52 protein-coding genes, 2 tRNA genes and 1 rRNA gene are annotated in these 56,383 nt (G+C 32.7%); 25 read left to right on the forward strand and 30 right to left on the reverse strand.

Translation table 11 applies throughout. The features are described from left to right. Positions 1–30 precede the first annotated feature (30 nt). The 3 genes from B8T70_RS16550 (at position 31) to B8T70_RS16560 (ending at position 2,401) form a co-directional block, all read left to right on the forward strand. Complete coding sequence (locus tag B8T70_RS16550; RefSeq protein WP_086895567.1) at positions 31–924, forward strand: alpha/beta fold hydrolase; 894 nt, start codon at positions 31–33, stop codon at positions 922–924. A 125-nt stretch (positions 925–1,049) separates the two neighbouring features. Next, positions 1,050–1,604, forward strand: a complete 555-nt coding sequence (locus B8T70_RS16555) for a thioredoxin family protein (protein WP_086895542.1) — start codon at positions 1,050–1,052, stop codon at positions 1,602–1,604. 401 nt (positions 1,605–2,005) lie between these two features. Further along, positions 2,006–2,401 (forward strand): GreA/GreB family elongation factor, encoded by a 396-nt coding sequence (locus B8T70_RS16560; protein ID WP_086895543.1) that lies wholly within the window; start codon positions 2,006–2,008, stop codon positions 2,399–2,401. 114 nt (positions 2,402–2,515) lie between these two features. On the opposite strand, the gene B8T70_RS16565 is transcribed toward B8T70_RS16560, so the two are convergent. The 12 genes from B8T70_RS16565 to B8T70_RS16620 all read right to left on the reverse strand — a co-directional run bounded on the left by B8T70_RS16565 (position 2,516) and on the right by B8T70_RS16620 (position 11,663). Beyond that, a complete protein-coding gene (locus tag B8T70_RS16565) occupies positions 2,516–2,818 on the reverse strand; it encodes a cytochrome c (RefSeq protein WP_039115495.1) in 303 nt (100 codons plus the stop codon). Positions 2,819–2,911: 93 nt separating this feature from the next. Then, entirely contained in the window at positions 2,912–3,844 is a 933-nt protein-coding gene (locus B8T70_RS16570; protein WP_039115497.1) for a peptidylprolyl isomerase, read from the reverse strand. Between the two features lie 60 nt (positions 3,845–3,904). Further along, positions 3,905–5,035, reverse strand: a complete 1,131-nt coding sequence (locus tag B8T70_RS16575) for an MFS transporter (protein WP_240474767.1) — start codon at positions 5,033–5,035, stop codon at positions 3,905–3,907. 131 nt (positions 5,036–5,166) lie between these two features. After that, positions 5,167–6,039, reverse strand: coding sequence for a sugar phosphate isomerase/epimerase (locus B8T70_RS16580; protein WP_086895544.1), 873 nt, complete (start codon positions 6,037–6,039; stop codon positions 5,167–5,169). Between the two features lie 31 nt (positions 6,040–6,070). Next, entirely contained in the window at positions 6,071–6,421 is a 351-nt protein-coding gene (locus B8T70_RS16585) for a cupin domain-containing protein (protein ID WP_039115500.1), read from the reverse strand. A gap of 19 nt (positions 6,422–6,440) precedes the next feature. Next, positions 6,441–6,983, reverse strand: a complete 543-nt coding sequence (locus tag B8T70_RS16590; RefSeq protein WP_369827406.1) for an NADPH-dependent FMN reductase — start codon at positions 6,981–6,983, stop codon at positions 6,441–6,443. Positions 6,984–6,990: 7 nt separating this feature from the next. Beyond that, on the reverse strand, positions 6,991–7,689 hold the full coding sequence (locus tag B8T70_RS16595) for an aspartate/glutamate racemase family protein (RefSeq protein ID WP_039115501.1): 699 nt from the start codon (positions 7,687–7,689) through the stop codon (positions 6,991–6,993). Positions 7,690–7,806: 117 nt separating this feature from the next. Beyond that, positions 7,807–8,199, reverse strand: a complete 393-nt coding sequence (gene yiaA, locus B8T70_RS16600; RefSeq protein WP_035622373.1) for an inner membrane protein YiaA — start codon at positions 8,197–8,199, stop codon at positions 7,807–7,809. Positions 8,200–8,229: 30 nt separating this feature from the next. Continuing rightward, the gene (locus tag B8T70_RS16605) at positions 8,230–8,910 is read right to left on the reverse strand and encodes a TIGR02117 family protein (RefSeq protein WP_039117593.1); all 681 of its coding nucleotides are present in this window, start codon (positions 8,908–8,910) and stop codon (positions 8,230–8,232) included. A gap of 133 nt (positions 8,911–9,043) precedes the next feature. After that, the gene (blaOXA, locus tag B8T70_RS16610) at positions 9,044–9,898 is read right to left on the reverse strand and encodes a class D beta-lactamase (RefSeq protein ID WP_039117594.1); all 855 of its coding nucleotides are present in this window, start codon (positions 9,896–9,898) and stop codon (positions 9,044–9,046) included. Between the two features lie 108 nt (positions 9,899–10,006). Further along, a complete protein-coding gene (locus B8T70_RS24265) occupies positions 10,007–10,426 on the reverse strand; it encodes an archaemetzincin (protein WP_242667503.1) in 420 nt (139 codons plus the stop codon). A gap of 502 nt (positions 10,427–10,928) precedes the next feature. Continuing rightward, entirely contained in the window at positions 10,929–11,663 is a 735-nt protein-coding gene (locus B8T70_RS16620) for a hypothetical protein (protein ID WP_086895546.1), read from the reverse strand. Positions 11,664–12,072: 409 nt separating this feature from the next. On the opposite strand from B8T70_RS16620, the gene trmD reads away from it, so the two are divergent. The 11 genes from trmD to uvrB all read left to right on the forward strand — a co-directional run bounded on the left by trmD (position 12,073) and on the right by uvrB (position 25,783). Beyond that, a complete protein-coding gene (trmD, locus tag B8T70_RS16625) occupies positions 12,073–12,747 on the forward strand; it encodes a tRNA (guanosine(37)-N1)-methyltransferase TrmD (RefSeq protein ID WP_039115508.1) in 675 nt (224 codons plus the stop codon). 175 nt (positions 12,748–12,922) lie between these two features. Beyond that, positions 12,923–13,273: a 50S ribosomal protein L19 gene (rplS, locus tag B8T70_RS16630; RefSeq protein ID WP_039115571.1), complete on the forward strand. Its 351-nt coding sequence runs from the start codon at positions 12,923–12,925 to the stop codon at positions 13,271–13,273. A 278-nt stretch (positions 13,274–13,551) separates the two neighbouring features. Beyond that, positions 13,552–15,780, forward strand: a complete 2,229-nt coding sequence (locus B8T70_RS16635; RefSeq protein WP_086895547.1) for an NADP-dependent isocitrate dehydrogenase — start codon at positions 13,552–13,554, stop codon at positions 15,778–15,780. 128 nt (positions 15,781–15,908) lie between these two features. Beyond that, on the forward strand, positions 15,909–18,290 hold the full coding sequence (locus tag B8T70_RS16640; RefSeq protein ID WP_086895548.1) for a TonB-dependent receptor: 2,382 nt from the start codon (positions 15,909–15,911) through the stop codon (positions 18,288–18,290). Positions 18,291–18,326: 36 nt separating this feature from the next. Then, entirely contained in the window at positions 18,327–19,148 is an 822-nt protein-coding gene (locus B8T70_RS16645; protein ID WP_039117598.1) for a DUF4249 domain-containing protein, read from the forward strand. A gap of 8 nt (positions 19,149–19,156) precedes the next feature. Beyond that, the gene (locus B8T70_RS16650) at positions 19,157–19,639 is read left to right on the forward strand and encodes a GyrI-like domain-containing protein (RefSeq protein ID WP_086895549.1); all 483 of its coding nucleotides are present in this window, start codon (positions 19,157–19,159) and stop codon (positions 19,637–19,639) included. A gap of 140 nt (positions 19,640–19,779) precedes the next feature. Then, a complete protein-coding gene (locus B8T70_RS16655; protein WP_086895550.1) occupies positions 19,780–20,238 on the forward strand; it encodes a RidA family protein in 459 nt (152 codons plus the stop codon). Between the two features lie 434 nt (positions 20,239–20,672). Next, positions 20,673–21,335 (forward strand): thiamine diphosphokinase, encoded by a 663-nt coding sequence (locus tag B8T70_RS16660; protein WP_086895551.1) that lies wholly within the window; start codon positions 20,673–20,675, stop codon positions 21,333–21,335. A 189-nt stretch (positions 21,336–21,524) separates the two neighbouring features. Further along, positions 21,525–22,487 carry a 23S rRNA (adenine(1618)-N(6))-methyltransferase RlmF gene (gene rlmF, locus B8T70_RS16665; RefSeq protein ID WP_039115516.1) on the forward strand — a complete coding sequence of 321 codons (963 nt, stop codon included), beginning with the start codon at positions 21,525–21,527 and terminating at the stop codon, positions 22,485–22,487. A gap of 129 nt (positions 22,488–22,616) precedes the next feature. After that, positions 22,617–23,555, forward strand: a complete 939-nt coding sequence (locus B8T70_RS16670) for an alpha/beta fold hydrolase (RefSeq protein ID WP_086895552.1) — start codon at positions 22,617–22,619, stop codon at positions 23,553–23,555. Between the two features lie 236 nt (positions 23,556–23,791). Beyond that, complete coding sequence (gene uvrB / locus B8T70_RS16675; protein ID WP_086895553.1) at positions 23,792–25,783, forward strand: excinuclease ABC subunit UvrB; 1,992 nt, start codon at positions 23,792–23,794, stop codon at positions 25,781–25,783. Here uvrB and B8T70_RS16680 read toward each other — a convergent pair. After that, on the reverse strand, positions 25,780–26,190 hold the full coding sequence (locus B8T70_RS16680; protein WP_346425754.1) for an excinuclease ABC subunit B: 411 nt from the start codon (positions 26,188–26,190) through the stop codon (positions 25,780–25,782). The genes uvrB and B8T70_RS16680 overlap by 4 nt on opposite strands. A 50-nt stretch (positions 26,191–26,240) precedes the next feature. Here B8T70_RS16680 and B8T70_RS16685 point away from each other — a divergent pair, with 50 nt between their 5' ends. From B8T70_RS16685 to B8T70_RS16715, 7 genes are all read left to right on the forward strand, one after another. Continuing rightward, on the forward strand, positions 26,241–27,251 hold the full coding sequence (locus B8T70_RS16685) for a dipeptide epimerase (RefSeq protein ID WP_086895554.1): 1,011 nt from the start codon (positions 26,241–26,243) through the stop codon (positions 27,249–27,251). Between the two features lie 70 nt (positions 27,252–27,321). Then, positions 27,322–27,789 carry a DUF1456 family protein gene (locus B8T70_RS16690; RefSeq protein WP_039115525.1) on the forward strand — a complete coding sequence of 156 codons (468 nt, stop codon included), beginning with the start codon at positions 27,322–27,324 and terminating at the stop codon, positions 27,787–27,789. A 125-nt stretch (positions 27,790–27,914) separates the two neighbouring features. Next, the gene (gene pafA, locus B8T70_RS16695; RefSeq protein ID WP_039115526.1) at positions 27,915–29,537 is read left to right on the forward strand and encodes an alkaline phosphatase PafA; all 1,623 of its coding nucleotides are present in this window, start codon (positions 27,915–27,917) and stop codon (positions 29,535–29,537) included. A gap of 364 nt (positions 29,538–29,901) precedes the next feature. Beyond that, positions 29,902–30,522, forward strand: a complete 621-nt coding sequence (gene nrfH / locus B8T70_RS16700; protein ID WP_086895555.1) for a cytochrome c nitrite reductase small subunit — start codon at positions 29,902–29,904, stop codon at positions 30,520–30,522. A gap of 60 nt (positions 30,523–30,582) precedes the next feature. Then, on the forward strand, positions 30,583–32,076 hold the full coding sequence (gene nrfA, locus B8T70_RS16705) for an ammonia-forming cytochrome c nitrite reductase (RefSeq protein WP_207621543.1): 1,494 nt from the start codon (positions 30,583–30,585) through the stop codon (positions 32,074–32,076). An 85-nt stretch (positions 32,077–32,161) separates the two neighbouring features. Next, complete coding sequence (locus B8T70_RS16710) at positions 32,162–33,409, forward strand: cytochrome c biogenesis protein ResB (RefSeq protein ID WP_086895557.1); 1,248 nt, start codon at positions 32,162–32,164, stop codon at positions 33,407–33,409. Between the two features lie 55 nt (positions 33,410–33,464). Continuing rightward, positions 33,465–34,268 (forward strand): cytochrome c biogenesis protein, encoded by an 804-nt coding sequence (locus B8T70_RS16715; RefSeq protein ID WP_086895558.1) that lies wholly within the window; start codon positions 33,465–33,467, stop codon positions 34,266–34,268. 60 nt (positions 34,269–34,328) lie between these two features. On the opposite strand, the gene B8T70_RS16720 is transcribed toward B8T70_RS16715, so the two are convergent. The 13 genes from B8T70_RS16720 to gltB form a co-directional block, all read right to left on the reverse strand. Beyond that, a complete protein-coding gene (locus tag B8T70_RS16720; RefSeq protein WP_039115535.1) occupies positions 34,329–35,510 on the reverse strand; it encodes a hypothetical protein in 1,182 nt (393 codons plus the stop codon). Between the two features lie 265 nt (positions 35,511–35,775). After that, the gene (locus B8T70_RS16725) at positions 35,776–36,171 is read right to left on the reverse strand and encodes a VOC family protein (protein ID WP_086895559.1); all 396 of its coding nucleotides are present in this window, start codon (positions 36,169–36,171) and stop codon (positions 35,776–35,778) included. A 197-nt stretch (positions 36,172–36,368) separates the two neighbouring features. Next, a complete protein-coding gene (locus B8T70_RS16730) occupies positions 36,369–36,737 on the reverse strand; it encodes a hypothetical protein (RefSeq protein ID WP_039115537.1) in 369 nt (122 codons plus the stop codon). A 207-nt stretch (positions 36,738–36,944) separates the two neighbouring features. After that, positions 36,945–37,571, reverse strand: coding sequence for a DUF2947 family protein (locus B8T70_RS16735; RefSeq protein WP_086895560.1), 627 nt, complete (start codon positions 37,569–37,571; stop codon positions 36,945–36,947). A 173-nt stretch (positions 37,572–37,744) separates the two neighbouring features. Beyond that, on the reverse strand, positions 37,745–38,257 hold the full coding sequence (locus B8T70_RS16740; protein ID WP_039117612.1) for an alpha-ketoglutarate-dependent dioxygenase AlkB: 513 nt from the start codon (positions 38,255–38,257) through the stop codon (positions 37,745–37,747). A gap of 337 nt (positions 38,258–38,594) precedes the next feature. Next, a complete protein-coding gene (locus tag B8T70_RS16745) occupies positions 38,595–39,119 on the reverse strand; it encodes a GNAT family N-acetyltransferase (RefSeq protein ID WP_039117613.1) in 525 nt (174 codons plus the stop codon). 57 nt (positions 39,120–39,176) lie between these two features. After that, on the reverse strand, positions 39,177–39,728 hold the full coding sequence (locus B8T70_RS16750) for a hypothetical protein (protein ID WP_039117614.1): 552 nt from the start codon (positions 39,726–39,728) through the stop codon (positions 39,177–39,179). An 83-nt stretch (positions 39,729–39,811) separates the two neighbouring features. Next, on the reverse strand, positions 39,812–40,474 hold the full coding sequence (locus B8T70_RS16755; protein WP_086895561.1) for a hypothetical protein: 663 nt from the start codon (positions 40,472–40,474) through the stop codon (positions 39,812–39,814). A 54-nt stretch (positions 40,475–40,528) separates the two neighbouring features. After that, positions 40,529–41,704: a hypothetical protein gene (locus B8T70_RS16760; protein ID WP_123912123.1), complete on the reverse strand. Its 1,176-nt coding sequence runs from the start codon at positions 41,702–41,704 to the stop codon at positions 40,529–40,531. Between the two features lie 126 nt (positions 41,705–41,830). After that, positions 41,831–42,538, reverse strand: a complete 708-nt coding sequence (locus tag B8T70_RS16765; protein ID WP_207621542.1) for a hypothetical protein — start codon at positions 42,536–42,538, stop codon at positions 41,831–41,833. Between the two features lie 388 nt (positions 42,539–42,926). Beyond that, a complete protein-coding gene (lysA, locus tag B8T70_RS16770; RefSeq protein ID WP_039117618.1) occupies positions 42,927–44,150 on the reverse strand; it encodes a diaminopimelate decarboxylase in 1,224 nt (407 codons plus the stop codon). A 467-nt stretch (positions 44,151–44,617) separates the two neighbouring features. Next, on the reverse strand, positions 44,618–46,072 hold the full coding sequence (locus B8T70_RS16775) for a glutamate synthase subunit beta (RefSeq protein WP_086895563.1): 1,455 nt from the start codon (positions 46,070–46,072) through the stop codon (positions 44,618–44,620). A gap of 109 nt (positions 46,073–46,181) precedes the next feature. Next, the gene (gene gltB, locus B8T70_RS16780) at positions 46,182–50,696 is read right to left on the reverse strand and encodes a glutamate synthase large subunit (protein ID WP_086895569.1); all 4,515 of its coding nucleotides are present in this window, start codon (positions 50,694–50,696) and stop codon (positions 46,182–46,184) included. Positions 50,697–51,111: 415 nt separating this feature from the next. Here gltB and sucC point away from each other — a divergent pair, with 415 nt between their 5' ends. Next, complete coding sequence (gene sucC, locus B8T70_RS16785; protein ID WP_035622256.1) at positions 51,112–52,305, forward strand: ADP-forming succinate--CoA ligase subunit beta; 1,194 nt, start codon at positions 51,112–51,114, stop codon at positions 52,303–52,305. Between the two features lie 282 nt (positions 52,306–52,587). Here sucC and B8T70_RS16790 read toward each other — a convergent pair whose 3' ends face one another. Further along, positions 52,588–53,385 carry a DUF5694 domain-containing protein gene (locus B8T70_RS16790; RefSeq protein WP_086895564.1) on the reverse strand — a complete coding sequence of 266 codons (798 nt, stop codon included), beginning with the start codon at positions 53,383–53,385 and terminating at the stop codon, positions 52,588–52,590. 221 nt (positions 53,386–53,606) lie between these two features. Between B8T70_RS16790 and B8T70_RS16795 the strand changes: the two genes are divergently transcribed. The 3 genes from B8T70_RS16795 to B8T70_RS16805 all read left to right on the forward strand — a co-directional run bounded on the left by B8T70_RS16795 (position 53,607) and on the right by B8T70_RS16805 (position 55,748). Next, positions 53,607–54,647, forward strand: a complete 1,041-nt coding sequence (locus B8T70_RS16795) for a sensor histidine kinase (protein ID WP_086895565.1) — start codon at positions 53,607–53,609, stop codon at positions 54,645–54,647. Between the two features lie 3 nt (positions 54,648–54,650). Beyond that, positions 54,651–55,358 carry a LytTR family DNA-binding domain-containing protein gene (locus tag B8T70_RS16800; protein WP_086895566.1) on the forward strand — a complete coding sequence of 236 codons (708 nt, stop codon included), beginning with the start codon at positions 54,651–54,653 and terminating at the stop codon, positions 55,356–55,358. Positions 55,359–55,667: 309 nt separating this feature from the next. Continuing rightward, positions 55,668–55,748, forward strand: a complete 81-nt coding sequence (locus tag B8T70_RS16805; protein WP_242667504.1) for a hypothetical protein — start codon at positions 55,668–55,670, stop codon at positions 55,746–55,748. 264 nt (positions 55,749–56,012) lie between these two features. On the opposite strand, the gene B8T70_RS16815 is transcribed toward B8T70_RS16805, so the two are convergent. The 3 genes from B8T70_RS16815 to rrf all read right to left on the reverse strand — a co-directional run bounded on the left by B8T70_RS16815 (position 56,013) and on the right by rrf (position 56,356). Then, positions 56,013–56,098: transfer RNA gene (locus tag B8T70_RS16815), tRNA-Leu, on the reverse strand. A 7-nt stretch (positions 56,099–56,105) separates the two neighbouring features. Beyond that, positions 56,106–56,178 (reverse strand) — tRNA-Phe (locus B8T70_RS16820). A 68-nt stretch (positions 56,179–56,246) separates the two neighbouring features. Then, positions 56,247–56,356: ribosomal RNA gene (gene rrf, locus B8T70_RS16825) — 5S ribosomal RNA — on the reverse strand. Positions 56,357–56,383: the final 27 nt, after the last annotated feature.

A 56,383-nucleotide genomic window follows, 5' to 3' on the forward strand; every position in this document is an offset into this window, starting at 1 on the left:
ATAACAAGCTCTAATTTAAAAAATATAAAAATGGAAAATATTCAAATTAGCCCTAACCAATCTCTTAGAGATTCTCAGTTTAACTTAACTCAACCATCTACAGACAAATATATAGAAACCGCATCAAATGTAAAACTATATGTAAAAGATTATGGGCAAGGAAAACCCGTTATTCTTATTCATGGTTGGCCCCTTTCTAATGAAATGTGGGAATACCAAATAGACTTTTTAGTTCAAAACAATTGTCGGGTAATTGCCTATGATCGTAGAGGATTTGGTAAATCTTCGCAGCCTTGGGACGGATATGATTATGATACTCTGACTGATGATTTAAAAGAAATTATCGAACAACTGGAATTGGAAGACGCAACTCTTGTCGGTTTTTCTATGGGTGGTGGCGAAGTAGTACGTTATTTTAGTCGTCACGGCGGAAAAGGAGTAACTAAAGCTGCTTTAATTTCTTCGGTTATACCTTATCTGCCAAAAACCGATGATAATCCTGAAGGTCGTCCGAAAGAAAAAAGTGAAGCAACGGCAAGCGCAATCAAAGAGGACAGAATAGAATTTCTAGATAATTTTGGAAAAACTTTTTTTGGAATAACAATTATCAACCGTCCATTAAGTAATTCCTTATTAGATTATTACAAGATGTTATGTTCCTTTGCTTCTCCGAGAGCCACCTTAAAATGTGCTGAATCGTTTTCTACAACTGATTTTAGAGATGAACTTGACGCTATAAATGTACCTACTTTAATTATTCATGGTGATGCCGACAAAATAGTTCCTATTGAACTTACGTCAAAAAAAGCAGCCGAATCAATTAATGATACTACTTATATTATTTATGAAGGCGCACCTCACGGATTATTTTATACGGAAAAAGATAAACTAAATGCCGATTTATTAAGTTTTTTAAATTCATAAATTACACATAAATATCCAAAGAGCTAAATACTAACAAATAAAAGCTTCTTTGGATATTTTTTTGATAGTTATGCCCTCTTATGCAGAATTTTAAAGTTAAATTTGAATACTAAATTTTCTACAAAATGGCACGAACTCTTTCAAATATGTTACCATTGGGCACTTTGGCACCTCAATTTAAATTAAAGGACACTAATTCTAATTTTGAATACTCTTATAATGATTTAAAAGGCACAAAGGGAACTCTTGTTATGTTTATATGTAATCATTGCCCATTTGTGCTTCATGTAATCGAGGAGGTTGTTATGATTGCCAATGACTATCGTGTGCAAGGAATAGGCGTTATAGCTATTTCTAGCAATGATGCCAATGCATATCCTCAAGATGGTCCTGAGTTTATGACTGAGTTTGCTTTTACTCATAAAATAGATTTCCCATATCTATATGATGAAACCCAAGAAGTTGCCAAAGCTTTTGACGCTGCTTGTACTCCAGATTTTTTCTTATTTGATAATCAGGATAAATTGTTCTATCGCGGACAACTAGACGATTCAAGACCTGGTAACGGAATTACTCTTAGCGGAAGCGATTTAAGAAACGCCATAGACTCCCTAATTTATAACCGAAATATCAAAAATCCGCAGAAGCCAAGCATCGGTTGCAATATTAAATGGAAATAAAAAGCAATCATTAAAAAAGATTGATTAACTTTGCAAATCACAATAATTCATCTCATGTTGAGCATTATACAATTGACAATCATTTCGTTGTTGTTTTCTTCTACAAGAAAACCACGTGTCGTTGTATTAAATTCGCACACCAAGGCCTTCGTAAATTAGGCCTCCGTCTATTTCAATTTCTTCTTTCAGGCGGAGGATTACATTTTAAAATTTAATTATTTATTTTATTTACAATAGGATTTTCCTTTGTATTAAAATTTACTTTTTCCACGCCTTTTACATTTTTACATTTTTCAGATTTACAATAAACATTAATCCTGTATTTTAAATTAAAACAAATACAAGGCTTTTGAGATTGCCTAAAACAAAAATCTCATTCTAATAAAAATAATATAATAGATATGAAACCAACACCCACTTTCTGTTCAACAGATTATCAACTCTTAAGGGAATTGATACTAAAGAGTAAAAACTCTACAAATTCTAAAGAAGCTGGACAACTTGCTCAAGAATTAGACCGAGCTGTTATTAGCAAAGGCGATACTCTAGACGAATCGATTATAAGAATTAATTCGCATGTTACGATTGAAGATGTTAAGGCAAAAAAACAAATGAAAATTCAGATTGTTCTACCTTCACACGCTGACGTAAAAGAAGGAAAAATTTCTATCCTGGCACCTTTAAGTGTAGCTATAATTGGCTTTAAAGAAAATGACGAAGTTGATTGGGAACTACCTGCTGGAATAAAGACTTTAAAAATAATTGCTGTATCTAACGTACTACCTGTAAGCAATTAATATTTTTTAAACACCTCACTCGTGAAGGTGTTTTTTTATGCCTGATTTAAAACAAAAAAACTATCCAGATATCTCACCGAATAGTTTTACAATATTGATTATATATAAATACTTTTACAACTGAGAAGTGATATAATCTGAAACCGATGCCATTTGTGCATCATCAAGATGTGCTTTCTTTTGCATACGAACTAAAATAGGTTTCCAATCTTCTTTTGTAAAATCTGTTGCCTTGAATAATTTATGGCATTTACCACAATTGTTATCATATAAATTTTGTCCTGTAGCTACTGCCGGAGTTAATTCTATCATTTTTACAGGTTCGGCTGTCTCCACAACTTTAGGAGCATCCTTTTTGGCAGCACACGAAAATACTATTACAGCTAGAGCCGCTACGGTTAAAATTCTTGATTTCATTTTTAGTTTTTTTTTGTAGTAAATATAAAAAAAATCCCAAAACTCTCGCTTTGGGATTCTGATATTACAAAATATAATTTTGAATATTTTTTATTACTTAACGTCCATTAATTCAACGTCGAAAATTAAGTTTGCGTTTGGTGGAATAACTCCTCCTGCTCCTGCTGGACCGTATCCTAAATGAGATGGAATTACAAAACGTGCTTTGTCTCCAACTTTCAATAAAGCAATACCTTCATCCCAACCTTCGATAACCTGACCTTGACCTAATCTAAATTCGATTGGTTTTTTTCTTGGGTAAGAAGAATCAAATACTTTACCGTTATCTAATGAACCTTCGTAGTGAACTGCAACAGTTTTTCCGCTCTCAGCTTGTTTACCATCACCTCTTTGGATAAATTGGTAACGTAATCCACTTTCAGTTTTTTCGAAACCTGCAGCAAGTTTTTCTATAGCAGCTTCTGCTTCAGCTTTCATAGCAGCATCACGTTTGTTACGTTCTCCTTTAAAAGCAATAAAAGCTTCGATAGCATTCCATTTTTCAGCTTCTTCACCTACTCTTACGATTTCTATATTAGTCAAATCATCTCCTTGTGCAATTGCATCAACGATATCCTGACCTTCTACAACATGACCAAAAACAGTATGTTTTCCGTCTAACCAGCTTGTAGGAACGTGAGTAATGTAAAATTGAGAACCATTTGTTCCAGGTCCAGAATTTGCCATTGCCAAAACTCCTGGACGATCATGTTTTAAACTTGGATGAAATTCATCATCAAATTTATAACCAGGACCACCTGTTCCAGTTCCTTGTGGGCAACCACCTTGAATCATGAAATCAGGAATTACTCTATGAAATTTTAATCCATCATAAAATTTATTTCCTTGTGGTTTAATTTTATTCTCTAAATTTCCTTCAGCTAATCCTACGAAGTTACCAACTGTTCCAGGTGTTAAATCGTGAGCTAATTTTACTAAAATCGAACCTTTACTAGTGTTGAATTTAGCGTATATTCCGTTTTCCATTGTATATTTTTTTTATTGATGAGCAAATTTACGAATTAATTTGATATTCGTTTATCCTTTCTATTTTTTAGATTTATATGTAAGTCCGTAAACTGTTAATGATAATAGTGACAAAACTGCACATCCTATAGTTACTGCGTGCCAACCTCCTAGTTTCCATAAAAACAATCCGTAAGCTGAACCTGCCGCTGTTCCTAAAAAGCTAAATGACATAAATACTGTATTTAATCTATTTCTTGCTTCTGGTAATAACGAATATACTCTTGTTTGGTTTGAAATGTGTACTCCTTGAATTCCTATATCTATGCAAACAATTCCTATAATAATTCCAACAATGCTACTTCCTGAAAAATAGAAAATAATAAAGCTTATTAACATTAATAAACAACCATAACCTACTGCAATTCTTGAGCTTCCTTTATCTCCTAACTTCCCTACCAATGGAGCTGCCAAAGCTCCTGTAGCTCCTACAATACCAAAAAGCCCGATTGTAGAACTACTAAAATTAAAAGGAGAATCTGATAGCAATAATACCATTGTTGTCCAGAAAGCACCAAATTGTGCAAAACAAAATGCATTGATTAATGTTGCTTCTCTTAATAATGGTTGTGTTTTTATAAGTGTAAAAAGTGACTGTAATAATTGCCCGTATGAACCATGAAATACTGGTTTATTGTATGGGAATTGTTTTTGCATAACAAAAAACATAAGCAAACATATTCCGGCAGCAATCCAAAACATGGATCTCCAACCCCAAATATCACCTATAATTCCGCTTAAAGTTCTTGATAATAAAATCCCGACAAGCAAACCACTCATGATTGTTCCCACCACTTTACCACGCTGGCTAGGTTCACTTAACGAAGCTGCCAAGGGCAAAATTAACTGAGGAACTATAGAGGTGATTCCGATAAGAAGTGAGGCAATTTCTAATACAAAAAAACTTTGGGCAGTGGCCGCAATTACTAAGGCTATTACAGTTGCAAGAGTGGTAATCAAAATCTGTTTTTTACGTTCGATTTTGTCGCCAAGTGGCACCATAAAGAAAAGTCCGATAGCGTAACCTGCTTGAGTAAGGTAGGTTATTGTTCCTGCATCGGCTTCGGGAATCTTAAATTCGTTGGCAATTAAAACAATTAAAGGCTGACAATAATAAAGGTTTGCAACTATAAGTCCAGTGCAAACTGCCATAAACATGACACTAGTTTTGGATAAATTCATTTTGCAAAAATACCATTCTCCTTTTTATCAAAACTTAAAAAAAAGTATAATTTTTTCCTAACAAACCTCAACAGCATTGTAATCTTTTGTAAACTACTAGTCTAAACTAGCTTTTTTGCTATAAACTCACAGCTGGTTTTTATAGACTCAATAGCATTCGGTTTATAGTTTGTTTCTTGTTCTACAAAAAAATATTTCATACCCGAAAGTTTCGCTTCTGCAAAAATAGATTTGAAATCAATAACACCAGAACCTATCTCTGTATTTAAAGTCTTAGTGTTTTTATCCATGTCTTTTACATGCCACATCGTAAAACGTCCCGGATTTTGTTTAAACAATTCTACGGGATTAATTTTTGAATATGCAATCCAATATAAATCCATTTCAAAAAAGACTAAATTTTTATCTGTCTCTTTTAGCAGAATTTCATAACCTGTTATATCTCCTAGTTTTTTAAACTCAAAATCATGATTATGATAGGCTAATTTTAAACCTGCCGCTTTACACATTTCACCTGCTTTATTTAATAATGAAGCAATTTTTCTGTAATCGTCAGCATTCTTCCGCAAACTTTCATCGAGCCAAGGAATGGTAATATATTCACTCTTCAAAACTTTGGCAGCTTTTATCACAGCTTCGAGTTCGGTTGTATTTCCGTCAGACAAATACGTTCCTAATCCGTAATGTCCACTTACTGCTTTTAATTTATTTTCGTCTAATATTTTCTTTAATTCCTGAGGTTCTAATCCCCAAAATTTATCTTTAATAGAAAATCCATATAATTCAACTTCGGTATATCCTGCTAGTGCTACTTTCTCTAGAATTCCTTTTACATCTTTTGGCAATTCATCCCTTAAAGTATACAACTGCAATCCAATTGTTTTTTTATTGGAAGCAAATGCCAATGACGGAACTAAACAAACCGTAGCCGCTGCCATACTCGTATTGATTATAAAACTTCTTCTTGAAACCATATTTAGATAAATACTTTGAATTAAAACTATCTTATTTTTTCAAAAAATCTTCACGAATCGGACTAAAAACATCTGTTAAAAGACCACTTTCCAAACAAACAACTCCATGTATTGCATGCGGCGGAATATAAAAACTATCTCCTCCTTTTAATGTTTTTGTTTCGTTATCAATGGTTACTTCAAATTTCCCACTTGCGACATAGGTTACCTGCGAATGATAATGTTCGTGTAAAACTCCAATGCCTCCTTTTTCAAACTGAACATTAACTAACATTATTTTGTCGTCGTATGCCATTATCTTACGTTTAATTCCTTCCCCGACAATTTCCCACTCAATTTCATCATTAAAGAGAAATTTTTCACTTGCTCCAAAACTTTGCATAATCTCTATATTTTTAGTTCTACTCTTCTACTTGTTTTTCAAAACTTCTGATGAATGCCAAAAGACTAACTAACGTCTTTTCATCAATAATATTTCCATCTGAATCTAATTTCCCTCGAATTCCCTGTATCAAAAGTTGTGTATCATTATCAAATTTAGCTTCGATAGTTTTCATGATTAAGCTTAATTGTTCTTGTCCCTTTTCTCCAGACGCAGAAGCTGTTATTAAACCCACTTTTTTATTCGAGAAAACCGTTGTCGAGACACACCATTCTAATACATTCTTTAAACTCCCTGGCAAACTAAAAACATATTCTGGCGTACAAATTACTACTCCAGCTGCTGCTGTAATTTTATTTCTAAAAACGGTTATAATCTCTGGAACATTCTCATTATCTAAATCCGGATTAAAATGAGGAATACTCTCTAAGTCTTCGAATATCTCAATTTCAAATTGATCATTAATATGTTCCGAAATAAATTTCAAAATTTTAAAATTGCTTGAATTCTTTCTCGTACTTCCAGATACAGCAAAAATCTTTTTCTTTTTATCCATCATCATTTAATATTTAATCCAATGATAAAGCAAATTTCACTGCTGCAGCCGAATGAATTTTTGTTGTATCAAAAACTGGAACGGAGATATCATCCTGACTTATAATCATTGGAATTTCGGTACAACCAAGAATAATTCCTTCGGCACCATTTTCTATTAATTTATTGATGACCATAATATAAGCTCTTTTGGTTTGCTCATTGATTATTCCTCTTCCCAATTCTTCTTTTAATGTGTGCTGAATATAATCTCGCTCATCCTGAAGAAAAGGAACGATTGTCTCGATGTTATGTTCGGCAAGTTTGTCTTTGTAAAAATCCATTTCCATAGTAAATTTTGTCCCCAACAAACCTACTTTTTTTAATCCTTTCTTATTTATTTCGTTTGCTGTAGCTGTTGCAACATGAATAATAGGTAAAGAAATTTCTTTTTCGACTCTTTCTACAACGGCATGTGCTGTATTGGCGCACAAAACAATTGCTTCTGCTCCACTTTTCTCTAAGCTTTTGCAAGCATTAGTAATCAGTTCGAATGTTAAGTCCCAATTATTGGCTGTATTGTTTCTTTGAAAATCATCAAAGTTCAAGGAATAAATTATGCACTCTGCAAAATTAAGTCCACCAAGTTTTTCATTTATTCCTTCGTTTATAAAACGATAATAATCTATTGTCGAAACCCAACTAATACCACCAACAAGCCCAATTTTTTTCATGACTACATATTTATTTATCTAATTATAGCTTATCGCCAAAGCAAAACGGTTTCAAACGATTATAAAATAAGTCTAAGACTCAAATCGTTTGAAACCGCTATTGTAAAAGTATTTTTTTTATTCCTTAATTGCTAAATTATCTCTGGTGTTTTTTTGAACTGCAATTGCACCAAAAATCCCTAATAAAAATGCAAAAGCATAAAATCCTTTTTCGCTAGGTAAAATAGTAGCATTCCAAAGTCCAATCGTTAATAATGCAATTGACAAAATTGTTCCAAACCAACAAATTCCGTAGTAAATATCGGTCACTGGAAATCCTTCTAATCTATCTCGCACACTTTTTTGTAATGAGATTACTGCAAACAATCCGAACATTAAAACTGTAAAGTAATATCCTTTTTCATTTAATAACATTTCGGCTCTGGCAAGTCCTACTAAATAACCAATAATTCCTGCTCCCATAGCAATCCATGAAGCTGCGACAAACGCATTCGACGTTTTTTGTACCATTTTTTGATTTTAATTTATAGTTGAGTTAATTTATTTATTACTGTATTTCGCAAAAATAGCTGAGTCTATTGGTGTCCAAAAGCAGCATTTTTGCCCGCTTACTTTTAATGCATTGTTTGCCCAAGTATTGCACGTATGAAGCAAACTATAACTTCCGGTTGCTTCATAAAAAGCATCTCTTTTTCCGTAGTTCTGGTCAGTTTTTATATGTATAAATTGCCCTTTTTCATCTTTCTTGAAACTGTTTTTTATATAATCTGCCAAGCGAACGTATTGCTCCTTACTGATTATGATTTTTTTGCAGCTTTCGTTTTCTTTTATATTCGAAAAATAGGTTGCATGTATTGCAGTATTACTCAATCCAGATGCGGCTTTAAGAGCTGTAGATGCTCTAAGGTCTGACCAGTTTGGAGTTTCCAGATAAAACCCTTTGTCTCCCCAACCCATTGCCAGATATTGATAGGTTGTATCTTTAGAAATCGTGTTCTCATACTTTACCTCTTTGCTCCAGTCCATAAATTCATTACGGGTTGGAACTACAATGTCTGTATGAACACCATTTGTCATGATATAAATAGTAACTTCTTCTTTGGTGTTTGGTTCTCTTTCAACTGTAATTTTCGAAATAGAATAAGCAAGGACGATATACAGTAAAATAAATGCTACGAATGCAAGTAGTATTTTACCAATAATTTTAAGGACTTTTTTCAATGTGGTTTATGCGGTTAGTTAATTTTCTAATTTTTTGCTAAAATAGTAGTATTATATTTAATAAAACAAAAATATTTTTAAATAATAATTCACTCGTTAATCCTGAATATTTAGCAAAAAGAAGACCAAAAACTTATCTCTTTTGAAGATTTTTTAATGCCGCTTTTGTTGCATTAAGTCGGATTGCTATAAAATCATCCTGATTAGTCTCTTTACTTGGTTCTATATTTGTTGCAAAAAAGTAAACTCTATTCTTGTTTTCAAGATAACCTACAAACCAACCATTTTTGATTTCGTTAGTATTAGACAAACCTGTTTTTCCTCTTAAAACAAAATCATTAGTTTTTTCAACTTCCATGATGTCTTTCATTATCGATTCGGTTCTTTTAGAAATAGGCAATTCAGATAAATACAATCTTTTTAAGAAATCAATTTGTTGGAATTGAGATATTCTAGATTTTCCTTCTAACCAAAAATTATCAATCGTCAAGGTGTCAAAAACCATTATATTGTAATCTAGCTTTTTTAGATAGGCTTTCATTCTTTTCACACCCACTTTTCTTGCGATTTCCTGATAACAAGGAACACACGAAACTCGAAACGCTTGCTTGAGTGTTAAATCCTGTTCCCAAGCTTTCATCCATCGTTTTTCTCCATTCCATTTAAAAACTGTCGAATCACTTTTTACTACACCAGTCTCTAGCGCAATAATCGAATTAGGAATTTTGAATGTCGATGCCGGAATATGCCCTTCTTTACCCCAAGCAAAATCATTGGAATAATAGGTCTTTTTATTAAGATCATAAATTAATATTGAACCTTTTACTTTTAAGCTATCTAAGATTTTACCAAATTCAGCCACAATGACTTCTTTGTCTTTTCCTGTTTCTTTGTTAGTTTCGGTCTTAGTTTCTTTGTTTTTAGATTGACAACTTACGGTTAGGTTTATCAATAAAAAAAGAGATAGGATTAGTGCGGGAGTTTTCATTTTGGGCAGTTTTTGTGATTTTTTAATTGTTAACTTATTATTATTTTTACGATGCTGGAATAGACACGAGCGGGACGCTCGCGCTAGCAAAGGGGATTTGATTTATTTTTATAGAATCTTTTCAAGATCTTTCTTCATTAATTGAGTAGCATCGTTGAGTTTAACATGCTCAAAATATTTTTCTAATTCGATTAATCTTTTCTTATTATCATACTTTATACTCGAATTTAATTTTCTTTGACAAGATGAACATAGTCTAATTGTGCTGTTGTCTGTTTCTGGCAAACTAATCGTTCCATTCATTACACAATCCGCTTCAATACAATGATACAATCCGAACATATGCCCTATTTCATGGGAACAGGTTTTAAGTAATCGAGATAAACATAAATCAAAATTAGTTGGCGTTAATACCTCATCTTGTAATCTATAAATCGAACTCACTCCTATTTTATCTCTGTAGGACGCTAATCCAAAAACATAATTCCACTCGGGTTTAGGATATAAATCTACTTCTGTTAATGCCATTAAAGCAATTCTATTTAATGGCTTTTCTTTTTTAAGTACGCTGTCTAAAATATAACCTGCTAAGAACTGTTCATTATCTTCATGTCCAATTCGTCTAGCTGAACTAGGAATTATATCATTAGAAAGTTTCTCTAAAGTTTTAGTTTTTAATTGAAAGAAAATCTCAAGATATTCTCTAACTAATTCAATTTGTTTCTTTTGTAAGGCATTAAAATCTCCAATAGGTCTTATATAAATAATATTAGAATTATTTGTTGGAACTACGTGCCTGGAATTTATAAATTGCTCGAAGCTCTGTCCTTTTTCTTTATGCGTAAAGAGCCATTCCCCTTCAACAGGTCTTGATAATTTTACATCATTATCTGCTATATCATCAAAGTATTGATCTTCCTTATTTACATTACAAGAATAGAAAAATAAAAGTATTAAAAGTGATAGGTATTTTATAAGAGTTCTAACTTAATTTTTTAACTAGTGTAAACTTGTTTTTGAATATTTTTCTTTACCCATTATAATTCATCGATGTTATTACATCGTTCGTTATTTCTATATCCAACAAATGATCTTGATAGAAATCATCTCCTCCCGAAATGGAACAAAAAATGATTCCTGATTCTTCTATTATTATTCTTGTGCTATAAATTACTAACGTATCGTACCAATCTTCATTTGCTTTGTCTTCATTGTATTCGCTATTATAAAAATCAATTAAATCTGTCTTACAATCATTTAACCAATTAATATAATGGATGATTTTACCTGAGTAATCTTCAATATGTTCGCTAGGGATCTGAATTGAAATTGTATCTTCTTTAATTATTTTATTAAATATGATAATTCCTTTATTAACGATTCCAAATTGGTTTTTATGATTCTTTGACGCTACAAAATCGCTCAGCTCTAGTTTGGGCTGTATTTTCTTTTCCCGATATTTTCTAATATCTTTTATGATGAAATTATCCTTATGTGATTTGGCCTTTTGTTCCATCACATACATTTTGGTTGCATCTTTTCTATTGGTTAAATCGGCAACTGTCTTAAAAACTTCATAAGCTGACTTATGAAACCCTAACAAACTATAAATATTAGAGAGAACTATATCATTCTGTTTTGTTCTATTTGTATTTTCTAATTCGTAAAGTAAATCATAAAGCTTCTCGACACTTTCTGTTGAGGCATTAGATTTTCTGAATTCATTAGATAACGCTATATAATCTTTTGTGTAATCGCTATTCATTTTTATTTTTAATATAAGTCGCTTCTCTTTTCTTCAATCGAAAATACAATTAAAAACAATATATCCGTTCAAAAATCATGATTCCTGATAGGTCTAGCCCTGATGGAAGCGGCATCCTTTTTCTTGTCATCCTGACGGAGGAAGGATCTCAAGAAAAAGATATAGCGGACAGCAGGAAATAGCTCCTTATTTTAATTGTGAATTATTAATTGTGAATTGTTGATTTAAAAAAATTTAATTGTTGATTTGGTTAATCGTTTAATTGGGAAATGCTGATTAGGTAATTTGTTTAATTCTTTTAAATCTCTTCTCTTGTTTCTCTAAATCTTGATTCTATATTCTTTAATCTTTAAATTTCTCAAATATTTACTTTGTATCTTTGCAGCCTTAAACCTTTTGAAGAGAAAAAATGCGCATAGATATTATTACTGTTTTACCTGAGTTATTGCGAAGCCCGTTTGAAGCTTCGATTATGAAACGTGCTATTGACAAGGGAATTGTTGAGGTTCATTTTCATAATTTACGCGATTATACAACCAATAAACAGAAGAGTGTTGATGATTACCCTTTTGGTGGTGGTGCCGGAATGGTTATGACGGTTCAGCCAATTGATGCTTGCATCACGCATTTAAAAAGCGAGAGAGAGTACGATGAAATTATATATATGTCTCCGGATGGTGAAACACTAAACCAGAAAATGGCAAACACGATGTCGATGCTAAAAAATATTATCATTTTGTGTGGTCATTATAAAGGTGTGGATCAGCGTGTGCGTGATCATTTTATTACTAAAGAAATTTCGATTGGCGATTATGTTTTATCTGGTGGCGAATTGGGTGCTTTGGTTTTATCTGATGCTTTGATTCGTTTGATTCCTGGTGTTTTAAGCGACGAAACTTCGGCTCTAACGGATAGTTTTCAGGATAATTTATTGTCGGGACCTATTTATACACGTCCTGCCGATTATAAAGGCTGGAAAGTTCCTGAGGTTTTAACCAGCGGTCATTTTGCCAAAATTGATAAATGGAGGGAAGATATGGCGTATGAACATACTAAAAATAGAAGACCGGATTTATTAGAATAAATTTCAAATTTATAAAACTCCAAATTCCAATTAATCAAGTAGTTAATAAATTGGAATTTGGAATTCAATTTTATTGGAATTCAATTTTTTTTATCTACATTTGCAGCCAAATTAGACCAACCTCTGGCGAAGTCCGTGTATGTTGCTCTATCACAAAACCATAATTAAAGATATCATGGCAGATTTAATGAAATTCGTTAAAGACGAATTTGTTGCAAAAAAAGATTTCCCAGTTTTCGCAGCTGGAGATACTATCACTGTTTTCTACGAAATTAGAGAGGGTGAAAAAACAAGAACTCAGTTTTTTAAAGGAGTTGTTATTCAAAGAAGAGGTTCTGGTAACACAGAAACTTTTACTATTCGTAAAATGTCTGGTGCTATTGGTGTTGAGCGTATCTTCCCAGTTAACTTACCTGCTTTACAAAAAGTTGAAATCAACAAAAAAGGTGCTGTACGTAGAGCTAGAATTTTCTACTTCAGAGAACTTACTGGTAAAAAAGCTAAGATTAGAGACAAAAGAAGATAATTATTTATCTCTTTACCATAAAGATCCCGATTCATTATTTGTGAATCGGGATTTTTTTTGTTCTAAACAAAATAACAAAACAATAATTCTTTGGCTTGAAAACCACCGATTTGTTAATTATAACTCCTTTAAATAGCAATCTGTTAATTTAAGGAATTCTAAGAAAAACGCAACCGTTTTCGGACTGTTTTTCTTATATTTGCTCCGCTCGTTTTGAGCCAACCATACCTTTTACATCGCCGTTCCTAGCGATACGATTATATTAAAAAAGAAAAAAAATGACACAGAATTCAAAGATTGTTTACACCTTAACTGATGAGGCGCCGTTATTAGCGACTTATTCTTTCTTGCCTATTGTACAAGAATTTACTGCTACAGCGGGTATTGCTATTGAAACTAGAGACATTTCGTTGGTGTCTCGAATTTTATCTAATTTTCCGGAGTACTTGACCGATTCTCAAAAAACAGGGGACGCCTTGGCTGAGTTAGGACAACTTGCTACTAAACCGGAGGCAAACATTATTAAGTTGCCAAATATCTCGGCTTCGGTTCCGCAATTAAAAGCGGCTATTGCTGAGTTACAATCTCATGGGTATAAAATTCCAAATTTTCCTGAGGATCCTCAAAACGATACTGAAAAAGAAATTAAAGCTAAATACGCTAAAGTATTAGGTTCTGCAGTAAACCCAGTTTTGCGTGAAGGTAACTCTGATCGTAGAGCTCCAAGAGCAGTGAAGAATTTTGCAAAAGCAAATCCTCACTCTATGGGTGCTTGGTCTGCTGACTCTAAAACTCATGTAGCATCTATGCCAAATGGTGATTTTTACGGAAGTGAAAAATCGCTTACTGTTCCTAATGCTACTGATGTAAAAATTGAATTTGTTGCTAAAGACGGAACATCTACTATTTTAAAAGAAAGTACTCCTCTTAAAGCTGGAGAAATTATTGATAGTGCTGTATTAAACGTAAATGCTTTAAAAAGCTTTGTTGCTACAACTATCGAAGAAGCAAGAAAAGAAAACTTATTACTTTCGGTTCACCTGAAAGCTACAATGATGAAAGTTTCTGATCCAATTATTTTTGGTGCTATTGTAGAAGTTTACTTTAAAGATGTATTCGAAAAATACGCTACTTTATTTAGCGAATTAAATATTGATACAAGAAACGGATTGGGTGATGTTTATGCAAAAATTGCAGGAACTCCTCAACAAGCAGAAGTTGAAGCAGCTCTGGACGCAGCTATTGCTAACGGTCCTGCATTGGCAATGGTAAACTCTGATAAAGGGATTACTAACTTACACGTTCCATCGGATGTAATTGTAGATGCTTCTATGCCTGCTATGATTCGTACTTCTGGACAGATGTATAACAAAGAAGGAAAACAACAAGATACTGTTGCTCTTATTCCAGACCGCTCTTATGCTGGTGTTTATACTGCAACAATCGATTTTTGTAAAAAACATGGTGCTTTTGACCCAACTACAATGGGAAGTGTACCAAACGTAGGTTTGATGGCTCAAAAAGCTGAAGAGTACGGATCTCATGACAAAACTTTCCAAATGAAAGCTGATGGTGTTGTACGTGTTGTTGATGCTAACGGAACTGTCTTAATGGAACAAGCTGTTGAAGATAAAGATATCTTCAGAATGTGTCAGGCAAAAGATGCTCCTATTCAGGACTGGGTAAAACTAGCTGTAAACAGAGCTCGTTTATCTAATACTCCTGCTGTTTTCTGGTTAGACGAAAACAGAGCACACGATAGAGAATTAATTCAAAAAGTAAAAAGATACCTTACAGATTACGATACTACTGGTTTAGATATCCGTATCATGAACCCTATCGAAGCTACAAACTTTACTCTTGACAGAATTATTAAAGGATTAGATACTATCTCTGTAACTGGAAACGTATTACGTGACTACCTTACAGATTTGTTCCCAATTCTTGAAGTTGGTACTTCTGCCAAAATGTTATCTATAGTTCCTTTAATGAATGGTGGTGGTTTGTTTGAAACTGGTGCTGGAGGTTCTGCTCCTAAACACGTTGAGCAATTTACTCAAGAAGGTTACTTACGTTGGGATTCATTAGGAGAATTTTTGGCTCTTGGTGCTTCATTAGAGCATTTAGGTCAAACACTAAACAACTCTAAAGCTATGGTTCTTGCTGAAACTCTTGATGAGGCAAATGACAAGTTCCTTGCAAACGATAAATCTCCAGCTCGTAAGATTGGACAAATCGATAACCGTGGTTCTCATTTTTACTTAGCTTTTTATTGGGCTCAAGCTTTGGCTGCTCAAAATAAAGATGCTGAGTTAAAAGCTATCTTCACTCCTATTGCAGCAGAATTTGCTGAGAATGAAGATAAAATAAACGCTGAATTAATTGCTGCTCAAGGAAAACCTCAAGACATTGGTGGATATTACCAACCAAATCCTGAATTAACTAGTAAAGCAATGCGTCCTAGTCCAACATTTAATGCAATCTTGGCTAAAATAGCTAAAATATAAGTTCTTATTATATTTCTCACATTAAAGACAGCCCGAAACGGCTGTCTTTTTTTTAACGCACATTTAACATTAGTTTTGTAATATTTCCCACCTTCTACCGTCATACTAGGGAATTCAAAATTTAAACAATGATCACAAAAAAAGTTAGCTCGTTTCTTATTGTATTTCTCATTGCTTTTTCTTCATTCGCGCAAGAAAAATTCACCTTAAGCGGTACCATTTCTGACTCTAAAAATAACGAAACCCTAATCGGAGTCAACATTTACATCCCTTCATTAAAAATTGGCACTACAACAAACGAATATGGCTTTTACTCTATTACTGCTCCAAAGGGAGAGTATCAGGTAGAAATAAGTTACGTTGGTTACCAGTCTTTTGAAAATACAATTTCTTTAACGAAAAATGTTAAAAACAATTTCTCATTAAAAGAAGGTGGTGAAGAACTCCAAGAGGTAGTTATTACCGATAATAGAGGAAGAGCAAATACACGTACTCCCGAGATGAGTGTAAATAAACTTTCTATTTCGGCAATAAAGAAAATGCCTGTTGTTATGGGTGAAGTCGATGTATTAAAATCTATTTTATTACTTCCTGGTGTTACCAATGCCGGCGAAGGTGCATCTGGTTTTAACGTGCGTGGTGGTGGTGCCGATCAGAATTTAATTCTTCTTGATGAAGCTACTATTTTTAACTCTTCTCACGTATTTGGTTTCTTCTCTGTATTTAATCCTGATGCTATTAAAGATTTAAAATTATACAAAGGTGGTATTCCTGCTCGTTACGGTGGTAGAGCATCTTCTGTTTTGGATATTTATCAAAAAGATGGAAATAGTAAAGATTTCCATATGAATGGTGGAATCGGATTAATTTCGAGCCGTCTTCTTGCCGAAGGTCCATTAGTAAAAGATAAAGGATCATTCTTAATTGGTGGTAGAGCTTCTTATGCACATCTATTCTTAAAACTAACGGATGATATGAAAGACAACTCAGCTTATTTTTATGATTTGAATGCTAAATTCAGTTATAAATTAAACGACAATAACAGTTTGTATTTATCAGGTTATTTTGGACGTGACGTTTTTAAAATAAGTAAAATATTTTCTAATACTTACGGTAACACTACTTTCAACCTGCGTTGGAATCATTTATACTCTGATAAATTGTTTTCTAATCTATCTTTAATTTATAGTGATTATTATTACGGGCTTGATCTGGATACTGCAGGATTTAAATGGGATTCTGGTATCAAGAATTACAATATTAAATATGACTTCAAAAATTATATTTCAGATAAATTCAAATTGAATTATGGTTTAAATGGTATTTACTATGAATTTAACCCTGGAACTATTAAACCAACAGATGAAACCTCTGGAGTTAATCCTGATCAATTAGATAAAAAATATGCTTTTGAACCAGCTATTTATATTGAAGCTGAAAATCAAATTGCAAAAAAACTAACGCTTTCATACGGACTCCGTTTTAGTTTATTTTATCGTTTAGGAGCTTCGACTCTTAATCTTTACGAAAACAATAATCCTGTTCTTTTTAACCCTGCTCAACAAATTTATGAGAAAGCAACTCCTATAGGAACGGAGTATTATGGTAAAAACAAATCAATGTTTAGCTATAACAATTTAGAACCTCGTTTCTCTATTGGATATCAAATTGACGAAAATCAAGCTGTAAAAGCTAGTTATAACAGAATGGCTCAGTATTTACAATTAATATCGAATACCTCATCTCCTACTCCTCTTGATGTATGGATGCCAAGTGACGAGTATATTAAACCTCAACTTGCTGATCAGGTTGCCTTGGGTTATTTTAGAAACTTTAGAGATGGAGACTATTCTCTTGAAGTAGAAACCTACTATAAGAAAATTAAAAACAGACTGGACTATATTGATGGTGCCGATTTAATAGCAAATGATGCCATCGAGCAAGTTATCCTAAACGGAAGAATGCGTTCTTATGGTGTAGAGTTAATGCTTAAAAAGAATGCCGGAAAACTTACTGGATGGGTTTCTTATACTTTATCAAAATCAGAACAACAAACCCCTGGAAGAACTCCGGAAGAAACTGGTATCAATAACGGACAATGGTATAATTCAGCTTATGACAAACTACATAATCTAGCTGTTACAGCTGCTTATTCGCTAAACGAAAAATGGTCATTTGGTGCTAATTTCGCATTACAATCAGGACAACCTGTAACGTATCCAACTGGATATTATGAATATCGTGGTGTAAAAGTTCCTAGTTATGGTTTACGAAATGAAAACAGATTACCTGCTTACCATCACTTAGACATTTCGGCAACATTAACCCCGAGATCTAACAAAGATAGAAATTGGAAAGGCGAATGGGTATTTAGTATCTATAACCTATATAATAGACAAAATGCAGCTTCTATTAATTTTAGACAGAACAGCGATACAGGATACAATGAAGCTGTTAAGACTTCAATTTTCGGAATGGTTCCTGCTGTTAGTTATAATTTCAAATTTTAATTCACTTCTCTCAAAGAGAAATAAAAATATACTGATATGAAAAAAATAAGCTTATTAATTGTGTTTTTCTCCGCATTATTTTTTACAAGTTGCGAAGAAGTTGTTGAAGTTGACTTAAAAACACAACCTCCAAAATTAGTCGTTGAAGCTGATATTAGTTGGCTAAAAGGAACTACAGGAAACCAACAAATGATAAAATTAACCACTACAACTGATTATTACAACCCTGTAATTCCTGTTGTTTCCGGAGCTACCATTACTATAAGAAACAGTGCCAATAAAGTATTCACTTTTATAGAAGTTCCTCAAACAGGAAAATACGTTTGTACTAATTTTGAACCTGTTATTAACGAAACCTATGTCTTAACCGTTATTAGTGGTGGTAATACATATGTTGCAACTGAAACTTTAAAATCGGTAGCACCAATCACTCGAATTGTGCAAACTAATGATGGTGGTATTTCAAAAGATGAAATCGAAGTAAAAGCATATTATAATGACCCTGCTGATGAAACAAATTATTATTTATACCATTATACTTACTCCAATCAAGTCTTGTCAAGCTATTCTTCTGTCGATGATAGGTTCTTTAACGGAAATGAATTTTTTAGTACTTCACACAATGAAGATTTAAAACCTGGAGATCAAGTAGAAATAAGTCATATCGGAACATCTAAAAGCTATTATAATTACATGAATATATTAACTAGTATTTCTGGTGATAATAGTGGTGGCCCTTTTCAATCTCCACCAGCAACTTTAAGAGGAAATGTTATAAACACAACCAATGCAAATGACTATCCTTTAGGTTATTTTTCTATTGGAGAAGTTGATACTAAAAAATATACGATTGAGTAATATTTAATATGAAAGCAAGAATAGAAAATTTAACAGAAAAGAAAATCGTTGGAAAACGAATAACAACATCTTTCACAGCCAATAGAACAAAAGAGCTATGGCAAGGATTTATGCCAAACCGAAAAGAGATAAAAAACAATATCGGTTCAGAATTATATTCTATTGAGGTGTATCCAGAAACACATTTTCTTAATTTCAATCCGAGTAATGAATTCGAAAAATGGGCAGGTATCGAAGTAACAGATTTTCTTTCCGTTCCACAAAATATGGAAACTCTCATAATACCAAACGGACTTTATGCAGTTTTCATACATATGGGACCTGCGAGTAATGGCAACGAAACCTATCAATACATTTTTACCGATTGGTTACCTAAGTCCGAATATGTATTAGAGAGCAGACCGCACTTTGCCGTAATGGGCGAAAAATACAAACACGAAGACCCAACATCCGAAGAGGAAATTTGGATTCCGATTAAACATAAAAACTAAAAACAATAAAAATTGCTCTCCATTACGAGAGCATTTTTTTATACATTACTCTGAAAAAAATATCACCTCTCAACATATGTAAATGTTTAGGAATTAGAATTGAGCAACCTTTGCCAATAATTAATTCAAATTTCAAAAACATGAAACAAATACTTCTTACCTTATTTTCACTTTGTGCTTTTAATGCAAAAGCACAAACTTTTAAAAATCCTGAATCATTATTCAATCCCGCACCATATGGGTTTAGTCATGCATCATCAGTTTCTACCCCAGATGAACTCGTTTTTATATCAGGACAAAGCGGCGGATTAGGCAAAGAACATCTTCTGAGTAACAGTTTTAGAGAACAAACTCAAGTAGCATTAAAGAATATTATAACAGTTCTGGATAGTTACAATCTAAAACCAGAGAATATCATGAAGATTACCATTCTGATTGTAGACCATTCAGAAGAAAAACTAAAAATCTGGAATGAAGAAATCAGTAAAGTATGGAAAAACAAACCATTTCCAGCAAGCACATTAATTCCAGTTCCCAAATTAGCCCTCGACGGAATGCAAATAGAAGTCGATGCTGTAGCTTTCAAAGCAAAAAAATAAAACTTTTTTCACCATTAAGAGATTAAGGAAAATTAAGAATACTTTCAAGATTGAATGACTTGCACGCAGATCAAACAGATTTAAGCAGATTTTAAACCCTTTTTATAATCCTTTATAATCTATGGCGTAAAACAAAATCTTAATTTCACTTAATCTCTTAATGGTAAAAAACAAAATCGCTGCAACTTTTAAATAACACAAATAATCCTTTTAATCTTTATATCTGTGGCTAAAGAAACTTAATCTCTTAATGGTAAAAAACAAAATCGCTACAACTTTTAGACAACATAAATAATCCTTTTAATCTTTATAATCTGTGGCTGAAAAAAACTTAATCCCTTAATGGTAAAAAACTCCCTTAATCTCTTAATTGTAGAAAAACATTTACTTTTTACTTTCGTACATTTGCAGCACATTATAAATCCATACTATAAATGTCCTCACACCATATCGTACGCGACGACCAAGAACCTGCATTAATCATTGCCAACGGAGCTGCCTGTAATCCCGAGTTATTAGGACAATTATTAGAATGGTCACCTTTGGTAATCGTATTAGATTCGGCTATAGAGCGCGTAGTTAAGTTAGGAATAAAAGTCGATGTTCTTCTGGGTGATTTCGATCGCGGATTCGACCCCGAAAAATACAAAACAACTCAATATCCTATAGAGATTGTACATACACCGGATCAGGACAAAACCGACTTAGAAAAAGCATTTGATTACTTAATCGAACGCAAAATTCCTGCCGCAAATGTAGTTTGGGCAACAGGAAAAAGAGCTGATCATACCATTACAAATCTTACCAATATAGTTCGTTACCGAAACTTACTCAAGATTGTAATTCTCGACGACCATTCCAAAATATTTTTATTGCCTAATAAATTCGAAAAATGGTATACCGCCAACACACCTATTTCGCTCATCCCGATTGGAGTCGTAAACGGAATCTTTTCAGATAATTTGGTATATCCGTTACAAAACGACACCTTAACAATAGGTTATAGAACTGGCAGCAGTAATTCCGTTGCCAAAGACGGAATTGTTACAATTACCCATACCGACGGCGATTTATTGCTAATGGAATGCATGGATTAATTTCCTTACTCTACTGAATTAAGCAAAAGCATAAGGAGCAATTTCCTGCTGTACACTATATCTTTTTCTGTCTAAAGGAGCCAGAAAAAGGATGCCGTTTCCATCAGGGCTAGGCCAAATCATTTCATAAGAAATACTTCCCTTATTTACAAATTAGGATTACGTACCTTTGCACCGAAATTAAGAATGATGAAAACTACAAATAGCCCCGAGAAAACAAGTCTGCATCCTAGAAACCCGCATCGTTTGCGCTATGATTTTGAACAACTAATCACAGATTGTCCCGAATTAAAGAAGCACGTCGTTATAAACGAGCATGATATCGAAACAATTGATTTTAGTAATCCCGAAGCTGTAAAATCGCTTAACAAAGCATTATTAATTCATTATTACGACATACAAAACTGGGATATTCCTAAAAATTATCTTTGCCCACCCATTCCAGGAAGAGTCGATTATATTCATTACCTGGCCGATTTATTAGCTACCACAAATAATGGAGTTATTCCAGAAGGAGAAGCCATTTTAGGTTTAGATATAGGTGTTGGTGCCAATTGTATCTATCCAATATTAGGAAATGCTGCTTACGGATGGAGTTTTGTCGGAACCGATATTGATGAAAAAGCAATCGAGAATTGCAGCAAAATAATCGAAGCCAATCCTAGGCTAATTGATGTTATCAGTTTACAACAACAAACAGAATCACGTTTTATATTCAAAAATATAATTACACCCGAAGATAAATTTACATTCACGATTTGCAATCCACCATTTCATTCTTCGTCAGAAGAAGCTAATAAAAGTGCTGTTCGAAAAGTAACAAATCTAAATCCAAAAGCGAATAGAAAAGCTGCTCCCGTTTTAAACTTCGGAGGTCATAATGCCGAACTATGGTGCGATGGAGGAGAAATTGGATTTATAACGCAAATGATTTACGAAAGTGCCAAATATCCAATGCAATGTTTATGGTTTACTACATTAGTATCTAAAAGAGAAAACCTGTCGAGTATCTATAAAACATTAAATAAAGTAAATGCTTCAATTGTAAAAACAATCGATATGGCACAAGGTCAGAAAACAAGTCGTATTGTAGCATGGTCTTTCCTTACCGAAGCACAACAAGGTAAATGGAGTTTTAAAAGCGAACTTTAAATAAACCAATCAAAGTCATAATTCCAAAATATTTCGCAAAACATTGTAATTATGATAGATATAACTAAAAAGCTGATACTATAATCATCAGCTTTTTAGTACTTTTAATCTTAATTGAACGTAACTCCTATGCCGAAATTATTTTTAAAAGTTATTGCAATTCTTTTATTCGCAAGTTGTAGCGCAACAAAAGAAAAAAAGATTGATAATTATGTTTTCAAAACAAAAAGCGAAAGAAAAGATTACATCAATTCTTATAATGCTGCATTAAAACTTTGGGATGTTCGTTATCAGGAAGAAAATATCGAAACCAGTTATGGTACAGCTCATATAATTGTGACAGGTCCAAAAGACGGCAAAAATTTAGTATTACTTCACGGAATGGACGCCAGCTCAACAATGTGGTTTCCTAATATTAAAGCATTATCAAAAAATCATCGGGTTTACGCAATAGACTTTTTAATAGAAGCAGGAAAATCTCAAGCACCCAAAAAATCCCTTACAAGTGAAGAAATTGTTATTTGGTACAATGAGATTTTTACTCATTACAAACTAAAAAACTTTGATGTAATTGGTGCATCCCGTGGTGGTTGGATTGCTACATTATTAGCAACTCAAAAAGAAAGTAAAATCAACAAACTGGTTTTAATAAGTCCGGCACAAACATTTAAGAACATCGATAAAATGAGAAAAGCATCATCGGCATTCTTTCTGAAAATTTTTCCAAATGAGAAAAAATTAAAAAAGACGCTAGAAACCTTTTCTTATTATCCCGAAAAAATAGACCCTATTTATAAAAAGCAATTTTATCTAGCTAATAAATATGCAAAATCAAACACTAGTTTTTTGCAAATGCAACCATTCTCTGATGAAGATTTAAAAAAAATAACCATTCCCGTTTTGGTGCTTATAGGAGATCATGATGTAATTAACTCAGATGAAAGTATAATTCGAGCCAAAGAGTTATTGAGTAATAGTAAAACCGAAACTATCGAAAATGCAGGACATTTTTTAAGTATTGATCAAGCCGAAAAAGTAAATAAACTAATGATTGACTTTTTAAAGTAATTCTTTAACGCATAAAACTTTGCGAACCTTGCGTAAACCTTTGCTAACTTTGCGGTTAATTCCTCCACCACAGATAATAAAGATTAAAAGGGTTCTATCCCTAACCGTCAGAACAGAATTTCGACATTTGTAAAAACCTTTGGACCTTTGCAACTCAGAACCTTTTTTAATCCACAAATTTCAATTTAAGATTTTACTTTGTAACTTTACAATCCCAACAATTCTAAATTAAATAAATGAATTTTCAAGTAGTCTCAGATTATAGCCCAAAAGGAGATCAACCGCAAGCAATCGAAAAATTGACCCAAGGTATAATTGATGGCGAAAAATACCAGACTCTCCTTGGAGTAACTGGTTCAGGAAAAACATTTACAGTTGCCAATGTTATTCAGGAAGTACAAAAGCCAACTTTGGTTTTGGCACACAATAAAACATTAGCAGCACAATTATATTCAGAATTCAAACAATTCTTTCCAAACAACGCCGTAGAATATTTCGTTTCTTACTATGATTATTACCAGCCAGAAGCATTTATGCCAGTAACTGGAGTATTTATCGAGAAAGATTTATCTATAAACGAAGAGTTGGAAAAAATGCGTTTAAGCACAACATCTTCCCTACTCTCAGGGCGACGCGACATATTAGTTGTAGCTTCCGTTTCTTGTTTATACGGTATCGGAAACCCTGTAGAATTCCAAAAGAATGTTATTGCGATAGAAAAAGATCAGGTTATTTCGAGAACCAAATTATTACATAGTCTGGTACAAAGTTTATATTCCAGAACCGAAGCCGATTTTAATCCTGGAAGCTTTAGGATAAAAGGAGATACTGTTGAGGTATATCCTAGTTATGCCGATGATGGATTCAGAATTCATTTTTTTGGAGATGAAATCGAAGAAATAGAATCATTTGATATAAAAACTTCTCAAGTAATCGAGAAATACAATAAACTAACTATTTATCCAGCCAATATGTTTGTAACATCTCCAGATGTATTACAAGGAGCGATTTGGCAAATACAGCAAGACTTGGTAAAACAAGTTGATTATTTTAAAGAAATAGGAAAACATCTTGAAGCCAAACGTCTTGAAGAACGTACCAATTTTGATTTAGAAATGATTCGCGAGTTAGGTTATTGTTCAGGTATCGAAAATTATTCTCGTTATCTGGACGGAAGAGAAGCAGGAACAAGACCATTCTGTTTATTAGATTATTTTCCCGATGATTACTTGATGGTAGTCGATGAAAGTCACGTAACCATATCTCAGGTTCATGCCATGTATGGAGGAGATAGAAGCCGTAAAGAAAACCTTGTAGAATATGGTTTCCGTTTACCTGCGGCAATGGACAATCGTCCTTTAAAATTCGAAGAATTTGAAGCCATGCAAAATCAGGTAATTTATGTTTCGGCTACTCCGGCAGATTATGAATTACAAAAAACAGATGGTGTAGTTGTAGAACAAGTCATTCGACCAACAGGATTATTAGATCCAATCATCGAAATTCGTCCTAGTTTAAATCAAATTGATGATTTAATCGAAGAAATTCAAATTCGTTGCGAGTTAGACGAACGTGTTTTAGTTACAACATTAACCAAAAGAATGGCCGAAGAATTAACCAAATACTTGACCAAAGTAAGTATTCGTTGTCGTTACATTCACTCCGATGTAGATACCCTGGAACGTATCGAGATCATGCAAGATTTACGAAAAGGAATTTTTGATGTTTTAATTGGAGTAAACTTACTACGTGAAGGTTTGGATTTACCCGAAGTTTCTTTAGTAGCAATTCTTGATGCCGACAAAGAAGGATTTTTGCGTAGCCATAGATCCTTAACACAAACTATTGGTCGTGCAGCGAGAAACCTCAACGGAAAAGCAATTATGTATGCTGATAAAATTACAGCAAGTATGCAGAAAACCATTGATGAAACCAATTATCGTCGTACAAAACAAATTAATTACAACCTCGAGAATAATATAACACCACAAGCATTAAATAAAAAAATCGATAGTGCTTTTACCAAAAATCCATTGGTAGAGTCTGAATTAGGTCATACCCTAAGTGTAGCTGCCGAACCTGATACTGCTTATTTATCCAAAGCCGAATTAGAGAAAATGATACGTGAAAAGCGTAAATCGATGGAGAAAGCAGCTAAAGAATTAGACTTTCTTCAGGCAGCAAAATTGCGTGACGATATTAAAAAGCTGCAAGAACAATTGGCTTAATTGTGTTGCTCCTGGAAAATTTTCAATAATATTTCAGGGTCAATCATCGCATTCGGTGCATTCTTCATTAAATTCAGAATACGTTTAGTTGCTATAGGATTCAATCCCATATCGATAGAAATTTGCTGTATTGCAGCAGCCTCTTTACTATGCAATATTCCGTCGCAATGCATGATTAAAGCCAATCTATAAAATTGCTGAATGCGCTGAAACTCCGATTTTATAACAACAGGAGGAACTTCCTGATGAAACAAATCCTTAAAAGTTACTTCGTCAATATTTAATTCCTGAGCAACTAGCGACAAAAAATCAAATTCCCTCTTATGTAATTCTCCATCAACAGTCGAGAAAGAAATCATTTCTAAAAGTAAACTTATTTTTTCGGCATCCGTATTCATCAAATTCATATTTTTAGCTAAAATATTGTTTTTAAATTTAAAATACAAAAACATCAGAAATGCAATTAATTATCAGAGCATACGATCTTAAATTAAAACACACATTTAGGATTTCAAGAAAAACAATTGATTACCAACCAACGGTAATTGTCGAATTAAAAAAAGACGGATTTTCAGGTTTTGGCGAAGCAACATCTAATCCATATTATAATATTACAATTCCGATACTAGAAAATGATATCGAGAAAATCAGACCGATAATTGAAACTATCGACAATGAAACTCCCGAAGAATTTTGGACAAAAATAAATCCATTATTACAAGAAAATAAATTTGCATTATGTGCATTAGACAATGCATATAATGATTGGTATGCTAGAAAACAAGGTAAGAAGCTATATCAATTATGGAATTATACTATCGAAAATAATCCACTGACCAATTATACTATCGGAATTGATTCTATCGAAAAAATGGTTTCAAAAATGAAAGAACTCCCATGGCCTATTTATAAAATTAAGTTAGGAACTCCAGAGGATATCGCCATAGTAACTGAATTAAGAAAACACAGTAATGCTGTTTTTAGGATTGATGCCAATTGTGGTTGGAATGTTGATGAAACTATTAAAAATGCCATTGAACTAAAAAAACTAGGAGTCGAATTTCTGGAGCAACCTCTCAAAGCAGATGATTGGAAAGGGCATCGAGAAGTTTTTAAACATTCGGTTTTGCCAATTGTAGCCGATGAAAGTTGTATTATCGAAAGTGATATTGCTAAGTGCCATAATCATTTTCATGGTGTAAATATAAAATTAATGAAATGTGGTGGTATCACGCCCGGACGACGAATGCTACATGAAGCAAAACAATTAGGATTAAAAACAATGATAGGTTGTATGACCGAATCTACTGTTGGAATTTCTGCAATTGCTCATTTATTACCAGAACTCGATTATGTTGATATGGACGGTGCTTTGCTATTAGAAAAAGATATAGCAAGTGGTGTTATAATACAAAATGGAGAAATAAAATATGCCGAAGGTAACGGAACGGGAGTTATCTTATATTAATCGTAATTTCAATATAAGGAAAGTGACTATTGAATTACTTTTAAAACGTACCTTTGTAAAAAATTAAACGATGACAAATAACGATATCCTAAAAAAACTACGCGTAGCCTTAATGCTCCGTGACGACCAAATAGTTGAAATATTAGAATTGGTAGATTTTAGAATTTCAAAATCAGAGTTGGGCGCTTTTTTTAGAGCCGAAGACCATGAGAACTATATGGAGTGTGGCGATCAGGTATTGCGTAACTTCTTAAACGGATTGGTAATTCATTTAAGAGGAACAAAAGAAAATCCTAAAAACCCTAATGAGGTTTTAGCTAAACACAAAGCAGAAATTCCTGCTAAAGATAGCACAAAGGAAAGACCAGAATTTAAAGCTAAACCAAAAGATGAAGAAAGTGCCAGAGGAGATCAAAGGCCATCTAAATCTGGAACTGGTGCAAAAAAGCCTTTTAAAAAGAATAATAGTAAGTCTACTCCAAAAATACAAGTAGTTGAAAAAGTAAAATTCAACTTCGGTAAAAACAAAAAATCCTAAGCTCACACTTAGGATTTTTTTTATGCCATTATGTTAAAGTGAAACCATTTTTGTGTTTTCAATCCCAATTCTGAATTCATTTTAAATTCGAATCTGTATTTTTGTCTAAAATTAGATATTAAAACATGAAAAGACTTATTTTATTTTTAGCATTTGTATTCGTTACCCAAATAAATGCACAAGAGCGTCCAAAACTAGTAGTTGGAATTGTTGTGGATCAAATGAAGATGGAATATCTCTATCGATTCTCTGATGACTTTACTCCTAATGGCTTCAAAAGGCTTATGAATAATGGATACACGTTTCAGAACATGCATTACAATTACATGCCTACTTACACTGCTCCTGGACATGCATCTATTTACACAGGAACAACTCCTGCAACACACGGAATTGTAAGTAATGAATGGTTTAGCCGAAAATTAGGAAAACAAATGTACTGTACTGATGATGCTGGTGTAGTAACTGTAGGCGATGGTACAAAGGAAGAAGGCGAAATGTCTCCAAAAAACTTATTGAGCACAACTATTACCGATGAGTTAAGAATGGCTACCAATTTTGAAGGAAAAGTAATTGGTGTAAGTCTTAAAGATCGTGGTGCAATTTTACCAGCTGGACACTTTGCTAATTGGGCTTTTTGGTATAGCAAAACAGGTTCATTTATTTCTAGTACTTTTTATGGAGATAAACTACCTGATTGGGTTACACAATTTAATAGCGAAAAACATTTTTTACCATACATAAACAAAGGTTGGGATTTATATAAACCAGTTGCAACTTACAACGAGAGTTTACCAGACAACAATCCTTACGAAGGAAAATTATACAATAGTGCAGCTCCAGTTTTTCCATACAACTTAAAAGAAATGTATGATAAAAATGATGCTGGAGTTATTCGTTCTACTCCATTTGGAAATGACTTGTTAGCCGAATTTGCTAAAAAAGCAATCGAAAAAGAAGAATTAGGAAAAGATAATATTACAGATTTCTTAACGGTTAGTTTCTCATCTACAGATTACGTTGGGCATTTATTAGGACCACGTTCTATGGAGTTACAAGATACTTATTTACGTTTAGATCAAACTATAGCCGACTTTTTAGCTTACTTAGACAAAACTGTTGGTAAAGATAATTACTTACTTTTCTTGACAGCTGATCATGCCGGAGCAGAAAATGTAAATTACCTTAAAGATCGTAAATACAATGTAAATAGTATTAGCCCTAAAGATATCCGTAAAAACCTAACTGATTTTTCTGTAAAGACGTTTGGTCAGGATTTAGTTTTAAACTATTCTAGCTTCAACTTATTCTTCAATAAAGAAATAATCAAAAACAAAAAATTTGATTTTGTGAAAGTTAAACAAGCTTTCAAAGATTATTTAATGGCTCAGGATTACGTAAAAAGAGTATATACCGAAGAAGACATTTTAAATGCTACAGGTAATGATTACTACTTAAACTTTATTGTAAAGGGATATGATGTAACTCAAAACGGGGATTTAATTGTATTAGACAAACCAGGTTATATCGAATATATGGGAACGGGAACTTCTCACGGAACACCATATACATATGACACACACGTTCCAGCAATTTTTTACGGTTGGCATATTAAAAAAGGGGAATCATACAACAAGAAAACAATTACTCAAATTGCACCAACAATTGCTCAAAAAATAAAAGTAACGTTCCCGAACGGAACAGAAGCAAATGTTCTGGAAGAAGTTTTAGACAAAGAGAAAAAATAATCTTTTTTCTTAATCCTAAAAAAGGGCTGTATTTATATAAATACAGCCCTTTTTGCTATACAATAGTTCCCTTTATTACTTCGGCTAAATTGCTACTTTTTATATCACATGCCTCTATTAAAGACATTTTACTCCTTTATTTTATATTCATTTATAGACTCTTTTTAAACTTTGCAAACAACCTCAACAGTTAAATCTCTTAAACTTAAAAAATAATATTCTTATAAATTGTTAAAACATCTTAGATTACCTTGTTTTTAAGGCAATTTACTTCTATATACATCAAAATTTACTATCTGATAAATATCATCATAATGTAGCAAATATCTGAATATTTTTAATACTACAATTAAGGGATATTATTATGATTAAGATTTTAAATTATTTATTACCACCACGCAAATGGGTACCCTTTGTTATAATGGCAGTGGGTATAGGAATGGGATTATTTGCTTATTTATTATATGTATCTAACGCAGTCTCGTACCTCTCAGACGATCCTAAAACATGTGTTAACTGCCATGTAATGACTCCTTTTTATGCTACTTGGCAACATAGCTCCCATGCAAGGGTTACCAATTGCAATGATTGCCATGTACCACACAACAATGCCTTTAATAAATACTTTTTTAAGGCAAAAGATGGTATTTATCATGCAACCGTATTTACATGGAGAGCAGAGCCACAAGTTATCCATATAAAGGAAGCTGGTACTGATGTAGTTCAAAAAAACTGCCAACGTTGCCATAGTGATCTTAATGCTAATGTTAGTACAACAGGAGTAACTCTGGAAAGCAAAAAACATGGTGAAGGAAAACTATGCTGGGATTGTCATCGTGAAGTTCCTCATGGTAGAGTAAATAGTTTATCGTCTGTACCAAATGCCAGAGTTCCTTTGTTGGAATCTCCTATTCCTGAATGGCTACAAAAACAAACCGATAGTACAAAAACTGCAAAAAAGAAAGAATCGAATCAAACAAAATAGAATAAGAATTAAAATTTTCAATTAAATACAGATATAATTATGGCACCACTAAAAGAAATTATAAAACGCAAACCATGGTTAGGATGGGTAATGTTTGGCATTACCATGTTAGTTGTGTTTATGCTTGGCTTATTAGTTAATAGCGTAATGGAACGTCGTACAGAAGCTTTATTTGTTAATAAAGTATTAGCTCCTGTCGGTGAATTTGAATCAAGAAATGAAGTTTGGGGAGCAAATTATCCTCGTGAGTTCCAAACTTATTACCAAACTGCCGATACCAGTTTTACAAGTATGTACGGTGGCGGAAAAATGAGAGATATGCTACATGAAGATCCACGTATGGTAGTTCTTTGGGCAGGTTATGCTTTCGCGAAAGATTACAATCAAGGCCGAGGACATTTTTATGCCATAGAAGACATCAACAATACCTTAAGAACAGGAGCGCCTAAAGGACCTCAAGACGGACCTCAGCCATCTAGTTGCTGGGTATGTAAATCTCCAGATGTGCCCCGTATGATGGATAAACTAGGTATAGATGAGTTTTACAAACAAACATGGGCATCTTTAGGGCCAGAAATTGTAAATCCTATAGGATGTGCCGATTGTCACGATTCTAAAACAATGAATCTAAAGATCACACGCCCAGCATTAATCGAAGCTTTTAAAGAGCAAGGAAAAGATATTACCAAAGCTACACATAACGAGATGCGCTCATTAGTTTGTGCACAATGTCACGTAGAATATTATTTTGATAAAAAATCTGTAGAAGGCGCGGTTAAAGTAAAATTCCCATGGAAAAACGGTATGACTGTAGAGGATATGGAGAAATATTATGATGATATCGATTTTACAGACTTTGTCCATGCATTAAGTAAAGCACCAATTCTTAAAGCACAGCATCCAGATTATGAGATTCATCAAATGGGTATCCACGGACAAAGAGGCGTTTCTTGCGCAGATTGTCATATGCCATATAAAAGCGAAGGAGGTCAAAAATTTACCGATCATAAAATACAATCTCCACTTAATAACGTAGCAAATTCTTGTCAGGTTTGTCACCGAGAAGAAGAAAAAACATTGGTTGCAAACGTAAACGAGCGTCAACAAAAAATTCATCAAATACGTATTGAACTAGAAGACCAATTGGTAAAAGCACATCTAGAAGCAAAACTAGCTTGGGATAAAGGAGCAACAGAAGCTCAGATGAAAGGTATCCTGAAATTAATTCGTCAATCACAATGGCGTTGGGACTTTACAGCAGCATCTCACGGAGGGTCGTTTCATGCACCATTAGAAACTGCAAGAGTTATTACAAATGGGTTAAACAAAGCTGCCGAAGCAAGGATTGAATTAAGTAAAGTATTGGCTTCATTAGGACAAACTACACCTATGCAATATCCTGATATTTCTACCAAAGAAAAAGCGCAGAAATTCATAGGTCTTGATATGGACAAAGAGAAAGCCAATAAAACCGAATTCAAAAAAACAGTTTTACCTAAATGGCTAGATGAAGCTAAGAAAAAACAACTGCTATATTCTAATCCTGCCAAATAACAAACAATAAGTATAAAGAGGGTTTGTATAAGTTATTATCAACCTTACAACCCTCTTTAATTAAAAGTTCCAAATTAAGAAAAGAATGAGATTAGTTAATTTTGAAAAACATAAAATTCCAAAAAGAAAGCTCTGGCAATATCCTTGGGATTATAAAGAATCTTTTATAATTGCTGCCGGATTATTACTAACGGGTTATTTATTACAAATAACAACCAGAACTAGTATTAAAGCCATTGGAGCACCTATAAATTATATCATCGGTGGTTTATTTATTGGCATGTTACTTTTGCTGCATTTTACCAGTAGGACACATCCTTGGGTAAAATGGCTAAGATCAGTTCCAGCATCTGTTAGTGCAATTACTTTGGTTTTAATACAAGCCGTTATCATGGGAACGCTTCCTCAACAAAATTTTGTCGAAGGAGTAAAACCTGATTTATTCGGATTCTCATTTGTATTAACAAGTTGGCCATTTATTATCGCGCAATTGTATTTTCTTATTACACTTGGTCTCGCAACCCTTAATAGAATGACTCCATGGCAATGGAAAAACTGGGGTTTTATATTAAACCATTTAGGGCTTTTTATAGCAATGACAGCGGGAATTTTAGGTAGTGGAGATTTACAACGCTACACAATGAAATTATACGAAAACCAACTTGTATGGGGAGCCGAAAACGAAAAAGGTGTTATGATCCCCATGCCTATTGCATTTGAACTTACAAGCTTTGACATGGAAACCTTTGCCCCAAAACTTGCATTTGCCGATATTACAAACAATAGTATTGAGACAAAAGGAGTAAACGCGCTTAGAATGATTAATAAAGGAGATAGCTATGACTATAAAGGCTATAAAATTAAAATCATTAATTATATAGAAAATAGCAAGTTTACTGGTAATGGTTATTTTCAGGTAAATGAAGAAGGAGCAACACCAGCTGCATTAGTCGAAGTAAAATCGGCTACAATAGATACTACTGCATGGATTAGCTGCGGAAGTTTTGCAACCGAATATTCCTATTTACAATTAAACGATAAAGAAGCAATCGTAATGTTACAGCCTGAAGCAAAAAAATACAGTTCGCATGTAAATGTTTTTGTTAAAGACGAGAAAAATGATAAAACAGTAATCGAAGTCAATAAACCTTATAAAGTAAACGGATGGAAAGTGTATCAATTAAGTTATGATGAAAAATTCGGAAAATGGTCCAAATTAAGCGTCATAGAATTGGTTCGTGATCCTTGGTTACCTATTGTTTACTCTGGGATTTTCATGATGATAATAGGAGCAGTTTATTTAATATTTAAAGGAAGAGGAACCGTAGTTTAAACAGTTATATGTTTAAATGAATGTTTGAAATTGTATATAAATTAAGATTTTTTAAATGAATTATTGGATCTATTTTTCTCACTACGCCCTTGTGGCGATTATTTGTTGGTTAGTCTGCATGCTTTTACAAGTTGTAAAAAGCACACGTAATAAAACAGTACCTATACTGCTTTTTGCAACATTAGGTGGTTTGGCAATGGTAGTATTTACCTATAACTTATGGCAACACTTGGGGCGACCACCTATGCGCACACTTGGCGAAACAAGACTTTGGTATGCAGTATTCTTACCCATTATAGGCGTAATAACCTATACCCGATGGAAATACAAATGGCTCTTAAACTATAGTTTGGTTATGGCAACAGTATTCCTAACCATTAACTATCTTAATCCAGATACCTACAACAAAGCCTTAATGCCAGCCTTACAAAGTATTTGGTTTGTTCCTCATGTTTTGGTTTACATTTTTTCTTATGCCTTACTAGCAGCATCATCTATTGTAGCGTGTTATGGATTATACGAATATTATAGAGGCACTTATAAAGATGCTATACTCCAACTTGCAAACAATCTAGTATATGTAGGTTTTGGATTCCTTTCCTTAGGATTATTGTTTGGCGCTTTATGGGCAAAAGAAGCTTGGGGACATTACTGGACATGGGATCCCAAAGAAACCTGGGCAATGCTTACCTGGTTAGGATACTTAATTTATATACACATGCGTTACCGTTACCCAGATAGTATTAAACCCGTTTTAATAACCTTGGCATTAGCATTTGTTGTATTATTACTTTGCTGGTTCGGCGTAAACTATATGCCCTCTGCAGCGCAAAGTGTCCATACCTACTCCAATACATAAAAAAAAAGAGCAGCAACTATATTTTAGTTGTTGCTCTTTTTTACTTTTATAAAGTATCTATCATCTAAATCTATTCCGAACGATGATATCCTTGAGTTTGGCTTTTAAATCTTCGCCCGTATCATAAACCATTTGCTCGTTATTAGGAAATGGCACGGCACGTTTATTAAAATAGCCAATATAACTATCCTCACAAGCATTTCTATCCCCTCTATAAGTTGCATAAGTATAATCAAAAATAAACTCACTCGTTATAGGAAATGATTGTATTAACTGATTTCCTTTTAAATCAATATAATCAACCTTTGCAGTTACCTGACAAGATTTAAATTGTCTGAACTCATATATATTTGCCCGAAGCGTTCTATAATTATCCACTTTTATTTCGCGACCTAAGCTATCCTTAACTGGTCTTCCTCTACCATCCAAAAGAGTTCTTACACCATCTTTAATCTCTCTTTCCTTAATAAACTCCTTTTCTTTAATCTGCTCAGGCGAAATAAATATCTCTCTAAAATTTAGTACTAGACTGTAATCATAAATAACATTTTTCTGTCTGGCGCTATGGTAAACAGTCCATTTATCGTTTAAACCATACGTGCTAAAATCTAGCAAATCGTTTTGAAGCTGTTTTGGGATAACCATATTCGTTTCGTTTTTAGCATAAACATCAACAAAATCAGTTCCTTTAAACAAAGCCTCATCCATAAGCTTTTTAGTATTCTTATATCCGGGATTTATACTTTCCAAATAAGCAAAATCATCATACGCTTTTCTAAAATCCAGTTTATTTTTAGATTTTAAAAGTACCGAAGCGTTTTCATATAAGTATTTTGACAACGCATTTTTGCTACTTACAATTTGCTCCGAATAATTATCAAACGGGAAATAAGCATTTTTTCCTTGCTTCATTAATTGTAATGGCAACAAAGGTCTTATTTTCTCCTGACGATTATTTAATTGAATATAGGTATTATAAACACGCTCTATATTAGCAGGATTAGCTTCCTTAGCCATCATATCAAGATTGCGTAAATCTCTTTCTTTTGCTTTAGCAAAAGCCTCTTCCAGCAAATAAACATAATCTTGTTTCCCCTTAGAATCCTTTTTATTCCTTAATCCCTCAACAGCACGATTTATTGCTCCATCATAATCACCATCACTTAACAACGATTGAGTAGTTTTTACACCACAAGAAAACGCCAAAATCGATATTGAAAAAAGTATTATAATCTTTTTCATTCCTTAATTTTTTAAAGTGCAAATATATCTGTTTTAGATCAATTCAGATAAATAGGATCATGATTTAAAATTTAAGAAGCAAAAACTTTCATTTTCATAACAACCTAACTTCCCGCTGTACGCTAAATCTTTTTCTTGAGATCCTTCCTCCGTCAGGATGGCAAGAAAAAGGATACCGCTCCCATCGGGGCTAAATTAGAGATGCTTTTTTCAAGATAGTAACCTCGTAGTAATTTGACTTTCAGTATTTAATCAAAAATATATTTTATTTTGGCCAATATAAAACATTAAATTTATGTCCATCTGGATCAGAAAAACCAAAGAAATATCCTTTTCCATAATCTTGTGGTTCGGCGAAAATTCTTCCTCCTGCTTTTTTAACGTTCTTTAGCCATTGATCTACTTCATCTTTGCTTTCGGCAGAAAGTGAAAATATAATTTCATTTCCAAGTTTTAAATCAGTCATTTCAGCATCAACAGCCCACTTAAATCTATCTTTTATAAAAAAATGAATTATAAAATTATCGTCTCCAAAAGTAAAACTTGTTAGTTCTTCAGATACACCGTGACCGTTTCGTTTAAAGCCTAGATCGCTATAAAATTTGGTTGTTCTTTCTAAATCTTCTACTCCCAAATTAGCCCATATTTTTTTAGTTTCCATAAGATTCATTTTAAAAATTAGAGTTTAATTCCGATTATTAAATAATTAATCGCACACTAAATTTATGACTTTTTAAATTAAAAAAATAGAGATGCACTATTGCGCACCTCTACGGATTCAGATTAGATATAAGATAATGTTTGTTTTACAAAACAATGTATTGTAGAGATGCATCGAAGTACATCTAACATATAGTTCTATTTTAATTGCCTTCTACTTTTTATTTGATACACAATTTCCCAAAACAATATAGATAAAAAGGCGTAAACCATTAATGCCGTTTTAATCCCATGAGGGTCATATTTTGAAAACAGACGTAAATCACCAAACTTCAATGCTAGATATAAGGCCAAAGATGCAATTACAGCAGAGCATATTATATTTAGTAAAGGAGTCCATTTTAATACCCTAAAAGAGAAAATTAAATTGATAAGAAGAAAACCACAGCCTAAAGTTATAAATCTATGATCTTTTAATTTTTCGCCCAGTGTCAGTAAAAATGAAGTTGAAAAACTATAGGTAAAGAATAATAAGGAATAAATCAGAATGCGTATTTGTAATTTCATTTTTTGTTATTTTTTTTGATTCGCCGAAATTACAAATTAAAAATGAAGCCTAGATTAGGTTAACCTTGATAATTCATGTTATAAATCTATGTTACCAATTTTGCTAACGCGAGCGTCCCGCTCGTGAACATAAGTCACCTAAATGATATGATAAACAAACGGGAAATAGATTATGGACACGAGCGGGACGCTCGCGCCAGAGGAGAGCTAATCTCTTTCAGCAATAGATAAGTTTCCATTTGTACTCAAGATTATTACTTTTTTATTTTTAGGATTTATAATAATGTTTGATTCATCATCGTATAAAAACGAAATCCAATATTTGCAAATTATCCCCCATTTAGATTCTATTCCTGAATATTTATTCCAAAAAAACATAACCTCATCATCTTCCTCCCAATCAATTAATGGCTTAACAATTTCGTTGAAAGCTTCAGTATTAATTTCGTTCCAGTCATTTTGCCAATTGTATCCTTTTTTAATTTCATTTTTTATTTTCCATTGGTCAGGATTATTTATGAGCATAAGATGTTTTTGACTTTCTGAAATATATTTATTCCAAATTTGGGAACAATAATTATTTGTGAAGGCTTGTATTTCTGGTTTATCAAAATCAGTTAAAGTCGGATAACAATATTCATTTTCAAAATAATAGAATTTTTCTAGAGAATCATATTTCTTATCTAGACTAGCTTTTTGTTCGTCTTCAATTTGTTTTTCCCAAGATTCAATAGCCAAATCGACATCATTAAATTTATCAATTAATTCTTTCGCAGTACTTAGACCTATATTTAGTTTTAATTTAACTAGATTTATTTTCTCCAAGTCTTTCATATTTATATCTTAGTGTGGCAAAGTTTCATTTTAATAAACGTACTGTGTGAAGTCTCCCGACTTCGTACCCATTTTAATAATCTTTAATCTTTTTGATTTACTACTTTCCTACTGTTATAGCTACAAAGTCGGGAGACTTCGAAAGCAGTATTATTTGTTCAATGATTTTTTCATTATATCATTTTTCTCAAAGTTATACTAATTCTTCCGATTTCTGTTTTTGATTGTGGAATCGAGTGTTGCCAATTTTCTTGAACTTCTTGCGTCATATAAATCAAACTACCTTCCGTTAATTCAAAGCTTTCAAATAACTCAGGATTTAATATATTTCTAAATTTCAGAATTCTAATTGCTCCAACTGAAATAATTGCAACTCCAGTTTGTGGTTCTAAAATATCAATTTGGTCTGAATGATAACCCATTTTAGATTTTCCATCTAAGTAATAGTTTATGAGACAATTATTAGGTTCAAAACCAATTATTTTCGAAACTTTTTGATTAATTTCTTTTAGTTCAGGTAGAAATTCTTGGAATGGATATTCTATTTGAGAATAATTGTATGCTTTTCCAAAACTTGCAGTTTTTCTGGCACTCATTCTTTCGTCCCATGTCACATTTACCTTCAAATTTTCGAATAGTTCGTTTGGGTTTTCAATAAAATTTTCAACAAATGTAATTCCTTTCATTTTTTTCTTTATTTCAAATATATTTATTTTTTCTTACAAATGACTTTAAGTCGTTATGATTGTCTAATGAAAACGAAGATTGCGTCAAGGATAGAGACGGTATCCTTTTACAAAATGAAACGAAGAAAAGAATATAGCCCTTTTTCATTGGTAAACACCCAAATTATTAAATATTTAAGTCCCAATATCCACAATCTTCTCATTTCTTTAAAAGACAAGTTTGTGTAGAAAACCTTAGACTTCTCTCTGTTTAACAAGCAGATTCAATTAACATAAAACAAAAAAATCCCATTTCAGAAGAAATAGGATTAAGCAAGGATTAAATACAGAATTACTATTAACTGTAATGTTTTCTATATTCAATTATATTTAAAACATTAGTATCCGTTTTTGGCTTTTTGTAAGTTTTAAAAGGAATAAATCCAAGTTTTTCAGGTATTTTTCGGCTAGCGATATTTTCTTCATCCACAGGATATAAAATGTATTCAACCTTAAAATTTTGTTCAATAAACTCAATTATTTTGGTAATTATCTCCGTACCAAAACCTTGACCTTGAGATTCTTTTTTTAACCACAAACCAACCTCTATCGATTCTGGATTTATATTATGAATTCCACAGCAACCCATAAATTTTTCATCAATATCAAGAACAACAAATACTATATCTGTTTTTTCTAATAAGCCTTTTTTAGAATTAAGAACAAAATCAATAATCTCATTTTTATTTCCTTGAGGATTAAAAGGCATAAACTTAGTTACCTCACTAGTAAAGCTTTCATAAATATCATCGATATATTTTTCTTCAATTGGTTTTAAGATCAATCGTTTAGTTTTGATAAAAATATTTGTGTTTAACTTCAAATTAAAATGATTTATGTTTTTTTTATAAACTTAGGACTTGAGTATTATCATAGCAATTTACTCTTGCTGAATCCATTCGTATTTTCCGTCTTTTAAATAAATTACCCCGCCACCACAACTTTCTTCGGCGTGAATAAATATTCCGTCATTCAATAATTTTATTTTATCAGCTTCATTAACTTCTTCGTCAGCCATTATTTCGCCTTCGTCATTTATATTATTCCAATATAATTCATTCTTGGGAGCTTTTTCAAATATTCCAGCCCAATCAATCTCATCAAAACCTCGTTCTAGAATATTATTTCCCATTCCTAAATAATCCGTTCTTTTTCCATTTCCGAATATGATTCTTAAACCGCTTTTCTCATTTTTGGTACTTCTTACAATTTCAACAGTTTCATTCAATCCATCTCCATCTAAATCACAGGAAATCTTGTTTACTTTATGCTTTTTAGAAACTACAATTGTATCAGAATTCTTGGTTTCTTTTTCTTGAGGTTTTATTATTGTATCAACTTTTAAACTTTCAACTTTATCGTTTTGCGTTTTTTCTTCTTTTTTACAAGAGATAAAAATGAATGCAGCAACTATTAAAATTCTAATTTTCATATTCCTAATTTTCTATTTTTTCTTGTTATCTAGTATTTAGCTTTATACGCAACGAAGTCGGGATTTCTCTTCAGCCGATATTATTATTCAAAAACTTCTTTAATTTCATTCCACTTATATACCTTCTCCCTGAAGTTTAGATGCTTTGCATAATTTTTATTAAAATAATCCGGATCACTCATATTGTTATCTTTAAAAGACACACTTATATTTTTCCCTTTACGAGGTAGCTCTATTGTAAATTGAGTACTTGACAAATCCTCTTTAACCGATTGACTAGTATTTTTTTTAGTGAATTCAGTAACAAGATTATTTATAAAAACTTCAAAATTTGAAGTGTAACTTTTTAAATAACCATTTCTTGCTTCGGTCAAGTTTTCGTCTTTGTATTCAAAAAATTTAAAATTATGTTGATGAAACCCTCCATTACTTCCCAAAATACTAGAAAGTGCAATCAACTTTTTATTTTTAACATTCCAATATGCTATTTCGTAAATCCCATATCCTGATGGTCCATCTGGATAACTTTGTTCCAACCGCAAATACCCATTTTTAATATCATACTCTACTGTGTATAGCATATCATATTTTTCTAGTCTTTTATTTTTAATCAAACTTTTTCTTTCAACATAACATAGACTATCTACGTATTCTGATGGAATCGAATAAAAGAAATCTATAATATTTTGAGCACATAAATTTTGAATAGATAAGAATAAGATGCTCAAATAAAATACTTTTTTCATTGGTGGTAATTATTAATAAATTATGTTTTAATACTTATACTCCTTCTTACAGATTTAATTTGAATTATCAATACTAGCATATTCTTTTAATAATTCTTCACTTTTAGTATCTCCGTGATCAATAAAATATTTTAATATACCGTTAATTAATTCTCGAGATCCTAAATCAATGATTCCGTACTTTTCTTGTAAATCATACTCCTCTATAAATTGATTGTAGGTTACAATTCCTTTTTTCTCAAAATCTAATGTAATCCAAAATAAAAACACAGCTTCATTATCGTAGGCTGGATAATTAAAAGTGTAGAGCTCTGCAACGTCGCTAATATCAATGTTAGAATTATTGTCTAAAATTTTTCTAAACACCTCATTACTCTTACTACCCTGATATGATTTAGAATCTACTTTATGATTATCTAAAGCTTCTTTAATTTGTATGTCATTCAAATTAAAAATAGGATTTGAATGGGTTCGTAAATGAATAACATAATTTAATATTTCTTCATCAGTCATTTTTGTGTTGATGTGATCACTGATTGTTTTTAATAAAACATTACTCGAAAGGGAAGTAAAACCTAAGATATCCTTTTTACTTAAACTTGCTAAATGGGTATCTTCAATATAATTTCTACCTCGATGAGACATACAAACAGGATCACATAATTCTGTTGCATTATGTTTCGTTAGGATTCGTTCAAAATAGATTATCGCTAAATATTTTACGCAATTTACATTCCCTAATTTCGCTCCTGTTTTAAAATGATTTATAGGATGTCCATCAGCAATACTAAAATAGCCATACGATTCCATTAACCCTGCAGTGTAAAAACTTTCAGGTATTTTTAAATCATTTTTACCCTCGATAAAACTGACTAACTTATCGTTTACATCTATAAAATCTGAATCTTTAAGTGCATTATAATTAGCGTAAATTTCCATTGCTGCTTCTACTCTATTATTTAAAGTATCAATGGATTGTTTCGATGCATTTTGATTTAAAAAATCAGTTAGGAAAGCTATATATTTTTTCCTGACAGCAATTTCGTCTTCACTACTATGATCTATAGAATCATCACTTTGCGACGCAATAGTATCTGATGTAGGATTCTTGTGTGTTTTTGGGATATTACTCTCTTTGGTTTTGCAATTAAAAAATAGCACGAATAACAAACAAAATACGTATGAATATTTTTTATTATTTTGATAAAAATCATTGAATTCAAATTTCATTTTTTTGGTTTTGGTTTAGGTTTAGGTTTAGGTTTAGGTTTATTTTTTAATCAATGGTATCTATTATTTTTAAGATATCTTTTGTTACATTATCTTGTCGAAATTCGATAAGACAATCTAATATCTCTATTTTTCCTGATTTAGTTTTTCAGACTTTTCGTGTTTTTTCATTTCTATTTCAAATAATTCATCTTCATCTAAAGGTTGTTTTAAGTCTGAACCTCCTTTGTGAGGAAATTGAACATAATTTTCTGATGGGTTTGGAAGTTTATCTTCACATTCTTTTGAACATAAATTTGTTAAGAGGGGCAAAATATCTGTCCCTACTTTTAATGAAATCCATAATTGATTTGTCTCATGGTAAGTAATTGCCTTTTTGCAAACACTACAATTTATAGTATCTCCAAAATACCTAACTGGATTGTGGTTTAAACGAGGAAATCCCATTCTATGCTTATAATTACCATATAATGCTCTTGTGCTAACTCTACTACTCTTAAGTTTTTTGCAATTTAAAATTTCGTAAGGAAACCAATGTAAGTCATATGAGGTATAAGGATCAAAATCTTCAAGCGATTCCATATCTCCAATTTCTGGTGGAATACGTTTTAGATTGCTACCATACAATCTGATTTTTTTTACATTCTTAAGTTTTGAAATTGTCTCTGGCAATGTATGTATTTGAGAAAACAATTCTCTACCAAGTTCTTCAACAGGAGAAAATTCATCGCCATTCTCAATTGCAACTTTATCTACATACTCGCAAAGTTTTTTCCAAGCTGGAGAATTTCTATCTTGTACATCATTTTCAATTTTAGAAATTCTGTTTTTCATTGTTCTTTTCTATTGAGTTTTATATAATTAGTCCTAATATATTTAGTCTTGCAAGCGCTGGACTTGTCTTGCGAAAATATTAAAATAATACTTACAAATCTTTAATTATTTTATATTTTTCTTATGAAAACAAGGACTGCGTGAAGGATAGAGGCGATATCCTTTTGTGAAGAGAAACGGAACAAAAGATAAAGCCGAAAGCCTGACCCGGAGGGACACGCCCAAAATATTAAATTTCAATTCTAAGCTTTGTGGTTATTTTGCATGAACTTCTCCCGAAGCTTCGGGATCGCTAAACCTGACAATTAGAATAACAATATTGAGTAAAAAAAAATCCCATTCACCTTTCGGGAATGGGATCTTTTAAATTGACATTCTTTTTTTTATTTTAAACTGTTGCAGCAACTTCTTGTGGCAACGCGATTTGATTTCTTAATAAATCTTCGAATGTTTCATGAGCACGAATTAAATGTCCTTCGCCTTTAATCCATAAAACTTCGGCTGGTTTGTATCTTGAATTATAATTAGAAGACATTGAGAAACAATAAGCTCCAGCATTTCTAAAACTCAAGATATCACCTTCTTTAATTTCCGAAATTCTTCGGTTATTGGCAAATGTATCTGTTTCGCAAATGTACCCAACAACTGAATAGAAACGCTCTTTTCCTTTAGGGTTAGAAATGTTTTCGATATGATGTTGTGAACCATATAACATAGGACGAATCAAGTGGTTAAAACCACTGTCGATTCCTGCAAATACAGTAGATGTCGTTTGCTTTACAACATTTACTTTCGCCAGAAAGAAACCTGCTTCACTTACCAGGAATTTACCTGGTTCGAAAATCAAGGTTAAATCTTTTCCGTATTCTGTACAAAACGAATTGAATCTTTTTGATAATTTTTTACCTAATTCTTCAATATCAGTTTCGATATCATCTTTTTTGTATGGTACTTTAAATCCACTTCCGAAATCTAGGAATTCTAAGTTTTTGAAGTTTTTAGCAGCGTCGAATAAAATTTCGGCAGCATATAAAAACACTTCAATATCCAGAATATCTGATCCTGTATGCATATGAATACCTACGATATGCATTTTTGTATTCTCTACAATACGCACTAAATGTGGCAATTGATGAATAGAAATCCCAAATTTACTATCGATATGTCCTACAGATATATTAGTATTTCCTCCTGCCATTACGTGCGGATTGATACGAATACAAACTGGTGTATTAGGATATTTGGTTCCGAATTGCTCCAGAATAGATAGGTTGTCGATGTTTATTTGTACACCCATTGCAGCAACTTCTTCAATTTCTTCAAGAGAAACTCCGTTTGGTGTATAAAATATTCTTTCAGGTTCATATCCAGCGTGAAGTCCTAGTAATACTTCCTGAATAGATACTGTGTCTAACCCAGACCCCATATCCTTTAACAACTGAAGTATTGCAACATTGGACAAGGCCTTCATGGCATAGTTAATTCTAAGATTCTCTACTTTAGAGAACGCTTTAGTTAACCTGTTGTATTGTGATTGGATTTTTTCAGCATCATACACATATAATGGACTTCCAAATTGGTCTGCTAATTGCAGTAAATCTTTTGATTGCATTGTTAAACTATTTTTGACAAATTTATTACTCTTTTGAATACCCACCAATAAAATGTAAAATAATAACAAATTATAACAATTTGTTTAAAATCAAACATTTTGTGCGCTATTTTAAATTTATATAAAATCCTCTTTAGATCCTAAGCTGCTAAGGATCTAAGATACTAAGTTTTTTGCCACAGAGTGTTTAATGCATAATATTTTTTTGCCGCGAATGACTCGAATTTTCTCTAATTTTTATTTTTGGAATTTTACTAAGCACGAGTTTAATAAGCCTCATTTGTGAAATTGCTTAACCTATTTGCTATTATTCGGATCGTAGCAAACCAACAAAACCCTTTAATCAGAGAAATTCGCAGCAAAAAAAGCTGCTAAGATTCTAAGCTACTAAGGTGATTAAGTAAAAAACTTAGAATCTTAGTCGCTTAGTGCCTTAGCAGCTTAGCAAAAGTGTGTTGTTTGTTGGTTTATAGACTTGGTAAGTCTCCGCTTCCTTTTGTTGGTAAATTTGTAGATCCCATTAAATATAAATCTACTTCTCTCGCAGCCTCACGACCTTCGGAGATTGCCCAAACAATTAAGGATTGTCCTCTGCGCATATCTCCAGCTGTAAAGATATGTGGAACATTTGTTTGATAATTTGTCGCTTTGTAATTGCTTCTCATATCCAACTGTAATCCTAATTGATCGCTTAATGTTTTTTCTGGTCCTGTAAATCCAAGTGCCAATAATGCTAAATCACATGGCCAAATTTTCTCTGAACCTTCTTTTTCTATAAGTTCTGGTCGTTGTCCCGGAGTCATTTTCCAAGCTACTTCTACCGTTTTTAAACCTACTAATTCTCCTTTTTCGTTTGCAAGAAACTCTTTGGTATTAATTAACCAGTTTCTGTCACAACCTTCTTCATGTGAAGATGATGTTTTAAGTTGCAACGGCCAAAAAGGCCAAGGTGTTGTTTCGCTTCTTCCAACTGGTGGTTTTGGCAAAATTTCAAAATTTGTAACCGATTTTGCTCCATGTCTATTTGAAGTTCCGATACAATCTGATCCTGTGTCTCCTCCTCCAATAACAATTACATCTTTACCAGTTGCTTTTATTTGGTTTGGAATTTCTTCACCAAATAAAACTTTTGTTTGCTGTGTTAAGAAATCCATTGCCTGAACAACTCCTTTGCTTTCGATTCCTTTAGTTGGCAAGCTTCTTCTTTCTGTAGCTCCTCCACATAAAACAATCGAATCGAATGCATTTAATTCTTCAATACTATAATTAACTCCAACATTTACATTGGTTTTAAAAACAATTCCTTCAGCTTCTAATATTACTACACGTCTGTCGATAATTCCTTTTTCTAATTTAAAATTAGGAATTCCATAACGCAATAATCCACCAATTGCATTATCTCTTTCAAAAACCGTAACTGTGTGTCCTGCTCTGTTTAATTGCTGTGCTGCTGCTAAACCTGCAGGACCAGAACCAATAACCGCAACTGTTTTTCCTGTTCTCTTTTTTGGAGGTTGTGGTTTAATCCAACCTTCAGCAAAACCTCTTTCGATAATATTTTTCTCGATATTCTCAATCGCAACTGGTTCTTTGATAATTCCTAATACACATGATTTCTCACAAGGTGCAGGACATAAACGACCTGTAAATTCAGGAAAGTTATTTGTTGATTGCAAAATTTTTAATGCACTCTCCCACTCTTCCTGATGTACCATATCGTTAAAATCTGGAATTAAATTCCCTAACGGACATGCACTGTGGCAAAACGGAATACCACAATCCATACATCTTGAACCTTGTTCTTTAATCTTATCTTTTTCTAAGGTTATCGTAAACTCATTATAGTTTGATACACGTTCCTTAACAGCAATATTACTTTCGTCTGCTCTATTATATTCTTTAAATCCACCTATCTTACCCATGACATTTTAATTAAATTCCAATTTTTAAAATTCCAAATCCTTCTCCCAAGGTCTCCGGACGATGAGGAAGACATTGCCATTGAAATTGATTTTTGAAATTGATGTTTTATTAAGCTATTAGTTCTTCAATTTGCTTTTCTTCTGCTATTCTTTGTAATGCCTTTTTGTAATCTGTAGGCATTACTTTGATGAAATGTTCCTGTTCGTTTTCCCAGTCTGCCAAAAGTCTTTTTGCCAATGGGCTATTAGTGTACAACGAATGGTTTTTTATCAAACGTCTTAACTTAATAAAATCATCCTCTTCCATTGGATCGAATGCGACCATTTCCATGTTACATAAAGTAGAATCGAATTTTTTATTCTTGTCGTAAACGTAAGCAACACCACCGCTCATACCCGCAGCAAAATTTCTTCCGGTTTTACCCAAAATAACAACAGTTCCTCCGGTCATGTATTCGCAACCGTGATCTCCAATTCCTTCTACAACTGCTGTTGCTCCAGAATTTCTCACACAGAAACGTTCTCCGGCCATACCATTAATGTATGCTTCACCAGTAATAGCTCCGTAAAGAGCAACGTTACCAATAATAATATTCTCCTCAGGTTTGAAAGTAGCTGTAGGTGGAACTTTAATAATTAGTTTTCCTCCAGAAAGTCCTTTTCCTAAATAATCATTACAGTTTCCGTGAATTTTAAATGATAATCCATTTGTAGCAAAAGCTCCAAAACTTTGTCCTGCTGAACCTTCAAAATCAACTAATATAGTATCTTCAGGTAATCCTTGAGCACCATATATTTTTGAAATTTCATTACTTAAAATTGCACCAACTGAACGGTCTGTATTCTTAATTTTGAAAGTAACTCTTGTTTTTTCTTTTCTATAAATAGAAGGAATAGCTTCTTTTATAATTGCAAAATCCAATACGTTTTCTAATGCGTGATCTTGTGTAGTTGTATTGTGATTTGGAACCGTTTTTGCTTTCTCTGGTTTGTAAAGTATCGAAGACAAGTCTAATCCATTTGCTTTATAATGTTTGATGGCTTTGTTCACATTTAACTTTTGTGATTGCCCTACCATTTCTTTTAAAGTTCTGAATCCTAATTGTGCCATGATTTCTCTTAACTCCTCGGCAATAAAATACATGAAGTTAATTACATGCTCTGGCGTTCCTTTGAAATTTTTTCTTAATTCCGGATCCTGTGTAGCAATACCAACCGGACATGTATTTAAGTGACAAGCTCTCATCATGATACAACCAGAAGCTACAAGTGGTGCTGTCGCAAAACCAAACTCTTCTGCTCCTAATAAAGCTGCAATAGCTACATCACGACCTGTTTTTAACTGACCATCACACTCTAATACTACACGACTTCTTAAATCATTTAATATTAATGTTTGCTGTGCTTCCGCCAAACCAAGTTCCCAAGGAATACCTGTATGCTGTAAAGATGTTAATGGTGCAGCACCAGTTCCTCCATCGTAACCAGAAATCAAGATCACATCGGCTTTTGCTTTTGCAACACCAGCAGCAATTGTTCCTACTCCAACTTCTGAAACTAATTTTACGTTAACACGTGCTTCACGATTGGCATTTTTTAAATCGAAAATTAATTGAGATAAATCTTCGATAGAATAAATATCATGGTGAGGTGGTGGAGAAATAAGCCCAACATAAGGTGTTGAATTTCTAGTTTCTGCAATCCAAGGCACTACTTTTTCACCTGGTAATTGTCCTCCTTCTCCAGGTTTTGCGCCTTGAGCCATTTTTATTTGAATCTCTTTAGCATTTGTCAGGTAATTGATAGATACACCAAATCTTCCTGAAGCAACTTGCTTGATAGCACTATTTCTAGAATCTCCATTAATTTCTTTCTGGAAACGTTTAGGATCTTCTCCTCCTTCTCCCGAATTACTTTTTCCGCCAATTCTATTCATTGCAATTGCTAAATTCTCATGTGCTTCTCTACTAATAGATCCATAAGACATTGCTCCAGTTTTGAATTTTTTTACAATTTCTGTCCAAGGTTCTACTTCATCAATAGAAATTGGATCTAAATTATTAAATTCAAATAAACCTCTAATTGTCATAAGGTTTGAGCTTTGCTCATTGACCATATCTGAGTATTCTTTGTAACTTTCAGGACTGTTTAAACGAACTGCCTGCTGTAATTTTGCAATTGTAGTTGGATTGAACATGTGTTTTTCACCTGATCTTCGCCATCTGTAAATTCCTCCAATTTCTAATGGCAATAAATTTGCAATTTTAGAATTTGGAAATGCTTTTTGGTATCTTTTCTTAACTTCTTTTTCAATCTCCATCAAACCAATTCCTTCAATTCGAGATGGCGTGTATGGGAAATATTTAGTCGAAAAAGTTTTATTTAATCCTAAGATTTCAAAAATTTGCGCAGCTCTATACGAGTGTAATGTAGAGATACCTATTTTATTCATAATCTTAAGAATCCCTTTTGCAATAGCTTTATTATAATTAGCAATTGCATAATCGGCTTTTATTCCAGTAATAAAACCTTGCTCAACTTGATTATGAATAATTTCATTTACCATATAAGGATTAATCGCACTAGCACCATAACCAAATAATAATGCAAAATGATGTGGTTCACGAGGTTCTGCCGATTCGATTATAATTCCGAATTTAGAACGAACTTGTAAAATATTCAATGAATGATGAATATAAGAACAAGCCAATAACATAGGTATTGGTGCCAATTCTTTACTTACTCCTCTATCTGAAAGAATGATGATATTGTGTCCTTCATTTACAGCTTTGAAAGTTGCCTGAACACATTTTTCTAAAGCACGCTCTAAACCATTTACTCCTTTTTCTATTTTATATAAAGTAGAAATAGTAGCAGTTTTAAAATCAGCGTGATCTATATTTTTGATTTTATCTAAATCTTCTTTAGAGATAACAGGATTTTGGATTTTTAATTTTTTGCATTGTTTTGATTCAATTTCAAAAATATTAAAATCGCCTCCAACCGCTAAACTGATATCTGTGATAATCTCTTCACGAATACCATCTAAAGGCGGATTGGTAACCTGTGCAAACAATTGTTTGAAATAATTATACAACAACTGTGGTTGCTCAGACAAAACTGCCAATGGTGTATCATTACCCATAGAGCTAATCGCTTCTGCTCCACTAGACCCCATAGGGTTAATTATTGTTTTTAAATCTTCGATTGTATAACCAAATAATCGTTGTCTTGTTTCGAAATCAATGCTCTCGATAGGAGTTGGATTATTAGTATAAGGTACCTTTGCTAATGGCAATAAATTTTCATTAAGCCATTTTTTATATGGGCGTTTTGTTACGATAGCATTTTTAATCTCGTCATCCTCAATAATACGACCTGCGTTCATATCTACCAAGAACATTTTCCCTGGTTCTAAACGACCGTGCTGTATTACATCTTCAGGATTAACATCAAGGACACCAATCTCTGATGACATGATTACAAAACCACTTTTTGTTAAAGTATAACGAGAAGGACGCAATCCGTTTCTGTCTAGTAAAGCACCAATTACATTTCCATCAGTAAACGGAATCGAAGCTGGTCCATCCCAAGGTTCCATAATGCAAGCATTATATTCGTAAAATGCTTTTTTATCTTCAGACATTGTTTGGTGTTTCTCCCAAGCTTCTGGTACAACCATCATCATTGCTTCTGGTAGTGATCTTCCTGTCATTAACAGTAGTTCAACCACCATATCCATAGAAGCAGAATCTGATTTTCCTTCTAAGATAATAGGAAACAATCTCTTAATATCATCTCCAAAAATATCGCTTTGCATCAATTCTTCACGAGCTCTCATTCTGCTAATGTTTCCACGCAAAGTATTGATTTCACCATTGTGACACATATATCTAAAAGGCTGAGCCAGTTCCCAAGATGGGAATGTATTCGTAGAAAAACGTTGGTGTACTAGAGCCAAACGTGTAACTAAGTCAGTATCTTTTAAATCAGTATAGTATCCGCTGATATCTTCCGGCATCAACAAACCTTTATATATAATGGTTGTTGTAGATAAACTAGAAAAATAAAACATATGACTCTCAGAAGTCTTAGAATTTCTGACAGCATGTTCTGCTATTTTGCGAGCTGCAAACAACTTAGCGTTAAATTGTTGTTCTGTTAGTTCTTGCCCATTTTTACTAACAAAAACCTGCTTAACGGTCGGTTCTTTTTCTGCTGCAATTTCTCCTAGACTATTTACATCAACCGGGACGTCTCTCCAGCCTAAAATAGCTAAGTTTTGCTCTTTTATGGTTGTTTCAAATGCATTAATACAAAATGCTACTTGATTTTTACTTTTAGGTAAAAAAACCATTCCTACTCCATACTCTCGTGTTTCAGGGATTTCAAATTCACAAACTTTCTTAAAAAAATCATGTGGGATATCAAATAAAATTCCAGCACCGTCTCCAGTTCTTCCATCAGAACTAACTGCACCACGATGTTCCAATTTTATTAAGATATCCAATGCTTTATGAATGATATCATTAGACTTAATACCATTCAAATTACAAATAAATCCTGCACCACAATTGTCGTGTTCAAATTCGGGCAGATATAGCCCTTGTTCTTTAACTTTCATTCTTGATATTTTTTTTACAAAAATAAAGATTCCGTTAAACATACTGTATCAAATAAAGCCTATCGCTTACATTTTTATACTAATAATAGAAAAACAATCCTAAATTATCAATAATATTATTTAACCCACCCCGAATTGACAAAATCATAATTCGAATTTCATTTTTATTGACAAAATCCTTATTTCACGCCAAAAACAGCAACGTTTTATGTTAAATCTCAAACGATATAGTGTCTTTGAATTAACATTCATTACACAATTATTTAACTCAAATTTTTAATTAATTTTAAAGAAATCACAATCCAAAATAAGTCTTGCTTTTTATTCCAAAAAGATTTCTTTTTAAAGTTCATTTTTGCTATTTTTGTGCCACTTTTATTCTGAAATTAATTCAGAACCAGACAAATTCTATATTATGAACATACACGAATATCAAGGAAAAGAAATTTTAGCTAGTTACGGAGTACGCATCCAACGCGGAATTGTAGCTAATAATGCGGTTGAAGCTGTAGCTGCTGCAAAACAATTAACTGCTGAGACTGGTACAGGATGGCACGTTATTAAAGCACAAATTCACGCAGGTGGACGTGGAAAAGGTGGTGGAGTTAAGTTAGCTAAGAACTTGCAACAAGTTGAAGAAATAGCTGAACAAATCATCGGAATGCAATTGATTACACCTCAAACTTCTGCTGAAGGTAAAAAAGTAAATAAGATTTTAGTTGCTGAAGATGTTTACTATCCTGGTGAAAGCGAAACTTCTGAATTTTACGTTTCTGTTTTATTGAATAGAGGTACAGGTCGTAACATGATCATGTATTCTACTGAAGGTGGTATGGACATCGAAGAAGTTGCTGAACATACTCCTCATTTAATCTTTACAGAAGAAGTTGATCCATCTGTAGGATTACAAGGTTTTCAAGCAAGAAGAATTGCCTTTAACTTAGGTCTTTCTGGAAATGCTTTTAAAGAAATGGTAAAATTCATTGACTCATTATACAATGCTTACATTGGTTCTGATGCTTCTATGTTTGAAATTAATCCAGTTTTAAAAACATCGGATAATAAAATCATGGCTGTAGATGCTAAAGTAAATATCGATGATAATGCTTTATACAGACAAAAGAAATATGCTGAAATGCGTGACATACGTGAGGAGAACCCAATCGAAGTTGAAGCAAAAGAAGTAGGATTAAACTATGTAGATCTTGACGGTACTGTAGGATGTATGGTAAATGGAGCTGGATTAGCAATGGCTACTATGGATTTAATTAAGTATGCTGGTTTCGAACCTGCAAACTTCCTTGACGTAGGTGGTACTGCTGACGCTAAACGTGTTGAAACAGCTTTCCGTATCATCTTAAAAGATCCTAATGTAAAAGCTATCCTAATTAACATCTTTGGAGGAATCGTTCGTTGTGACCGTGTTGCTCAAGGGGTTGTAGATGCTTACAAAAACATGGGAGACGCTATTAAAGTGCCAATCATTGTTCGTTTACAAGGAACAAATGCTGCTATTGCAAAAGAACTAATTGACAATTCTGGAATGCCGATTTTATCAGCAGTAGAATTTCAAGAAGCTGCTGACCAAGTTAAAGCTGCGCTTTCTTAATCAAATAAGAAATCAAATTATATATAAAAATCCTTCCGATCATCGGAGGGATTTTTTGTTTTACAAAACCACATGTATTATAGAAATGTATTGCTGTACACATACGTTACGTAAAATCCAAGCTGGTTTTTATTTACCCGCTATGCACGGTAAGATTTTATTCTAGCTTTATGATTAAAACACAAAGTTCGCAAAGCGATATGGATAAAGCTTTGCGAACTTTGCGTTTATTGTAAAATCCTTACTATGCAAAAACCTTAGTGTGTTTTGCAGCTAAGTTAGCTATTTCAGAACAGTTGATAATTCTACAAGTTCAAATGTTGGATCATTTACAATAAACTGCCTGAACATTGCAGCATGACCAGCACCTACTAAAACCATTATTTTATCATCTTCGCTTTCAGTTAGCTTTTGAATCAAAGAATACATATACAAGTTTCGTTTATACCAGTTTGCAACTAGAGAAGCTCCTGTAAAATCATCTGGATTTCCAGTTCTATTTGCTACTTCTAAGTACCATTGTAAATTATCTTTATCAGCTTCTTTTTCATTGTAGTACAATATAAGTTCAGTCAAAGTACTTTTTGAGATTCTTTCGTTTTGATCATTCTCAAATTTCTTCATCAATTCTGCAGTCCTTTCCTTTAAATTCTTTTGATTAGCTTTATCCATGCTTATCATTAAACTGTCATAAGAAAAGCGATTACGATAATCGATTCCATATAATTTTTTATGATTTAGTTTTTTAGCAGTACGAAGTGCCAGTTGCGTAATTTCGTTTGCATCTTTTTTGAAAAGACTATCTGTGTTTTTATTGTAAAACTTATCCAATTCGGCTTGTTTGGTAAATTTCCATTCAACAAAAATTTTATCTGGTCCAAATTTCTTGATTTTGTCACTAATAGTTTCAAGCTCTTTTTGACTTTTTTCAGACATAACATTAAACGTTTTTGTTTTAGCAATATCATTTCCTGGATTTGCAAAATGAAAAGTTCCAATTAACAAGATTTGTTTCTTTTTTGTTTGAGCAGAGGATAAGCTAAACGTAATAAGAGCTAGTAATAAAATAATTTTTTGCATGATGATTTTGTGTTTAAATTCATTGCAAATGTATAAGCAGATTTGAAGCATTTTTTTCGGTTTTGATGAACACTAAATTTCACTTGACCAACTGCCAATATTCTGCTTTCAAAATGTTCATATAATATTTTTCAAGGTTCATCATTAAAAACCAATATTTCATATAAACATCATTTCCATTTAAAGTCATAATTGTATTTTTGAGCTTATAACTATCATTTATGAAACTCAAAATACCTTTTTACTACCATGTAATTCTTTTCTTTGGATTGTTCCTAACCTACTGTCTTTGGGATTATGGAATTAATAATCGATTAGTAATGATAGAGCAGTCCAAGCTTTATTTCTGGATGACATCGACTTTTATTCTTTCTGTTTTTGTGGTTTATATTATCAATTTTTACACAGTCTGTGATTGGTTTTTAAATAAAACGAAAATCCATTATTACTTTATAAGCATTCCTTTTTCATTAACACTTTTCGCTGGTGTCAGATATTTTTTTCAGGAAGTAATTATGTTTCATATTATTGGGGTACACAACTATGCTATTGGCGATTTAGAATGGAAGTTTTACATTCGAGATAATTTCTTTTTTGGATTACCTGCTGTTATTTTTAGTGCTTTAAGCTATTCTTTTTGGCAATTTCAGAGTGCGCAACAGCAAAATCAGGAATTACTTTTAGAAAACAAAAAAGCAGAATTTCAAATATTGAAAGCTCAGGTGAGTCCTCATTTTTTGTTTAACACATTGAATTCTTTTTACAGTCAGTTAATTTTAAAAGATGATGAAATGGCTTCGGATATTTTAGTTCTTTCCGATTTACTTCGTTATGTCATTACAGAAACAGACAAAGATCAGGCAGTACTTTCAAAAGAAATTCAGTTCATCCAGAACTATATTCATTTACAGAAAAAGCGGTTTGAAGATCAGCTGTATTTAGATTTTACCATTGAGGGAAATTATTCGAATAAAAGAATTCTTTCATCAGCCTTAATTCATTTTATAGAGAATGTTTTTAAACACGGAAAATTTAATAGCGAGCAAGAAAAAGCAGTTATTTTAATCAAAATAAAAGAAGATTTTTTAGAGATTTCAACTTTTAATCGTACCGTTGAAGGTGAGAATTATTCTTCAACAGGAATAGGCTTTGACAATCTAACCAAAAGACTAGAATACATGTATAAAGGTAAATTTGTACTTGAAAAAACCGAAGAAAATAATATCTTTAAGACCTACTTAAAAATACCACTAAAAAAATAATTTATGGCTTTTAAATGTATTATTGTTGATGATGAACCACCAGCAACACGTATTATAGAAAATTATATTAGTAAAGTTCATTTTCTTGAAAAAACTGGCGTTTTTAATGATTCCCTAAAAGCATTAGAGTTTTTAAACACACAAACTGTCGATGTTATTTTTTTAGATATTCAAATGCCTCAATTGACAGGTTTGCAAATTTCTAAAATTATTTCAAAGGATATCAAAGTTATTTTCACAACAGCTTATCCTGATTTTGCATTAGAAGGATTTGAATTGAACGCAGTTGATTATTTATTAAAACCAATTTCATTTGAACGTTTTTATCAAGCAGTTTCAAAGCTGAATACTGAATCTAAAAATCTTGTCTCAAATCAGAACAATACACCCCATTTTCTATTCATCAAAACTGATGGTAAAAATAAATTTCAAAAGATTTTCCTAAACGATATTTTATACATAGAAAGCCTTCAAAATTATGTTTGCATTCACACAACTAAACAACAAATTATCACGCATTCTTCTTTAAAAAATGTAATTGAATCCCTCCCGGCAAATGACTTCATTCAAATACATAAATCATATGTAGTCTCATTAAAACAAATTGAATCTACAGATAATTTTTCCGTTTTCATTAATACTAATGAATTACCAATAGGAGCAACTTTTAAAGATACTTTCTTTCAACAAATTGATAAAAATAAAATATAAGGAGTTACAATCAAATAAACTATAAGCTATTTCATATATTAATAGCTGCTATATTTCGCAAAGAACTACAAAAGCAACACCAAAGGCTGTCCTAAAATAGTTTGTCCTTACACTGAAAGAGTTTAAATCGACACAACTCCGAAGCACCTACAATTTTTTTTGAAAATACGACGGATAAAATAATAAGTTTTACTAAGCTGGCTAAATAGCACGAGAAAGAAAGTAAATCAAAATGAATCATTATCAAGCGATATTGAACTATTTTGATATAGAAGTACTAATGCTTCTGCCGAATCTTTCAATGCTAAAATAAAAGCATTTAGATCGCAATTTAGAGGCGTAAGGAATGTTGAGTTTTTCCTTTTTAGGTTGACTAATATTTATGCTTAATTTTTTACTACTCTCCAGGTTTTAGTATTGATCCCTAATCTTTTTACTTAATCCCTAACTTTTGCACCTGATCCAAATAAAAGCATTTAGAAGCCAATTTAGAGGTGTAAGAAATATTGATTTCTTCTTGTTCAGATTATCTAATCTTTTTGCTTAATCCCCAACTTTTGCATCTGATCCCCTATTTACATCAACAATAGTAACAAAACTTTCATTTGAGTCCAAAAAAAAACTCCAATTAGCATTTGCTAATTGAAGTTTTAGTACTCAGAGCGGGACTTGAACCCGCACGAACATTGCTGTTCACTGGATTTTAAGTCCAGCGTGTCTACCAATTTCACCATCCGAGCATTATTGTGGTACCTCCAGGGATCGAACCAGGGACACATGGATTTTCAGTCCATTGCTCTACCATCTGAGCTAAGGTACCTATACTTGTTTATAAATATATAAACAAATTAAGAAAAAAACCTGTTTTGTTAAAAACAGGTTTTAAAAGAAAGGCGACGACATACTCTCCCACATAACTGCAGTACCATCTGCGCAGGCGGGCTTAACTACTCTGTTCGGGATGGGAAGAGGTGAGCCCCGCCGCAATAACCACCTTAAGGTCGTTGTTACTTGAGGTAACTTTT

The sequence above is a fragment of the Flavobacterium sp. AJR genome (genome assembly GCF_002156885.1).
Taxonomy (GTDB): Bacteria; Bacteroidota; Bacteroidia; order Flavobacteriales; family Flavobacteriaceae; genus Flavobacterium.

Excerpts from the sequence above, each read along its gene's own strand:
- B8T70_RS16730 (WP_039115537.1), bottom strand. The coding sequence starts at position 36,737 with ATGAAATTACAAATACGCATTCTGATTTATTCCTTATTATTCTTTACC.
- trmD (WP_039115508.1), top strand. The coding sequence starts at position 12,073 with ATGCGCATAGATATTATTACTGTTTTACCTGAGTTATTGCGAAGCCCG.
- B8T70_RS16620 (WP_086895546.1), bottom strand. The coding sequence starts at position 11,663 with ATGAATAGCGATTACACAAAAGATTATATAGCGTTATCTAATGAATTC.
- B8T70_RS16595 (WP_039115501.1), bottom strand. The coding sequence starts at position 7,689 with ATGAAAAAAATTGGGCTTGTTGGTGGTATTAGTTGGGTTTCGACAATA.
- B8T70_RS16670 (WP_086895552.1), top strand. The coding sequence starts at position 22,617 with ATGCCGAAATTATTTTTAAAAGTTATTGCAATTCTTTTATTCGCAAGT.
- B8T70_RS16710 (WP_086895557.1), top strand. The coding sequence starts at position 32,162 with ATGAGATTAGTTAATTTTGAAAAACATAAAATTCCAAAAAGAAAGCTC.
- B8T70_RS16650 (WP_086895549.1), top strand. The coding sequence starts at position 19,157 with ATGAAAGCAAGAATAGAAAATTTAACAGAAAAGAAAATCGTTGGAAAA.
- B8T70_RS24265 (WP_242667503.1), bottom strand. The coding sequence starts at position 10,426 with ATGGCATTAACAGAAGTAGATTTATATCCTAAACCCGAGTGGAATTAT.
- B8T70_RS16800 (WP_086895566.1), top strand. The coding sequence starts at position 54,651 with ATGGCTTTTAAATGTATTATTGTTGATGATGAACCACCAGCAACACGT.
- B8T70_RS16575 (WP_240474767.1), bottom strand. The coding sequence starts at position 5,035 with ATGGCAGTTTGCACTGGACTTATAGTTGCAAACCTTTATTATTGTCAG.
- B8T70_RS16590 (WP_369827406.1), bottom strand. The coding sequence starts at position 6,983 with ATGATGATGGATAAAAAGAAAAAGATTTTTGCTGTATCTGGAAGTACG.
- B8T70_RS16585 (WP_039115500.1), bottom strand. The coding sequence starts at position 6,421 with ATGCAAAGTTTTGGAGCAAGTGAAAAATTTCTCTTTAATGATGAAATT.
- B8T70_RS16725 (WP_086895559.1), bottom strand. The coding sequence starts at position 36,171 with ATGGAAACTAAAAAAATATGGGCTAATTTGGGAGTAGAAGATTTAGAA.
- B8T70_RS16775 (WP_086895563.1), bottom strand. The coding sequence starts at position 46,072 with ATGGGTAAGATAGGTGGATTTAAAGAATATAATAGAGCAGACGAAAGT.
- B8T70_RS16560 (WP_086895543.1), top strand. The coding sequence starts at position 2,006 with ATGAAACCAACACCCACTTTCTGTTCAACAGATTATCAACTCTTAAGG.
- rlmF (WP_039115516.1), top strand. The coding sequence starts at position 21,525 with ATGAAAACTACAAATAGCCCCGAGAAAACAAGTCTGCATCCTAGAAAC.
- B8T70_RS16690 (WP_039115525.1), top strand. The coding sequence starts at position 27,322 with ATGACAAATAACGATATCCTAAAAAAACTACGCGTAGCCTTAATGCTC.
- B8T70_RS16795 (WP_086895565.1), top strand. The coding sequence starts at position 53,607 with ATGAAACTCAAAATACCTTTTTACTACCATGTAATTCTTTTCTTTGGA.
- B8T70_RS16685 (WP_086895554.1), top strand. The coding sequence starts at position 26,241 with ATGCAATTAATTATCAGAGCATACGATCTTAAATTAAAACACACATTT.
- B8T70_RS16565 (WP_039115495.1), bottom strand. The coding sequence starts at position 2,818 with ATGAAATCAAGAATTTTAACCGTAGCGGCTCTAGCTGTAATAGTATTT.
- B8T70_RS16740 (WP_039117612.1), bottom strand. The coding sequence starts at position 38,257 with ATGAAAGGAATTACATTTGTTGAAAATTTTATTGAAAACCCAAACGAA.
- B8T70_RS16660 (WP_086895551.1), top strand. The coding sequence starts at position 20,673 with ATGTCCTCACACCATATCGTACGCGACGACCAAGAACCTGCATTAATC.
- yiaA (WP_035622373.1), bottom strand. The coding sequence starts at position 8,199 with ATGGTACAAAAAACGTCGAATGCGTTTGTCGCAGCTTCATGGATTGCT.
- B8T70_RS16765 (WP_207621542.1), bottom strand. The coding sequence starts at position 42,538 with ATGAAAAACAGAATTTCTAAAATTGAAAATGATGTACAAGATAGAAAT.
- B8T70_RS16640 (WP_086895548.1), top strand. The coding sequence starts at position 15,909 with ATGATCACAAAAAAAGTTAGCTCGTTTCTTATTGTATTTCTCATTGCT.
- B8T70_RS16645 (WP_039117598.1), top strand. The coding sequence starts at position 18,327 with ATGAAAAAAATAAGCTTATTAATTGTGTTTTTCTCCGCATTATTTTTT.
- B8T70_RS16720 (WP_039115535.1), bottom strand. The coding sequence starts at position 35,510 with ATGAAAAAGATTATAATACTTTTTTCAATATCGATTTTGGCGTTTTCT.
- B8T70_RS16760 (WP_123912123.1), bottom strand. The coding sequence starts at position 41,704 with ATGAAATTTGAATTCAATGATTTTTATCAAAATAATAAAAAATATTCA.
- B8T70_RS16735 (WP_086895560.1), bottom strand. The coding sequence starts at position 37,571 with ATGAAAGACTTGGAGAAAATAAATCTAGTTAAATTAAAACTAAATATA.
- rplS (WP_039115571.1), top strand. The coding sequence starts at position 12,923 with ATGGCAGATTTAATGAAATTCGTTAAAGACGAATTTGTTGCAAAAAAA.
- sucC (WP_035622256.1), top strand. The coding sequence starts at position 51,112 with ATGAACATACACGAATATCAAGGAAAAGAAATTTTAGCTAGTTACGGA.
- B8T70_RS16635 (WP_086895547.1), top strand. The coding sequence starts at position 13,552 with ATGACACAGAATTCAAAGATTGTTTACACCTTAACTGATGAGGCGCCG.
- B8T70_RS16755 (WP_086895561.1), bottom strand. The coding sequence starts at position 40,474 with ATGAAAAAAGTATTTTATTTGAGCATCTTATTCTTATCTATTCAAAAT.
- B8T70_RS16790 (WP_086895564.1), bottom strand. The coding sequence starts at position 53,385 with ATGCAAAAAATTATTTTATTACTAGCTCTTATTACGTTTAGCTTATCC.
- B8T70_RS16715 (WP_086895558.1), top strand. The coding sequence starts at position 33,465 with ATGAATTATTGGATCTATTTTTCTCACTACGCCCTTGTGGCGATTATT.
- nrfH (WP_086895555.1), top strand. The coding sequence starts at position 29,902 with ATGATTAAGATTTTAAATTATTTATTACCACCACGCAAATGGGTACCC.
- B8T70_RS16570 (WP_039115497.1), bottom strand. The coding sequence starts at position 3,844 with ATGGAAAACGGAATATACGCTAAATTCAACACTAGTAAAGGTTCGATT.
- B8T70_RS16655 (WP_086895550.1), top strand. The coding sequence starts at position 19,780 with ATGAAACAAATACTTCTTACCTTATTTTCACTTTGTGCTTTTAATGCA.
- blaOXA (WP_039117594.1), bottom strand. The coding sequence starts at position 9,898 with ATGAAAACTCCCGCACTAATCCTATCTCTTTTTTTATTGATAAACCTA.
- gltB (WP_086895569.1), bottom strand. The coding sequence starts at position 50,696 with ATGAAAGTTAAAGAACAAGGGCTATATCTGCCCGAATTTGAACACGAC.
- B8T70_RS16555 (WP_086895542.1), top strand. The coding sequence starts at position 1,050 with ATGGCACGAACTCTTTCAAATATGTTACCATTGGGCACTTTGGCACCT.
- B8T70_RS16580 (WP_086895544.1), bottom strand. The coding sequence starts at position 6,039 with ATGGTTTCAAGAAGAAGTTTTATAATCAATACGAGTATGGCAGCGGCT.
- B8T70_RS16750 (WP_039117614.1), bottom strand. The coding sequence starts at position 39,728 with ATGAAAATTAGAATTTTAATAGTTGCTGCATTCATTTTTATCTCTTGT.
- uvrB (WP_086895553.1), top strand. The coding sequence starts at position 23,792 with ATGAATTTTCAAGTAGTCTCAGATTATAGCCCAAAAGGAGATCAACCG.
- B8T70_RS16550 (WP_086895567.1), top strand. The coding sequence starts at position 31 with ATGGAAAATATTCAAATTAGCCCTAACCAATCTCTTAGAGATTCTCAG.
- B8T70_RS16680 (WP_346425754.1), bottom strand. The coding sequence starts at position 26,190 with ATGAATTTGATGAATACGGATGCCGAAAAAATAAGTTTACTTTTAGAA.
- lysA (WP_039117618.1), bottom strand. The coding sequence starts at position 44,150 with ATGCAATCAAAAGATTTACTGCAATTAGCAGACCAATTTGGAAGTCCA.
- pafA (WP_039115526.1), top strand. The coding sequence starts at position 27,915 with ATGAAAAGACTTATTTTATTTTTAGCATTTGTATTCGTTACCCAAATA.